The organism is Ruegeria sp. THAF33 (assembly GCF_009363615.1).
GTDB lineage: Bacteria > Pseudomonadota > Alphaproteobacteria > Rhodobacterales > Rhodobacteraceae > Ruegeria.
The window spans coordinates 3,078,220-3,133,796 of record NZ_CP045384.1; the positions used below are offsets into that span (position 1 = coordinate 3,078,220).

General features: G+C 58.3%; 56 protein-coding genes, 1 tRNA gene, 1 pseudogene and 1 riboswitch (2 of these 59 only partly in view). Of the genes and pseudogenes, 33 read left to right on the top strand and 25 right to left on the bottom strand.

Translation table 11 applies throughout. The features are described 5' to 3' along the window. The 4 genes in view from FIU92_RS15445 to FIU92_RS15460 are tightly spaced (each overlapping or abutting the next) and all read right to left on the bottom strand, a layout consistent with a single transcriptional unit that may run on beyond the window. On the bottom strand, positions 1-1,697 hold the 5' portion of the coding sequence (locus FIU92_RS15445; protein ID WP_152459462.1) for a hypothetical protein. The gene continues 346 nt to the left of window position 1, outside the view; only the first 1,697 of its 2,043 coding nucleotides appear in the window; it begins with the start codon at positions 1,695-1,697; the stop codon falls past the left edge of the window. After that, entirely contained in the window at positions 1,694-4,456 is a 2,763-nt protein-coding gene (locus FIU92_RS15450) for a DUF4159 domain-containing protein (protein ID WP_152459463.1), read from the bottom strand. Before FIU92_RS15450 ends, FIU92_RS15445 begins: the two co-directional genes overlap by 4 nt. Then, positions 4,453-5,328, bottom strand: a complete 876-nt coding sequence (locus FIU92_RS15455) for a DUF58 domain-containing protein (protein WP_152459464.1) — start codon at positions 5,326-5,328, stop codon at positions 4,453-4,455. Before FIU92_RS15455 ends, FIU92_RS15450 begins: the two co-directional genes overlap by 4 nt. Next, on the bottom strand, positions 5,325-6,332 hold the full coding sequence (locus tag FIU92_RS15460) for a MoxR family ATPase (RefSeq protein WP_152459465.1): 1,008 nt from the start codon (positions 6,330-6,332) through the stop codon (positions 5,325-5,327). The genes FIU92_RS15455 and FIU92_RS15460 overlap by 4 nt, the downstream gene beginning before the upstream one ends. 64 nt (positions 6,333-6,396) lie before the next feature. On the opposite strand from FIU92_RS15460, the gene FIU92_RS15465 reads away from it, so the two are divergent. Beyond that, positions 6,397-6,972: a DUF1285 domain-containing protein gene (locus FIU92_RS15465; RefSeq protein ID WP_172978506.1), complete on the top strand. Its 576-nt coding sequence runs from the start codon at positions 6,397-6,399 to the stop codon at positions 6,970-6,972. On the opposite strand, the gene FIU92_RS15470 is transcribed toward FIU92_RS15465, so the two are convergent. Beyond that, on the bottom strand, positions 6,955-7,899 hold the full coding sequence (locus tag FIU92_RS15470; RefSeq protein ID WP_254705320.1) for a DMT family transporter: 945 nt from the start codon (positions 7,897-7,899) through the stop codon (positions 6,955-6,957). The two genes, FIU92_RS15465 and FIU92_RS15470, sit on opposite strands and share 18 nt — an antisense overlap. 182 nt (positions 7,900-8,081) lie before the next feature. Between FIU92_RS15470 and FIU92_RS15475 the strand changes: the two genes are divergently transcribed. Together FIU92_RS15475 and FIU92_RS15480 are read left to right on the top strand one after the other, a co-directional pair. Beyond that, positions 8,082-8,837, top strand: a complete 756-nt coding sequence (locus tag FIU92_RS15475) for a hydroxypyruvate isomerase family protein (protein WP_152459468.1) — start codon at positions 8,082-8,084, stop codon at positions 8,835-8,837. A 74-nt stretch (positions 8,838-8,911) separates the two neighbouring features. Continuing rightward, a complete protein-coding gene (locus FIU92_RS15480) occupies positions 8,912-9,142 on the top strand; it encodes a DUF2798 domain-containing protein (RefSeq protein WP_152459469.1) in 231 nt (76 codons plus the stop codon). A 20-nt stretch (positions 9,143-9,162) separates the two neighbouring features. Here FIU92_RS15480 and polA read toward each other — a convergent pair whose 3' ends face one another. The 3 genes from polA to FIU92_RS15495 all read right to left on the bottom strand — a co-directional run bounded on the left by polA (position 9,163) and on the right by FIU92_RS15495 (position 12,761). Further along, positions 9,163-11,961 carry a DNA polymerase I gene (gene polA, locus FIU92_RS15485; protein ID WP_152459470.1) on the bottom strand — a complete coding sequence of 933 codons (2,799 nt, stop codon included), beginning with the start codon at positions 11,959-11,961 and terminating at the stop codon, positions 9,163-9,165. A gap of 70 nt (positions 11,962-12,031) precedes the next feature. Continuing rightward, a complete protein-coding gene (locus FIU92_RS15490; RefSeq protein WP_152459471.1) occupies positions 12,032-12,502 on the bottom strand; it encodes a hypothetical protein in 471 nt (156 codons plus the stop codon). A gap of 82 nt (positions 12,503-12,584) precedes the next feature. Beyond that, complete coding sequence (locus tag FIU92_RS15495) at positions 12,585-12,761, bottom strand: zinc-finger domain-containing protein (RefSeq protein WP_152459472.1); 177 nt, start codon at positions 12,759-12,761, stop codon at positions 12,585-12,587. An 87-nt stretch (positions 12,762-12,848) separates the two neighbouring features. Here FIU92_RS15495 and FIU92_RS15500 point away from each other — a divergent pair, with 87 nt between their 5' ends. Next, the gene (locus FIU92_RS15500; RefSeq protein WP_152459936.1) at positions 12,849-13,841 is read left to right on the top strand and encodes an ABC transporter ATP-binding protein; all 993 of its coding nucleotides are present in this window, start codon (positions 12,849-12,851) and stop codon (positions 13,839-13,841) included. Here the strand turns inward: FIU92_RS15500 and FIU92_RS15505 are convergent. Next, positions 13,838-14,302, bottom strand: a complete 465-nt coding sequence (locus tag FIU92_RS15505) for a DUF1203 domain-containing protein (RefSeq protein ID WP_152459473.1) — start codon at positions 14,300-14,302, stop codon at positions 13,838-13,840. The two genes, FIU92_RS15500 and FIU92_RS15505, sit on opposite strands and share 4 nt — an antisense overlap. A gap of 110 nt (positions 14,303-14,412) precedes the next feature. On the opposite strand from FIU92_RS15505, the gene FIU92_RS15510 reads away from it, so the two are divergent. The 3 genes from FIU92_RS15510 (at position 14,413) to FIU92_RS15520 (ending at position 18,867) form a co-directional block, all read left to right on the top strand. Further along, a complete protein-coding gene (locus FIU92_RS15510; protein ID WP_152459474.1) occupies positions 14,413-17,331 on the top strand; it encodes an error-prone DNA polymerase in 2,919 nt (972 codons plus the stop codon). A 48-nt stretch (positions 17,332-17,379) separates the two neighbouring features. Further along, positions 17,380-17,793, top strand: coding sequence for a group III truncated hemoglobin (locus tag FIU92_RS15515; RefSeq protein ID WP_152459475.1), 414 nt, complete (start codon positions 17,380-17,382; stop codon positions 17,791-17,793). Positions 17,794-17,928: 135 nt separating this feature from the next. Beyond that, a complete protein-coding gene (locus FIU92_RS15520) occupies positions 17,929-18,867 on the top strand; it encodes a DMT family transporter (RefSeq protein WP_152459476.1) in 939 nt (312 codons plus the stop codon). Between the two features lie 8 nt (positions 18,868-18,875). On the opposite strand, the gene FIU92_RS15525 is transcribed toward FIU92_RS15520, so the two are convergent. Then, positions 18,876-19,604 (bottom strand): NYN domain-containing protein, encoded by a 729-nt coding sequence (locus FIU92_RS15525; RefSeq protein WP_152459477.1) that lies wholly within the window; start codon positions 19,602-19,604, stop codon positions 18,876-18,878. 89 nt (positions 19,605-19,693) lie between these two features. Next, the gene (locus FIU92_RS15530) at positions 19,694-20,806 is read right to left on the bottom strand and encodes an S-(hydroxymethyl)glutathione dehydrogenase/class III alcohol dehydrogenase (protein ID WP_152459478.1); all 1,113 of its coding nucleotides are present in this window, start codon (positions 20,804-20,806) and stop codon (positions 19,694-19,696) included. Between the two features lie 130 nt (positions 20,807-20,936). On the opposite strand from FIU92_RS15530, the gene FIU92_RS15535 reads away from it, so the two are divergent. Both FIU92_RS15535 and FIU92_RS15540 read left to right on the top strand, forming a co-directional pair. Then, positions 20,937-21,224, top strand: a complete 288-nt coding sequence (locus FIU92_RS15535) for an I78 family peptidase inhibitor (protein ID WP_152459479.1) — start codon at positions 20,937-20,939, stop codon at positions 21,222-21,224. A gap of 62 nt (positions 21,225-21,286) precedes the next feature. After that, the gene (locus FIU92_RS15540) at positions 21,287-22,939 is read left to right on the top strand and encodes a DNA polymerase Y family protein (RefSeq protein WP_152459480.1); all 1,653 of its coding nucleotides are present in this window, start codon (positions 21,287-21,289) and stop codon (positions 22,937-22,939) included. Between the two features lie 3 nt (positions 22,940-22,942). Here FIU92_RS15540 and FIU92_RS15545 read toward each other — a convergent pair whose 3' ends face one another. Continuing rightward, positions 22,943-23,668 (bottom strand): SDR family oxidoreductase, encoded by a 726-nt coding sequence (locus FIU92_RS15545; RefSeq protein ID WP_152459481.1) that lies wholly within the window; start codon positions 23,666-23,668, stop codon positions 22,943-22,945. A gap of 193 nt (positions 23,669-23,861) precedes the next feature. Between FIU92_RS15545 and FIU92_RS15550 the strand changes: the two genes are divergently transcribed. From FIU92_RS15550 to FIU92_RS15570, 5 genes are read left to right on the top strand one after another with little or no spacing between them, the layout of a single operon-like run. Further along, positions 23,862-25,193 (top strand): NAD(P)/FAD-dependent oxidoreductase, encoded by a 1,332-nt coding sequence (locus tag FIU92_RS15550; RefSeq protein WP_152459482.1) that lies wholly within the window; start codon positions 23,862-23,864, stop codon positions 25,191-25,193. Further along, entirely contained in the window at positions 25,147-25,692 is a 546-nt protein-coding gene (locus tag FIU92_RS15555) for a hypothetical protein (protein WP_253284188.1), read from the top strand. The genes FIU92_RS15550 and FIU92_RS15555 overlap by 47 nt, the downstream gene beginning before the upstream one ends. Further along, a complete protein-coding gene (locus FIU92_RS15560) occupies positions 25,692-26,915 on the top strand; it encodes an MFS transporter (protein ID WP_152459483.1) in 1,224 nt (407 codons plus the stop codon). Before FIU92_RS15555 ends, FIU92_RS15560 begins: the two co-directional genes overlap by 1 nt. Continuing rightward, the gene (locus tag FIU92_RS15565) at positions 26,912-27,529 is read left to right on the top strand and encodes a DUF3833 domain-containing protein (RefSeq protein ID WP_152459484.1); all 618 of its coding nucleotides are present in this window, start codon (positions 26,912-26,914) and stop codon (positions 27,527-27,529) included. Before FIU92_RS15560 ends, FIU92_RS15565 begins: the two co-directional genes overlap by 4 nt. After that, positions 27,526-28,068: a DUF3833 family protein gene (locus tag FIU92_RS15570; RefSeq protein WP_152459485.1), complete on the top strand. Its 543-nt coding sequence runs from the start codon at positions 27,526-27,528 to the stop codon at positions 28,066-28,068. The genes FIU92_RS15565 and FIU92_RS15570 overlap by 4 nt, the downstream gene beginning before the upstream one ends. Before the next feature lie 29 nt (positions 28,069-28,097). On the opposite strand, the gene FIU92_RS15575 is transcribed toward FIU92_RS15570, so the two are convergent. Genes FIU92_RS15575 through FIU92_RS22845 form a run of 3 tightly spaced genes read right to left on the bottom strand, consistent with a single transcriptional unit; the run spans position 28,098 to position 28,794 of the window. Continuing rightward, positions 28,098-28,271 carry a hypothetical protein gene (locus FIU92_RS15575; RefSeq protein WP_171640249.1) on the bottom strand — a complete coding sequence of 58 codons (174 nt, stop codon included), beginning with the start codon at positions 28,269-28,271 and terminating at the stop codon, positions 28,098-28,100. Positions 28,272-28,330: 59 nt separating this feature from the next. Beyond that, positions 28,331-28,582, bottom strand: a complete 252-nt coding sequence (locus tag FIU92_RS15580; protein ID WP_152459487.1) for a hypothetical protein — start codon at positions 28,580-28,582, stop codon at positions 28,331-28,333. 2 nt (positions 28,583-28,584) lie between these two features. Beyond that, on the bottom strand, positions 28,585-28,794 hold the full coding sequence (locus FIU92_RS22845) for a hypothetical protein (protein WP_172978507.1): 210 nt from the start codon (positions 28,792-28,794) through the stop codon (positions 28,585-28,587). Between the two features lie 54 nt (positions 28,795-28,848). Continuing rightward, positions 28,849-29,053: riboswitch (cobalamin riboswitch) on the top strand. Positions 29,054-29,134: 81 nt separating this feature from the next. Here FIU92_RS22845 and FIU92_RS15585 point away from each other — a divergent pair. Beyond that, positions 29,135-30,388 carry an aromatic ring-hydroxylating dioxygenase subunit alpha gene (locus FIU92_RS15585; protein ID WP_152459488.1) on the top strand — a complete coding sequence of 418 codons (1,254 nt, stop codon included), beginning with the start codon at positions 29,135-29,137 and terminating at the stop codon, positions 30,386-30,388. Positions 30,389-30,393: 5 nt separating this feature from the next. After that, positions 30,394-31,476: a hybrid-cluster NAD(P)-dependent oxidoreductase gene (locus tag FIU92_RS15590; RefSeq protein WP_152459489.1), complete on the top strand. Its 1,083-nt coding sequence runs from the start codon at positions 30,394-30,396 to the stop codon at positions 31,474-31,476. Here the strand turns inward: FIU92_RS15590 and FIU92_RS22950 are convergent. Then, complete coding sequence (locus tag FIU92_RS22950; protein WP_216646550.1) at positions 31,473-31,655, bottom strand: hypothetical protein; 183 nt, start codon at positions 31,653-31,655, stop codon at positions 31,473-31,475. The genes FIU92_RS15590 and FIU92_RS22950 overlap by 4 nt on opposite strands. Positions 31,656-31,993: 338 nt before the next feature. On the opposite strand from FIU92_RS22950, the pseudogene FIU92_RS23035 reads away from it, so the two are divergent. Further along, positions 31,994-32,185, top strand: a pseudogene (locus FIU92_RS23035) (hypothetical protein); the annotation flags it as partial. Here the strand turns inward: FIU92_RS23035 and FIU92_RS15600 are convergent. Continuing rightward, a complete protein-coding gene (locus tag FIU92_RS15600; RefSeq protein WP_152459490.1) occupies positions 32,162-33,172 on the bottom strand; it encodes a LacI family DNA-binding transcriptional regulator in 1,011 nt (336 codons plus the stop codon). The pseudogene FIU92_RS23035 and the gene FIU92_RS15600 overlap by 24 nt on opposite strands. Positions 33,173-33,384: 212 nt before the next feature. Between FIU92_RS15600 and FIU92_RS15605 the strand changes: the two genes are divergently transcribed. The 10 genes from FIU92_RS15605 (at position 33,385) to FIU92_RS15650 (ending at position 43,648) form a co-directional block, all read left to right on the top strand. Then, on the top strand, positions 33,385-34,653 hold the full coding sequence (locus FIU92_RS15605; protein WP_152459491.1) for an ABC transporter substrate-binding protein: 1,269 nt from the start codon (positions 33,385-33,387) through the stop codon (positions 34,651-34,653). A 74-nt stretch (positions 34,654-34,727) separates the two neighbouring features. Next, entirely contained in the window at positions 34,728-35,573 is an 846-nt protein-coding gene (locus FIU92_RS15610; protein WP_152459492.1) for a carbohydrate ABC transporter permease, read from the top strand. Further along, a complete protein-coding gene (locus FIU92_RS15615; protein ID WP_152459493.1) occupies positions 35,570-36,406 on the top strand; it encodes a carbohydrate ABC transporter permease in 837 nt (278 codons plus the stop codon). Before FIU92_RS15610 ends, FIU92_RS15615 begins: the two co-directional genes overlap by 4 nt. A gap of 23 nt (positions 36,407-36,429) precedes the next feature. Further along, entirely contained in the window at positions 36,430-37,470 is a 1,041-nt protein-coding gene (locus FIU92_RS15620; protein WP_152459494.1) for an ABC transporter ATP-binding protein, read from the top strand. 12 nt (positions 37,471-37,482) lie between these two features. Next, positions 37,483-38,760 carry an amylo-alpha-1,6-glucosidase gene (locus tag FIU92_RS15625; protein ID WP_152459495.1) on the top strand — a complete coding sequence of 426 codons (1,278 nt, stop codon included), beginning with the start codon at positions 37,483-37,485 and terminating at the stop codon, positions 38,758-38,760. Further along, positions 38,757-39,443, top strand: a complete 687-nt coding sequence (locus FIU92_RS15630; RefSeq protein WP_152459496.1) for a D-lyxose/D-mannose family sugar isomerase — start codon at positions 38,757-38,759, stop codon at positions 39,441-39,443. Before FIU92_RS15625 ends, FIU92_RS15630 begins: the two co-directional genes overlap by 4 nt. Before the next feature lie 280 nt (positions 39,444-39,723). Then, complete coding sequence (locus FIU92_RS15635; RefSeq protein WP_152459497.1) at positions 39,724-41,142, top strand: circularly permuted type 2 ATP-grasp protein; 1,419 nt, start codon at positions 39,724-39,726, stop codon at positions 41,140-41,142. Positions 41,143-41,144: 2 nt separating this feature from the next. Further along, entirely contained in the window at positions 41,145-42,086 is a 942-nt protein-coding gene (locus tag FIU92_RS15640) for an alpha-E domain-containing protein (protein ID WP_152459498.1), read from the top strand. Positions 42,087-42,089: 3 nt separating this feature from the next. Then, the gene (locus FIU92_RS15645; RefSeq protein ID WP_152459499.1) at positions 42,090-42,887 is read left to right on the top strand and encodes a transglutaminase family protein; all 798 of its coding nucleotides are present in this window, start codon (positions 42,090-42,092) and stop codon (positions 42,885-42,887) included. A gap of 11 nt (positions 42,888-42,898) precedes the next feature. Next, positions 42,899-43,648, top strand: a complete 750-nt coding sequence (locus FIU92_RS15650; RefSeq protein WP_152459500.1) for a proteasome-type protease — start codon at positions 42,899-42,901, stop codon at positions 43,646-43,648. Between the two features lie 266 nt (positions 43,649-43,914). Here FIU92_RS15650 and FIU92_RS15655 read toward each other — a convergent pair whose 3' ends face one another. The 4 genes from FIU92_RS15655 to FIU92_RS15670 form a co-directional block, all read right to left on the bottom strand. Further along, positions 43,915-44,922 carry a DUF2955 domain-containing protein gene (locus FIU92_RS15655; protein ID WP_172978508.1) on the bottom strand — a complete coding sequence of 336 codons (1,008 nt, stop codon included), beginning with the start codon at positions 44,920-44,922 and terminating at the stop codon, positions 43,915-43,917. Continuing rightward, positions 44,912-45,976 carry an HlyD family secretion protein gene (locus FIU92_RS15660; protein ID WP_152459502.1) on the bottom strand — a complete coding sequence of 355 codons (1,065 nt, stop codon included), beginning with the start codon at positions 45,974-45,976 and terminating at the stop codon, positions 44,912-44,914. Before FIU92_RS15660 ends, FIU92_RS15655 begins: the two co-directional genes overlap by 11 nt. Then, entirely contained in the window at positions 45,973-47,052 is a 1,080-nt protein-coding gene (locus FIU92_RS15665) for an AI-2E family transporter (protein ID WP_152459503.1), read from the bottom strand. The genes FIU92_RS15660 and FIU92_RS15665 overlap by 4 nt, the downstream gene beginning before the upstream one ends. Positions 47,053-47,228: 176 nt before the next feature. Further along, positions 47,229-47,468 (bottom strand): potassium channel family protein, encoded by a 240-nt coding sequence (locus FIU92_RS15670; protein ID WP_253282527.1) that lies wholly within the window; start codon positions 47,466-47,468, stop codon positions 47,229-47,231. Between FIU92_RS15670 and FIU92_RS22850 the strand changes: the two genes are divergently transcribed. The 4 genes from FIU92_RS22850 (at position 47,467) to FIU92_RS15685 (ending at position 49,756) form a co-directional block, all read left to right on the top strand. Beyond that, a complete protein-coding gene (locus tag FIU92_RS22850; protein WP_172978437.1) occupies positions 47,467-47,769 on the top strand; it encodes a hypothetical protein in 303 nt (100 codons plus the stop codon). The genes FIU92_RS15670 and FIU92_RS22850 overlap by 2 nt on opposite strands. Positions 47,770-48,010: 241 nt before the next feature. Further along, positions 48,011-48,214, top strand: coding sequence for a helix-turn-helix domain-containing protein (locus FIU92_RS15675; RefSeq protein WP_058272705.1), 204 nt, complete (start codon positions 48,011-48,013; stop codon positions 48,212-48,214). Then, positions 48,214-48,720 carry a helix-turn-helix domain-containing protein gene (locus FIU92_RS15680; protein ID WP_152459505.1) on the top strand — a complete coding sequence of 169 codons (507 nt, stop codon included), beginning with the start codon at positions 48,214-48,216 and terminating at the stop codon, positions 48,718-48,720. The genes FIU92_RS15675 and FIU92_RS15680 overlap by 1 nt, the downstream gene beginning before the upstream one ends. After that, positions 48,698-49,756 carry a site-specific integrase gene (locus FIU92_RS15685; RefSeq protein ID WP_152459506.1) on the top strand — a complete coding sequence of 353 codons (1,059 nt, stop codon included), beginning with the start codon at positions 48,698-48,700 and terminating at the stop codon, positions 49,754-49,756. Before FIU92_RS15680 ends, FIU92_RS15685 begins: the two co-directional genes overlap by 23 nt. A 3-nt stretch (positions 49,757-49,759) precedes the next feature. Here FIU92_RS15685 and FIU92_RS15690 read toward each other — a convergent pair whose 3' ends face one another. From FIU92_RS15690 to FIU92_RS15700, 3 genes are all read right to left on the bottom strand, one after another. Then, a complete protein-coding gene (locus tag FIU92_RS15690) occupies positions 49,760-51,595 on the bottom strand; it encodes a 7-cyano-7-deazaguanine synthase (RefSeq protein ID WP_254705321.1) in 1,836 nt (611 codons plus the stop codon). After that, positions 51,588-52,367, bottom strand: coding sequence for a hypothetical protein (locus tag FIU92_RS15695; RefSeq protein WP_152459508.1), 780 nt, complete (start codon positions 52,365-52,367; stop codon positions 51,588-51,590). Before FIU92_RS15695 ends, FIU92_RS15690 begins: the two co-directional genes overlap by 8 nt. A gap of 134 nt (positions 52,368-52,501) precedes the next feature. Continuing rightward, positions 52,502-52,577, bottom strand: a tRNA-Lys gene (locus tag FIU92_RS15700). A 210-nt stretch (positions 52,578-52,787) separates the two neighbouring features. Between FIU92_RS15700 and dapF the strand changes: the two genes are divergently transcribed. Continuing rightward, positions 52,788-53,630 (top strand): diaminopimelate epimerase, encoded by an 843-nt coding sequence (dapF, locus tag FIU92_RS15705; protein ID WP_152459509.1) that lies wholly within the window; start codon positions 52,788-52,790, stop codon positions 53,628-53,630. Beyond that, on the top strand, positions 53,627-54,883 hold the full coding sequence (mtaB, locus tag FIU92_RS15710; protein ID WP_152459510.1) for a tRNA (N(6)-L-threonylcarbamoyladenosine(37)-C(2))-methylthiotransferase MtaB: 1,257 nt from the start codon (positions 53,627-53,629) through the stop codon (positions 54,881-54,883). The genes dapF and mtaB overlap by 4 nt, the downstream gene beginning before the upstream one ends. Before the next feature lie 146 nt (positions 54,884-55,029). On the opposite strand, the gene FIU92_RS15715 is transcribed toward mtaB, so the two are convergent. Continuing rightward, positions 55,030-55,577, bottom strand: the 3' portion of a protein-coding gene (locus FIU92_RS15715) for a cytochrome c1 (RefSeq protein ID WP_152459511.1). 244 nt of this gene lie beyond the right edge of the window; the window shows 548 of its 792 coding nt (coding positions 245-792); its start codon lies off the right edge, out of view; it ends in the stop codon at positions 55,030-55,032.

Here is a 55,577-nt window from a genome sequence, read left to right on the forward strand (position 1 = left end):
GGCCCATAGTATTGCGCTTCGAACCGCCCCGGAGAGACCTCTTGCAAGGTGATTTCCAGCGTTTCCCCGTTCGGGCGCGTCACAGTCACCGGACCCACATCATCCCCAAGCGTCTGTCGAATGATGCGCATGGACTGCCCGTTGGCTTCGGCCCACAGCGCCTCCTCCTCGAGTTCGGGTTCCTTCATCATCCAATGGGCCAACCTGCGCAAAAGCTCCAGTTGCGGGCCGCCACCCTCAAAGCCACGGCTCCACAGCCAGGCATGGTCCGATGCCAGCATCGCAACACGCCCTTCTCCCACTCGGTCCAGAACCAGCAGGGGGCGTTCGTCAATGCCCGTCATCAGAACCTCGCCCGAGCGATGGTTCACATCGATCTGGCGCAACCAGGCCCCCCAATCCTCGGAATCGCCCAGATTTGTTGTCACCGGATGGCGCTGACCCAACTCGCTGACCTTCGGAACAAAGCGTTCCTCGAAGACACGCGCGGAAGGTTGCGCCGGCAGGATCGGCGCCAGCGGCGACCGGAAAATGCTGTCAGCTCCGGCGAAATCGGGACCGGCCGCAATCAGAACCGCGCCGCCGTCATTGATATAACTGGTGACGTTGTCCAGATAGATCGCAGGCAGGATGCCGCGCCGCTTGTAGCGGTCGAATATGATCAGATCGAAATCGTTGATCTTTTCCAGAAACAACTCGCGGGTCGGGAAGGCGATCAAAGACAATTCGTCCACCGGCACGCCGTCTTGCTTCTCGGGCGGGCGCAGGATGGTGAAATGCACCAGATCGACCGAGCTGTCGGATTTCAGCAGGTTGCGCCATGTGCGCCCGCCCGGATGAGGTTCACCCGAGACCAGCAGAACGCGCAGGCGATCCCGAACGCCGTTCATCTGGATCAGCGCGGTGTTGTTGCGGTCGGTCAACTCGCCTTCGGCCAGGGGCACGGAAAACTGGATCACGTTGCGCCCGCCATGAGGCAGGGTGACAGGCAGTTCGACATCCCGACCGATTGGAATACTCAGTTGCTGAGGCTCACCACCATCCACGGAAATCTCCAACGGCGCTGTCGCGGCACCCGCGGGTGCTGCTCCGCTGTCCTCAACCCGCAGGGTCAAAGTCACCGATTCACCGATGATGGCAAAAGCAGGCGCATTTCGGACGATAAGCCTGCGATCCCAGTCGTCCGCACGCCCGGTTTGCAGCAGATGCATCGGCGCCGGCAATTCCGGGGCCTGATCGGCATCGTGCACGATCCCGTCCGATACCACCAGAATGCCTGCGATGCGCGCACGCGGTTCCTCGGCCAGGGCCTCATTCAGGGCGGCCATGACCTGCGTGCCCTCATCCCCGTCACCGTCGCCGACCCGAATGCGGCGCAGTTCCGTATTGTCCCGCGCCTCGATCTCGGCGGCCAGATCTTCGGCGGCCTGCACCGTTTGTTCGGCCCGGTCCGAAAGTGACTGGCTGGCGCTTTCATCCTCGATCATCAAAACGATATCCGTCAGCGGCGCGCGGTCCTCGACTTGATAGACCGGACCGGACAGTGCCGCGACGACAACCAGGGCCGCCAATCCCCGCAGGGCCCAGCCCGACAAACCGCGCCACAAGGCCAGAGCTACTCCGACAGTGGCAATCGCCCCCACAGCAGCCAAAAGCGGCCACGGGATCAGCGGGTCGAATATGACGGTTCCGGTCATTGTCCCAACCTGTCCAAAAGGGCGGGCACGTGGACCTGATCGGATTTGTAATTCCCGGTCAGCACGTGCATCACGAGATTGACGCCAAAACGATTGGCCAGTTCGCGTTGCCGTTCCCCGGCATACCCACGACCGACAGGCAAAAGGGCCTGGCCGTTGCGATCCACGGCCCAGGCCCCGGCCCAGTCATTGCCGCCGATAACCACCGGTGTCACGTTGTCATTGAGGTTTCGGAAAGGCATCCCTTCGATCTGTTCTGCATCCCCGGGTGCAGCTTCGACCCAGACTTCTGCGCCGGAATAGCGGCCCGGGAAATCCTGGAGCAAATAGAATGTTCTGGTCAGGACGTGATCGCGGGGAATCGGCTCTAATGCAGGGATATTCAACGGTCCGGCCAGTTGCTGCAACTTGCGGCCATTCGGACTGGATGCGCCGAAACCGGCAATATCCGCATCGCGCGTATCAAACAGGATCATCCCACCCGAACGCAAATAGGCGTTCAGTTTGATATACGCCTCGGCCGAAGGTTGCGGCTGGTTCGGCGTAATGGGCCAGTAGAGAAGCGGAAAGAATGCCAGCTCGTCTCGTTCCAGATCAACGCCGATTGGGTCCGCCGGTTCGACAGAGGTGCGAAAGAACAGGGTTTGCGCCAAGCCCCGCAATCCGGCCTCGGCAATATCGTCCACCTGCGTCTCACCGGTCAGCACATGCGCCAGCACAAGCTCGTGCGTTGCGGCAAGGGCAAATTCGGTATCCTCCGGCGTCTGCGCCTGTACGTCCGGCACCAGCAGAAAAGCGGCCAGCGCGGCAGCCGCCGTTCGCGCCAGACCCAGCCTGCCCGACAAGGCCAGCGAGGCAATCACGTCAACCGTCAGCAAGATCATTGCGAGGCTTAGTAACAGGCCACCAAGCGGGGTTTCCGTGCTGACCTCCTGCCCTTTGATCGGCACATTGGCGGGCCAGGTCACCGGGCGCAGCTCGGTTTCTTCCGAGACCACGTTCAATGCCAGCTTCTGCTTTCCGCTTTCATAGAGACCCGGACGCAAATCTGGCCCGATCCGGCCCGAGATCAGCTGAACGCCATCCACACCGGCCAGGGTTCCGGCATCTGACAGGGCGCCAAACCCGTCCATAATCTGAACCGGCTCCCACGTGGTGCCTTGCAGTTGCGATTCTTGCCGCGACTTGGCCGCCGAAGCCACGGCCAAACGATCCAGCATCTCGACGAACAGGCCCGACAACGGCAGGCTGGACCATTCGGCATCCGCAGTGACGTGAAACAGCACCACCTGCCCAAGCCCCAAAGCCTTGCGTGTCACCAACGGAGTTCCGTCGGACAGCGAAGCAATCACGCGATCCGCCAAGTTAGGGTCTGGTTGCGCCATGACTTGGGTCGAAACAACCACGTCCTTTGGGATATCCAGGCCAAAAAACGGAGAGCTCTCGGGGAATGGAGCCAGCGTCTTGGCTTCGCCCCAGCTCATCGCACCGCCGACGGATCGCCCACCGCTGCGCAGCCGCGCCGGCAACAGGGTGTCTTCGGTATCCCTGCCCAGATCGCTGGCCGCCATGCGTGGACCGGCAAAACGCAGCAGAAGCCCGCCCTGTTCGACCCATTCGATCAAAGCGGCCTCTTCCGGCTCCGACATCTGCGCCACGTCCGACAGGACGATCACATCCGGGTTGGCGGGCAGAACCTCAAGCAGGCCGCCATCGACAAAATCCGCGGTCGGGACCAGGACCTGCGTCAGGTAATGCAGGGGTGACAACAGCTCCAGCCCTTCACGGTTGCGGGTTCCGGCAATCAGCGCAACCTCGCGCCGGCGCAGACTGTCATCGGTCAAAGTCACGGCCCCGGCGGACCTTTGGCCCTGTATTTCAAACCGCGTGATACGGGCGCGCAATTCCGACGGCAGCGCCAGATCGGCCTGCGCCGTGGTTTCGCCGGCTTCAAAGGTCAGGTCGACCGAATGCAGCACCCGGGCCGTGCCCGCCGGATCACGGCCTTGCGCCAATACCGTCACGCGGTCTTCCGGTCCGAGGCCCGCGCGCTGGACCGTCAATTGGATCAGCCCGTCCTGATAGGCCGCAGGCCGGATCGCAACGGGCCGGGAGGCCGCCTGATAGACCGTCACATCTCCGCGCGCCTGAAGGCTGGACACCAGTTCAGCGTGGTCTGCATAGTCCAGCCTGTCACTGAACCAATGGGTATCAAATCCGCCGTCAACGGCGTTCAACGCGGCAATGGTCTGAGCAATCTGATCTGCATTCGGCTGCCAGGGGTTCGGGGTCAGCCCAGGCAAACGCCCGCGCCACGCTTCCGCAGCCTGAAATACCGGTGTTTCAGGTTCTGTCAGGCGCAAAATTGCAACCGTTCGGCCCGCGCGCCCGGCCTCCGACAGTTGCGTGTCGATTTGGTCAAGTGTCGCCGGCCAGCGCGCGGCTCCGGCCCAACTGGCGTCCAGCACCAGCAGCAGCGGCCCGGTTCCGGTTTCATCCCGTGACGGGTTCAGAACCGGCCCTGCCAGCCCGATGATGATCGCAGCCGCCGCCAGCATCCGCAGCAGCAGCAGCCACCATGGGGTGCGGTCGGATACGCTTTCGTCATCTTTCAGGCCCAACAGCAGCGTGACCGCCGGGAACAAGCGGCGGATCGGTGCCGGCGGAACCGCGCGCAGGATCAGCCACAGGATCGGCAGAGTCAGAAGACCCAGCAACACCCATGGCGCGGTAAAGCCGATGCCCGCCAGAACCGTCATCGCGTGCCCCCATCCAAGGCCCGATAAAGCCATAAAAGAGCCGCTTGTGCGCTGTCGCCCGTGTGGTGCAGGCCCAGTTGCCAGCCCGTCGCTCGGCACAGTTGCCTCAGCGCGTCCTTGCGGTGCGCCAGGCGTTCCAGATAACGGTCCCGCAGCTCGGCGGCCTTGAGCGTTTCGTGTCGGACAGACCCTCCGACGCTTTCGAAAATGGTGCGTCCGCGATAGGGAAACGACTCTTCACCCGGATCCAGCACTTGCAGAACCACGCCGCGCACGCCACGGTCGGCGGCTTTGGTCAGGGCAAGTTCAACCTCATCCATGGGGCCCAGAAAATCCGAGATGAACACGGCGCGGGCATGAGGGATCATGGCGCGGTGTTCGGGCGGGGCGTAATCCGCTTGATCATCCTCGGTCCAGGCCTGCGCCAGCCGGATGATCTGCGCATTGCCGCGCCGGGGCGGCAAGGTGGTGCCGGTCAGACCTACGCGTTCACCGCCGCGCACCAGAAGGATGGATGTCGCCAGCCCCAACAGCCGGGCGCGATCCGCCTTGGTCGGCAGGGTCTTGTCGGACGCAAACCGCATCGAAGCCCCCTGATCGACCCATAACATCACGGATTGCGCGATCTGCCATTCCCGTTCACGTACGAACTGCTGATCCCCCCGCGCCGAGCGGCGGTGATCGATCATGCGACGGCTGTCGCCGACCTGCGCCGGGCGGTATTGCCAGAAATCATCCCCCATCCCGGACCGCCGTCGACCGTGGTCGCCCAGCAGAACGGTTCCGGCCAAGTGCTCGGCCCGCGCCAAGAGGGGCGGCAGCCGTGATGCCTCGGCTTCGGATCTCTCGCGAAGGGTCAGCTCGGCATTCACGCCGCGGCCTCGGTCCGGATCAGCCCGACAGCGGTCGAGTCAATCAGCTCTGCAAGGCTGTCACCACGCGCCCTTGCCGCAAAGTTCAGTGCCATCCGGTGGCTGAGCACCGGGCGCGCCATATCCAGAACATCCTCGGCATTTGGTGCCAGGCGTCCCTGCAACATGGCACGCGCCCGCACCGTCATCATCAGCGCCTGCGCGGCACGGGGGCCCGGACCCCAGGCCACGGTTTCGGCAACCCGTTCGGACACACCGGGTTCTTCGGGGCGGAAGGCCCGCACCAGATCAAGAATCAGTTCAACGACGGATTCTCCGACCGGCATCCGGCGCAACAAGACCTGCGCAGCCAGCAACTCTTCCTTGCTGAAAATCTGATGCGCCTCTTCCTCTTCAACCCCGGTCGTGGCCAGCAGAATATCCCGCTCGGTCTGACGGTCGGGATATTCGACGTCAATCTGCACCAGGAACCGGTCAAGCTGGGCTTCGGGCAGCGGATAAGTGCCTTCCTGCTCGATCGGGTTTTGCGTTGCCAGCACATGGAACGGCGTACCCAATGAACGATCTTCACCTGCCACGGTAACGGTGCGTTCCTGCATCGCCTGCAACAGTGCCGATTGTGTCCGCGGGCTTGCCCGGTTTATTTCATCCGCCATTAACAACTGACAGAAGATCGGGCCGGGAATGAACCGGAAATGCCGGCTGCCATCGTCGGCAGTGTCCAGAACCTCGGACCCAAGAATATCGGCGGGCATCAGGTCGGGCGTGAACTGAATGCGGCTGCCATGCAGGCCCATCACCGTCGACAGAGTCTCGACCAGGCGTGTCTTGCCCAAACCCGGCAGACCGATCAACAGGGCATGGCCGCCGCACAAAAGTGCGGTCAGCGTCAGGTCCACGACCCTCTCCTGCCCGATGAAGCGGCGGGTGATCGAGGCCTTGGCCTCTTGCAGCTTGTTTTCCAGCGCTTCGATCTCGGCTACGAGGTCGGCAGGTTCGGTCATGACTTTCCCTTCCGTGGACTATTATGATTGAAGTGTATCGCGCTGAGAGGAAATGGCAAAAGCAATGAGCGGACAAAAACCTGTGAAACCGTCGCCAGATGGTCTGGCGGCATCGGTCAAAGCGGCCAAAACCAACGGTTTACCGCCCGTTCACCTCTGGAATCCTCCGTTTTGCGGCGATCTGGACATCAAGATCGCAAAAGATGGCACATGGAGTTATTTAGGCTCACCCATCAACCGTTTCGAGCTTGTGAAGCTTTTTTCCTCAATTCTTAAGAAGGAAGACGGCAAGTACTTCCTCGTCACCCCGGTCGAGAAGGTGGGAATCACTGTCGAAGACGCGCCGTTTGTCGCTGTGGATTTCGACCGGGACGGGGATGGAAAGAACCAGTCCTTGACCTTCACAACCCATGTTGGCGACCGGGCCGTGGCCGGAGTTGATCATCCGATCCGGATTGTTATCGACCCTGAAACAGACGAACCCTCACCCTACATATTGATCCGCGACAACCTCGAAGCTCGGATAGACCGCAAAAGCTTTTACCGCCTCGTCGAGATCGGAACGCACCATGACGGCTGGTTCGGTGTTTGGTCAGGCGGGCAGTTCTTTGGCCTGATCCCCTCAGCCGACCTGAGCTGACCGTGGCGCGCGATCCTGTGCCAGCACGACAGCCATTGCAACAATGCTCGCACCCAATGCCCGAGTCCAGTTCCATTCGTCCCCCAGCATCAGCATGATCAGCATCACGTAAAACGGGGCAACATTGATGTGGAAAGAGGCCAGCGCAACGCCCAGCTTACCGACGGAGGTGATGAAAAATACCTGGCTGAGACCCATGGAGATAAGCGCATAGATCATCAGCATGCCTGCCTGCTGCATGTCGAACGCAGTTGCAGGCATCACGTCCAGACCAAACTGCGCCGATCCGAAAACCAGCAGCGATGCCATGGCCAGCCCTCCGACAAAGGTGATCGTGGTGCGCCCGGTCTGGCTCAGTTCGGCAAAATCCCGGGCGGTTGCCATGCTGGCCCAGCAAAATAGCACCGTTGATCCAACCGCACAGGCCGCGCCCAGACCCAACTGGGCCGGGGCCAAGGCGCTGGTGGCGATCAACCCGCCGACAATCGATACAGCTACGCCCAGCGCAAAATTCCACTTCAACCGGCGTGTGCCAGCAGCCAATTCAAGCAATGTGGCCACCAAAGGTGCGCAAGAGACGATGATTGCCACCGTCACCGGGTCGGTCAGCTTTTGCGCCAAGATCAACAGGAACATTCCCAACCCGATTCCAAGGCCGCCGACGGTCATTGCATGACCCCAGCGGGCTGAAACAACCCGGCGCGGCCCGTCCAGAATCACCCAGACCGGCACCATCACCAACACGGCCAGCGCCAGTCGCGCGGCCAACAGGGCGACGGGCGGCCATGTTTGCAACAGCACCTCGGCCGCCGGAAACCCGGCCGCCCATGTCAGCATCGAAGCCACGGCCAACCCGTTACCGGACAAGGCAGAATGCTGTCCCGTCGGCGCAGAAAGGCTGTTCCCGCGGACGGGGTCTGGGCTCATCGCCATCGTTTTCAAACCTTCCATTGGCACGGCGTCAGAAAATTGATTCGCCGCAATGCAGGAAGCGTTTCCGATTTCATCGGGTCGATCTGGTCGAATTTCGACAAACTGTCGTTTTCTGTCACTTTCACAGAAATCAACGCGCGGATAAGGTCGGGCCACCAGAAATCCATGGGCCGCCTATGCCAAAATTCGCCGCGAATATCTCATTGCTCTTTGCCGAACTTCCGTATCTGGATCGGTTTCAGGCAGCGGCAGATGCCGGGTTCCAGGCGGTCGAGATCCTGTTTCCGTACGAACTTGCTGCAAAAGAAACCCGGCGTGCCTTGCTGGCCAACGGGCTCGAACTGGTTCTGATCAACGCGCCCCCGCCGAATTATACCGGTGGCGCACCGGGTTATGCCGCCATCCCCGGCGGTGCGTCCCGGTTTCAGTCTGATATCCGCCGCGTTCTGCGCTACGCTCAGGTGCTGCGGCCGGGCTTCATTCATATAATGTCCGGATACGCAGCCGGGACGGATGCGTTGGACTGCTTCGTGCAAAACTTGCAGTGGGCCGCCGATTTCGCACCGCAGCAGACATTTACGATCGAACCCCTCAATCCGATGTCCCAACCCGGCTATTTCCTGAACGACTATAATCTGGCGACCGAGGTACTGGGCCGCGTGGATCGCCCGAATGTCGGTCTGCAATATGACAGTTTTCACGCACATATGATCCACGGCGACGCGCTGGCCGTCTGGGAGCGTTTTCACCCCAGTGTTGTCCACGCCCAGATTGGGGCCGCCCCCGAACGTTCTGAACCGGGACGCGGGCCTACGGATTTCGCGCAGCTTTTCGCGGCAATGGATGATGCTGGTTACAGCGGTTGGGTCAGCGCCGAATACGCGCCTTCGACGGCTCGAACGGATGCGACCCTGGCTTGGATGCGACGTTAACGACGTTCATTAGTCTGGAATTCGCTGCCCGAAAGGCGCACATATCGGGCAAGCCGTTTTCGAGGATGCCCGATATGATTCCTGCCCGCTTTGCCCATGCCATCTTTGGACTGATCATGTCAGGACTGATGTCGTGCATTGTCACCGGGATCGCTACGGTCAAGGCAGTGGGGTTCCATCCTGAAACGCTTGGTGACTGGATGGCGTCCTGGGCCTTTTGCTGGCCCATCGCGTTCACGGTGATCCTGGTCCTAGGACCTTCGGTTAAACGTATGGTCGAAGGGTGGGTCAGGCCACAGAGCTGACCCGGAAGGCTGACCTGGTGCTAGTGCGCCTCGGCCCAGTTCGCACCCTGGCCAGCATCCACGCTCAGCTTCACATCCAGTTTCACCGCCGGGTCCGAGGCACCCTCCATCACCTCGCGCGCCACGTCGATCAGCGGATCCACGGAATCCTCGGCGACTTCGAACAACAGTTCGTCATGGACCTGCAACAGCATCTTGGCGGGCAGCCCGTTGATCGCACCCGGCATCCGCACCATCGCGCGCCGGATCACATCCGCCGCCGTGCCCTGAATCGGCGCGTTGATCGCCGCCCGGCGCGAGAATCCTGCATGCGGCCCCTTGGCGTTGATTTCGGGCGTGTGGATCTTGCGCCCGAACAGAGTTTGGACATAGCCGTGCTCTTTGGCAAATGCCACCGTGTCATCCATATACTGGCGAATGCCCGGAAAGCGTTCGAAATAGCGGTCGATGAAACCCTGTGCCTCGGCCCGCGGGATGCGCAGGTTGCGCGCCAGTCCGAAGCCCGAGATGCCATAGATCACACCAAAGTTGATCGCCTTGGCCTGACGGCGGATGTCCGGCGTCATCTCGTCCAGCGGCACGTCGAACATTTCCGACGCGGTCATGGCGTGGATGTCCAGCCCGTCGGCAAAGGCCTGTTTCAGGGTCGAAATGTCGGCGATATGCGCCAGGATGCGCAGCTCGATCTGGCTGTAGTCGAGGCTGACCAGAACATTGCCCGGCTCGGCGACAAAGGCCTCGCGGATGCGGCGGCCCTCCTCGGTGCGCACGGGGATATTCTGCAAATTGGGGTCGGTCGAGGCCAGACGCCCGGTATTCGCCCCGGTGATGGCATAAGACGTGTGCACCCGGCCCGTGTCGGGGTTGATATGGGTCTGAAGCGCGTCGGTATAGGTTGATTTCAGCTTGGACAACTGGCGCCAATCCAGCACCCTGCGCGGCAGTTCATGCTCGGTCGCCAGATCTTCCAAAATATCAGCCCCGGTCGAGTACTTGCCGGTCTTGCCCTTCTTGCCACCTTCCAGGCCCATCTTGTCGAACAGGATCTCACCCAACTGCGCGGGTGAGCCGACATTGAAGTTCTCACCCGCCAACTCGTGGATTTCAGCCTCTAAACCGGCCATTTTCTGGGCAAAGGCGTTCGACATACGGCTCAGCACGTCGCGGTCGACCTTGATGCCATGCATCTCCATCTCGGCCAGAACCGGCACAAGTGGTCGTTCGAGCGTCTCGTAGACAGTCGTCACCTGCACCCGGTGGAGCTGCGGTTTGAACAGTTGCCACAGGCGCAGCGTTATATCCGCATCCTCGGCGGCATAGGCGGTGGCCTCGTCGATCGGCACCTTGTCGAAGGTGATCGCAGATTTGCCTGACCCCAGCAGCGGCTTTATCGGGATCGGCGTATGGCCGAGATACCGTTCCGAGAGCGTATCCATGCCGTGCCCATGCTCACCGCCATGCATGGCATAGGACATCAGCATCGTATCATCGATCGGGGCCACATCGATACCGTGACGCCGGAAAATCTTGGCATCGTATTTCATGTTCTGCCCGATTTTGATGATCGAGGGGTCCTCAAGCACCGGCTTCAGCAGCGTCAGCGCCTCATCCAGAGGCATTTGCCCTTCAGCCAGCGCGTCCGACCCGAACAGATCATCCGCCGCACCATCACGGTGGGTCAGCGGGATGTAACAGGCTTCGCCAGCCTCGACACACAGCGAAATACCGACCAGATCGGCGATCATTTCATTCAGACCGGTGGTTTCGGTATCAACAGCGATCCAGCCTCGTTCATGGGCCTGATCGATCCATTTTTGCAAAGCCGCTGCATCACGGACACATTCATACTTTGCCGCGTCAAACGGGATCGTCTCGGCCTCAACTTCCTTGGCCGCAGGCGCCGGAGCGTCGGCGATGGCCGGTGCTTCGGCCCCCAGCTTGTCGGCGATCCGTTTGGTCAGTGTGCGGAATTCCATATCCGCCAGAAAACCCAGCAGGGTCTCTGCATCGGGCTCTCTCACTTCAAGGTCATCCAGCGTGAAATCCAGCGGTGTGTTCTCGTCCAGCTGTACCAGTTTCTTCGACAGTTCGATCTGATCGCGCTTTTCGATCAGGGTCTGCCGGCGCTTGGGCTGTTTGATTTCCTCGGCCCGGTCCAGCAGTGTTTCCAGATCACCGTATTCCTTGATCAACAGCGCCGCCGTCTTGACCCCGATTCCCGGAGCACCCGGCACATTGTCAACGGAATCCCCCGCCAGCGCCTGAACATCCACAACGCGCTCAGGAGCAACTCCAAACTTCTCGATCACCCCGTCCCGGTCGATACGCTTGTTCTTCATCGCATCCAGCATCTCGACACCGTCACCGACCAACTGCATCAGATCCTTGTCGGAACTTACGATGGTCACGCGGCCCCCAGCCTCGCGCGCCTGCACGGTCAGGGTGGCGATGATGTCGTCGGCCTCATAGCCTTCGAGTTCCTTGCAGGCGATATTGAACGCCTTTGTCGCCTCGCGGGTCAGTGGAATTTGCGGGCGCAGGTCCTCGGGCATCGCTTCGCGGTTGGCCTTGTACAGGTCGTACAGATCATTCCGGAATGTGTGCGACCCCTTGTCGAAAATCACCGCCACATGGGTTGGCGCATCCGGCCCGGTGTTCCCTTCGACATATTTCTGAAGCATGTTGCAGAACCCGGACACCGCCCCAATCGGCAGACCATCCGACTTGCGGGTTAGCGGAGGCAGCGCGTGATAGGCCCTGAAAATAAAGGCCGATCCGTCGATCAGATGCAGGTGACATCCTTTTCCGAAATTGCTCATGCGCGCGCTCCCTGTCGGTCAGGGATGGTTCTGCCACAGGGTCACGCGGGTGACCAGCCAAGAACGCAGCCTAACCGCCAAACAATCCCGAGAAGACGTCAGAGAAACTGTTCAGCAAAGCCATGATCACCAACACCCCCAGCAACGCAAAAAACGCAAAGGCAAAGAACTGGAACAGGATTGCCCCCGTACCTATAACCATTCCGGCGATGGCAGGGCGCCGCTTTTCGTGACGCAGGATGCCAACAGCTGATATGACAATCGCAAGCCCGCCAAGCATGGCGACACCGATCCGCAGGAAATCATCCAGATCGCGGGCGCGGGCAACGGGCTCGGGTTGTTCCATCCCCGCGGCGGCCCTCAGTGTCGATTTGCCGATTTCGGCCGCCAGTTCGCCCAGCGACACACCCGCAGTCTGCTGAGGTGCAAAGGGCCCCGCCCAGAATACGAACAACGCAGCAAACAACGCCAAAGATGCGATGCAGAACCCAACCCAGCCGAAAACCGGGTTAACATTGTCAGTGGCCGAAATTCCGGTCATCACGTATCCCTGCTTTGGTTGCGCCAAAGCACTAACATGAAAACCGAGGCAAGATTTGGGCAAAACCCGGCTGGTCGGGCAATCAGCCCTGTTCACGGCCCTTCAGCACATATTTGCAGTCGCAATACGGGCATTCGACCCAGCCTGTATCCTCGGGGATTTGCAGCCAGACGCGCGGATGGCCCAATGCGCCTTCGCCGCCGTCACAGGCGACACGGGCGGTTTCGACGATCTTGGTTTCCGGCGCTTCGATGGTCACGGCTGGCGATCCTTCTTCGGTTGTCGGCCTCGCGGGCATGTATTAGGTGCGTTTATGAGCGATGAGCAATCCGGGGGCAAGAGCCACATGAGCGATGCGGCAATCGGGATCGAAGGTCTGCGCAAGACCTATCGAGGCGGCAAGGGTCAGCCTGAGAAACACGCGTTGAAAGGCATTGATTTGACTGTTCCCAGGGGTTCGGTTTTCGGGCTGCTGGGCCCGAACGGCGCCGGGAAATCGACCCTGATCAATATTCTCGCCGGGTTGGTGGTGAAGTCTTCGGGCCGTGTATCGATCTGGGGTTTCGACCAGGATCAGAATCCGCGGCAGTCCCGCGCCGCGATTGGTGTGATGCCGCAAGAGCTGAACCTTGACCCGTTTTTCACCCCGCGGGGCGCCTTGGAAGTACAGGCAGGCCTGTACGGCGTTCCGAAATCCGAACGGCGCAGCGACGAGATCCTTGAACTGGTCGGCCTCAGCGACAAGGCCGAGGCCTATGCCCGCACGCTGTCGGGCGGGATGCGGCGGCGACTGCTGCTGGCCAAGGCGCTGGTGCATCACCCCAGAATCCTGGTGCTGGACGAACCCACGGCAGGCGTGGATATCGAACTGCGCCAGATGCTGTGGGCCAATGTACGCAAGCTGAACCAGCAGGGCATGACCATCATCCTGACCACCCACTATCTGGAAGAAGCGCAGGAGATGTGCGACGAAATCGCCATCATCAACCACGGTGAAAAGATCACTCAGGACAGTACCGCCAACCTGCTGGGCCGCATGGACAGCCGGACCATGGTCATTGTGCCGGACACCCCGGTGGTCGACCTGCCGGTGACCGAAGGCGTCGAGGCCAGCTTACGCGAAGACGGCAGCCTGATACTGCAATATCGCAGCGCCCGGACCAGCGCCGAGCAGGTTCTGGAATCCGTCCGGGCGGCGGGCATCCGCATCCGCGACGTGCGCACCGAAGAGGCCGATCTCGAGGATGTGTTCCTGGCCCTGACCTCCTCGCGGACCGACGATGCTCCGGCCGACGATCAGGACCAGCCGCGCCGGGGCCTGCACCGGGTCAAGCTCTAAACCCGGTCGATCCGTGCTTGGTAGCAGTTGTTCCGCGCCGATCTGACGTGAATATAGGCCACGTCCGGGCGGGCAAAAATATCGCTGACTTTTGCGTCGATCTGATCTTTGGGCGTGATTGCGCCGGTGCCATAGACGATCCGGTTATCCGGTCCATACCCCTTGATCAGATAGTCGGGTGCACTGGTCAAAATCTCGGGCAGGGCGCCGCCTTCATAGCGCTCGCAAGGCGTTGCGCACAGAAAGATCGGCCCTGTTTCAGCGTATGGATGTGGCTCTAAAAAGGGGCGATGCGCCAATATCAGCATCTCTGCGCCTTCGGGAATGTTCTTCAGGCAGTGGCGACAGGGATTGCCAGCCCCCGACGAAACGGCGCGCTCGGGCGCGGCGCCATATGCATCAGGCTGACCTGCCTGAAGGGCGCGGACTTCGTCAGTGGGCAGAGCGGTGATCTTGAACATATCAGGTCTCCTTTTTCTGCAACCATGCGCGCCTGGCCTGGTCCAGGCGACCCGTTTTCTGCGCAAAGGACTCGAAAAAGAACAAAACGTGAATATAATGTGGAATCGCCATGTATGCCGAGCTATCGATCACGTCGAACTTCACCTTCCTCACCGGGGCTTCGCACCCCGAGGAGTACATGGAGCGCGCCGTCACCCTGGGCCTGCCCGCCATCGCCATCGCCGATGACAACTCGGTGGCCGGCATCGCCCGCGCCCATACCCAGGCGCGCGAGATCGCCCGCAAGGTGCGCGAGCGCCGCGCGTGGGAGGAGCAGAACACGCCCATCGGCCCGCCCTGCCCCGATCACATCCCGAAACCACCCTCGTTCCCGGTGCATGCAGTGCCGCGCCTGATCCCGGCGGCGCGGCTGATTTTTACCGATGCCCCGCCCGTCACCGCCCTGCCCATCAACCGGCAGGGCTGGGCCAGCCTGTGCCGCCTCCTGTCCACCGGACGGCTGCGCGCGGCCAAGGGCGAGTGCATCCTGCACCTGTCCGACCTGTTGGAGTTTTCCGACGGTCTGCACCTGCTACTCTGGCCACAGGCGGGCCGTCCGAGCGGCGGCGCGAGCGGGTGGCGAACACAGGCGCAACAGCTGACGCGCCGCTTTGCCGGGCGCATGCATCTGCTGATGCATCCCCGCTATGACGGGGCGGACACGGCATTTTTCCATTTGTTAGAGACTGAATCGCTTCATCTGGGCCTGCCCACCATCGCCAGCGCCGCACCGATGATGCATCACGGGTCGCGCCGCCGGCTGGCCGATGTGCTGACCGCGATCCGCCTGCGCCGCAAGGTGGACGATCTGGGCCGCCACGCGCTGGCCAATGGCGAACAGCGCCTGCGCTCGGAACCCGAGATGCTGCGCATCTTCAAGGGCTTTGAGGGCGCCGTGGCCCGCGCTTATGCGCTCAGCCAGGAACTCACATTCTCGCTGGACGAGCTGCGCTATGAATATCCCAGCGAGGGCAGCGACAAGGAAACCCCGACCCAGCGCCTGCATCGGCTGGCGCATGAAGGGTTGAAATGGCGCTATCCCGCCGGGGCGTCCGAGAAAGCCCAAAAGATGCTGGCGCATGAACTGACGCTGATCGGCAAGCTGAAATACGAACCCTACTTCTTGACCGTCCGCGACATCGTCCATTTCGCCCGCGGCCGCGGGATCCTGTGCCAGGGGCGCGGGTCAGCGGCGAACTCTGTCGTCTGTTTCTGTCTCGGCATCACCGAGGTCAGCCCCGAGATGGGCACCATGGTGTTCGAACGCTTCGTCTCCGAGGCGCGGGACGAGCCGCCCGACATCGACGTGGATTTCGAACATGAACGCCGCGAAGAGGTGATCCAGCACATCTATGAACGCTATGGCCGCCACCGCGCGGGGCTGTGCGCCACGGTGATCCACTATCGCGGCAAGCGCGCCATCCGCGAGGTGGGCCGCGCCATGGGCCTGACCGAGGACACGATTTCCGCCCTGTCCTCGCAGCTGTGGGGGTTCTTCTCGGCCTCGGGGCTCGAGGCGGAACGGATGCGCGAAATCGGCCTCGACCCCGAGGATCGCCGCCTGAAACAGACTCTAACATTGGTGCATCAGATCAACGGGTTCCCTCGCCACCTATCCCAGCATGTGGGCGGGTTCATCATCACCGAGGGCCGTCTGGACGAGCTGGTGCCCATCGAGAACGCCACCATGGAGGACCGCACCGTCATCTGCTGGGACAAGGATGACATCGATTCCTTGGGCATCCTCAAGGTCGATGTTCTGAGCCTGGGGATGCTGACCTGCATCCGCAAGGCCTTCGACCTGATCGGCCAGCATCATCAGACCAGCTATACGCTCGCCACCCTGCCGCCCGAGGACCCGGCGGTCTATGACATGCTGTGCCGCGCGGATTCGGTGGGCGTGTTCCAGGTGGAATCACGTGCGCAGATGAACTTTCTGCCCCGGATGCGGCCGCGCAATTTCTATGATCTGGTGATCGAGGTCGCCATCATCCGCCCCGGCCCCATCCAGGGCGACATGGTGCATCCCTATATCCGCCGCCGGAACGGAGAGGAGGAGGTCAGCTTCCCCTCGGACGCACTGGGCGAGGTGCTGGGCAAGACGCTGGGCGTGCCGCTGTTTCAGGAACAGGCGATGCAGATCGCCATCGTCGGCGCGGGCTTCACCCCCGAACAGGCCGACCGGCTGCGGCGGTCGCTGGCGACCTTCAAGAAGCATGGCAATGTCAGCGAATTCCGCACCCTGTTCCTGCGCGGGATGCAGCGCAACGGCTATGACGCCGAATTTGCCGAGCGGTGTTTTTCGCAGATCGAGGGGTTCGGCTCCTACGGCTTCCCCGAAAGCCACGCGGCCAGCTTTGCGCTGCTGGTCTATGCCAGCGCCTGGATCAAGTGCCACCATCCGGGCATCTTCGCCTGCGCGCTGCTGAACTCGCAACCGATGGGGTTCTATGCCCCTGCCCAAATCGTGCGCGATGCGCGCGAACATGGCGTGCAGGTGCGCCCGGTCTGCATCAATGCCAGCTTTTGGGACAACGTGATGGAGCCCGACGGCCATGGCGGGCTGGCCCTGCGGCTGGGCTTTCGCCAGATCAAGGGCCTCAGCGAGGAGGACGCCAGCTGGCTGACCGCCGCGCGCGGCAATGGCTATCATCAGGTTGACGACGTCTGGCGCCGCGCGGGCCTTGGCCCCTCGGTGATCGAGCGTCTGGCCGAGGCCGATGCCTTTGCCGCCTGCGGCCTGACCCGGCGCGAGGCGCTGTGGCAGGCCAAGGCGATCGCCACCGCCAGGCCCCTGCCGCTGTTCGCGCAGGATCTGGAAGGCGAGGCGCTGGACGAGCCCGCCGCCCATCTGCCCCGGATGTCGCTGGGCGAACAGGTGGTCGAGGATTACGTCGCCACCCGCCTGAGCCTGCGGGCGCATCCCGTGGCTCTGCTGCGGCACCTGCTGACGCCAGGGCAGCGCGACAATACCACCTCTGTCACATAACGCCGGAACCGCCTATCTGCCAAAAAACAGAGTCGAAAACAGGCCACCATGACCAGACCAACCCTTCCGCCGCGCTTTCCCGCGACGCCCGAGCAGATCAACGCACAGGTTCGCGCCTTTTACGCCCGAGTGCGGCAGGACGCGGTACTTGGCCCGGTATTCGCCAACCATGTCACCGACTGGCCCGCGCATGAGGAAAAGATCGCATCCTTCTGGCGCAACGCCATCCTGTTCGAGCGCAGCTATGACGGCAACCCGCAGCGGGTGCATATCGAACGACCGGACGTAAAGCCCGAGATGTTCGCCCATTGGCTGGACCTGTTCGAAAAGGTCGCCACCGAGACCCTGCCTCCGGAAACCGCCACACCATGGGTCGCTCTGGCGCGCCGCATCGGTGTTGGGATGAAGGCCGGGGTGCAATCGGCCCGCCAGCCCAAGGACGCGCCACCGATCCTGCGTTGAGCCCACGTCATGGCTGCCTTGCGATGTTAGCGGTAAATTAGGGGCTATGCGGGTCGAGAAAATAGGGTTAGTCAGAGACAAGACAGCCCCTTTTGCGCTGCCCCTTCACATCGACACATCACCCGAGGCCGACCCATGAGCACTCAGAACACCACCCTCCGGGGTCTTGGCTATGCATTCGCGGGCTTTGCGGTCTTTGCCACCCATGACGCGCTGATCAAGACGCTGGGCGGGACCTACTCGGTGATGCAGATCATCTTTTTTGCCACGCTGTTTTCCTTTGTCCCGATGGCCGTGACGATCTTGACGGACCGGACCACGGGCAACTTTCGGCCGCATCACCCCTGGTTGGTGTTGCTGCGCTCGGGTCTGATGGTCACAGCCATGTCCTGCGCGTTCTATGCCTTTTCGGTCCTGCCCCTGGCCGAGGTCTATTCGTTGCTGTTTTCTTTCCCGCTGATCGTCACGGTACTGTCGATTCCGATACTGGGCGAAGTCGTCCGGGCCCAGCGCTGGGCTGCGGTTGGCGTGGGTCTGATCGGGGTGCTGATCGTTCTGCGCCCCGGCGCAACGGATATCACGCTCGGCCATCTGGCTGCCCTGATGGCCGCATTCTGCAGCGCCTTCGCATCCGTGCTGGTGCGCAAGATCGGGAACGAGGAACGCTCGGCCGTCCTGATCCTGTATCCGATGCTGCTGGCGATCGTGGTCATGAGCCTGGCCCAACCGGCCGTTTATCAGCCGCCGTCCCTGTTGCATCTGGCCATGATGGCGCTGGTCGGCGTGTTTTCCGTGATCGCCCAGCACCTGATCATTCTGGCCTATCGGGCTGCGCCCGCCGGTGTCATCGCCCCCAGCCAGTACAGCCAGATCATCTGGGCCACGATATTCGGCATGATGTTCTTTGGCGAAACGCCCGACATGTGGGTCGCAGTCGGGGCCAGCATCATCATCGCGTCCGGTGTGTTCGTTGTCTGGCGCGAGAGCCGGGCCAATGTATCGCCGAACAAGCCGGTTCTGCGTGTCCGCTCGCCGCGTTCCGACACCGGCGCCTCGGCGCGGCCGGGGTCGTAGGGCGGCCGCTACTGATCTTTCAGTCTGATCTTCCGGCCACCGTTTTCGCCTGTTTCCTCGAACTTCCCGGTGGCTCGTACCAAGTCGCTCAGCCGCTTGAAGCCGTAGGTTCGCGTGTCAAAATCCGGATAGTTCATGCTGAGCTGACTGCCGACCCAGCCAAGGCCCGCCCATCCGTCCGGTTCCTCGGATTTGAGCACGACATTCCGGATCAACTGATAAGCATGGTTCAGCTCTTGTTTGGCAGAGGGCTTCTTAGCTTTCTCCGGGGAATCGTTCGCCTGCACCTCCTCCTTTTTGATATTCTCGATGTAGATGAATCGGTTGCAAGCCGCGACAAAGGCTTTGGGCGTCTTTTCCTCGCCGATCCCGAACACGCTCAACCCTTGTTCTCGGATCCGGCTGGCAAGCCGGGTAAAGTCGCTGTCTGACGACACCAGTACAAACCCACCGAACCGGCCGGAATGCAATATGTCCATGGCATCAATCACAAGGGCGATATCCCCGGCGTTCTTGCCAGTGGTATTGGCGAATTGCTGGTGCGGTACGATGGCGTATTCCGCCAGTTTCTCGGCGCTCCAACCCTGCGGCGTGCCGCCCGAGAAATCTCCGTAGATCCGGCGCAGGCTTGCCTCGCCCAATGTGGCGACTTCTTCGAAGATTTCGGCGACGTGTTTTGCCGGAACATTCTCGGCATCAATCAGAACGGCAAGGCGTTCTGTGGTGGTGGTGGTCAATTTAGTCTCTCTATTCAGGTATTTATCAATGCTCTGAAGATAGGAGACAAAAAGGGCGGGTTAAACCCCGCCCTTGCAATTTCTGGTTGTCAGTAAATCACCACCGACCGGATGCTTTCGCCCTTGTGCATCAGGTCAAAGCCGGTGTTGATGTCGTCCAGACCCATGGTGTGGGTGATCATCGGGTCGATCTCGATCTTCCCTTCCATGTACCAGTCGACGATCTTGGGCACGTCCGTCCGCCCACGTGCGCCGCCGAAAGCGGTGCCGCGCCACGACCGGCCGGTGACCAGCTGGAACGGACGGGTCGAGATTTCGGCCCCCGCGGGTGCGACGCCGATGATGATCGACTCACCCCAGCCTTTATGCGCCGATTCCAGCGCCGCGCGCATCACGCCGACATTGCCTGTTGCATCAAAGGTGTAATCCGCGCCGCCCTTGGTCAGGTTCACCAGATAGGGCACCAGATCGCCCTCGACCTCGGACGGGTTGACGAAATCGGTCATGCCGAACTTGGTGGCCATCTCGACCTTGGCGGGGTTCAGGTCGACGCCGACGATCTGATCGGCCCCGGCCAGACGCAGGCCCTGAATCACGTTCAGACCGATGCCGCCCAGACCGAACACGATGGCGCGGCTGCCGATTTCCACCTTGGCCGTATTGATCACCGCGCCGATGCCGGTGGTCACGCCGCAGCCGATATAGCAGATCTTGTCGAACGGCGCGTCCTCGCGCACCCTGGCCAGCGCGATTTCCGGCAGAACCGTGTGGTTCGAGAAGGTCGAGCAGCCCATGTAGTGCAGGATCGGATCGCCATCCAGCGTCGAAAAGCGCGAGGTGCCGTCGGGCATCAGCCCCTGGCCCTGCGTCTCGCGGATGGCCTGGCACAGGTTGGTCTTGGGATGCAGACAGTATTCGCACTCGCGGCATTCAGGCGTGTAGAGCGGGATCACGTGATCGCCCGGCTTCAGGCTGGTCACACCCGGGCCGACCTCGACCACCACGCCGGCGCCCTCGTGCCCCAGAATGGCCGGGAACAGGCCTTCGGGGTCGGCGCCCGACAGGGTGAATTCATCCGTATGACAGATGCCAGTGGCCTTGATTTCAACCAGAACCTCGCCCGCCTTTGGGCCTTCAAGGTTCACATCCATCACTTCCAAAGGTTTGCCCGCCTGTACGGCGACGGCAGCACGGGTACGCATGGTACTTATCTCCCTGTCACTTTTGCCCCGACCCTGCGTCAAATACAGGGTGTTTTCAACTGTGCTTTCTTGGCAGGTTGGCTAATTGTTTGATATTGCAGAAACGACATTGCCAGAATGAGGAGCGCCAATGCACCGTTTTTTACCGATCTTTATCTTTCTGGCGGCCTGCGCAGACACAAGCGTTCCGCAGGATGTCGCCACCACCTCAGAAGACGCTCCTGTTGATCTGGCATTTTGCAAGGGCGAGCCCTTTGCCGAAACGGTCGGTCAGCCCGTATCAACGATTCAAGCCGACCTTCCCGAACGGTCTCGTGTTTTGGGCCCGGATGACATCGCCACACAGGATTACCGTATCGACAGGCTGAACGTCTATGTGAACGACACCGGTGTTATTCAGCGTCTGACCTGCGGGTAAGCGTGGACTCGGCAGGTGATTCTGAATTAAGAACAAAATAAGAACATCAATGATGCCTGCCGATGCCCAAACGCCGAATTCTTTCGCTGTGGTTTCCCCGTCTGGGGGCCGAACGGCTGGTCCGCGCCGCGCGGGGCCTGCATGCCGGGCCTTTGGCCGTTGTGGCCGAACAGTCGAACATGCAGATCGTCACGTCGTTGAATGCCGAGGCACAGGCCGCCGGATTGCGCGTGGGTCAGCCGGTACGCGATGCCCATGCCATGTGCGCCAGCTTGATCACCCGCCCTCGCAACGCCCCGGTCGAGGCTGCGTTTCTGACCGCGCTGCGCCGCTGGGCGGGCAAGTTCAGCCCATGGGTGGCCGAAGAGGCCCCCGATGGCCTGATCGTTGACCTGTCGGGCTGTGCCCATCTGTTCGGCGGTGAAGAGACCTTGCTGAGCGTGCTTGAGACCGACTGCGCCGACATGGGCCTGAGCGTTCAGATGGGTATCGCCGACACGCTGGGCGCAGCCTGGGCGCTGGCGCGTTATGCGGGGCAAGAGGCCACGTCTGACCGCAACGGCGACGCCATCAGCCAAGAGGCACGCGCCACCCGCGCCCGGGCAAGCAAGCGGCGGCACTGGACCAGGGGCGGGGCCGCGCCACAGGTGATGGCGCTGGGCGGTGGCGCGCGGATTGCCACGCCGGGGCAGGCCTATGGCGCGCTCAGCCCCCTGCCCATCGCGGCGCTGCGGCTGGACGATCAGACCGTGGCGCAACTGAACCGCCTGGGCCTGCGCCGGATCGGTGATCTGCTGGGCCAGCCGCGTGCCAGTTTGGCACGGCGGTTCGGCCGCGGGCTGGTGTTGCGTCTGGATCAGGCGATGGGCAGCGCGCCCGAGCCGGTCTCGCCCGCCCGTCCGCCACATCACTTTGCAGTGCGGATGACTCTGCCCAACCCGATTGGCCTGGTCGAAGACGTGATGGCCGCTGTCGATCGGATTCTGCCAACGCTCTGCACCAAACTGGAAGAGAAGGGGCGCGGGGCCCGCACGCTGCGTCTGGAAGCCCACCGTGCGGATCAGGCCGCTGAAATCATCGAGATCGGCCTGGCCCGTCCGACCTATGACAAAAATCGCATTCGCCCTTTGTTAGAGATGAAAGTTGACAAGATCGACGCAGGCTATGGCATCGACTTGCTGCGGCTTGAAGCGATCCAGACAGAACCCATCCACGCCCGCACCATCGCCGGTCATGCCGAAGCGCGCCGCGTGGCCTGCAACCGGCTTGAGGGCAATACAGCCGTGGATGACCTTACGGCCAAGCTGGGCGCGCGGGTCGGGCTGGACGCGATCACCCGGCGGCATCCTGCGGCCTCTCATATCCCCGAGAAAACGGCGCAAACGCTGGCGGCGGCCTGGTCGGAACCCGCGCGCGACTGGCCTGCCCCGCCGCGCCCCCGCCCCTTGCAGATGTGGCAGCCCGAACCCGTGATGGCCCCGGAAACCCCGAATGTGCCCTGCACCTTTCGCTGGCGTGGACGAGACTGGCAACTGGCGCAGGCCACCGGCCCGGAACGCATCGCGCCGGAATGGTGGCTGGATGACCCCAACTGGCGCAGCGGGGTACGCGATTACTGGGTGGTGGTGACAGAACAAGGCGAGCGCCTGTGGTTGTTCTATGGCCACGGGGGCGCGATGTCCGCAGGCTGGTTCTGTCAGGGGCAGTTTTGTTAGAGTCTATTTTCCACGATAAACTAGCAGATCCGGCAAACAGTCGATCAGACGAATGAACCAGGAAAACGGTGCCGGAAAATCCGTACGGAAACGGCGACGCGCCATCGCATTGACCACGCGATCCGCCGCATCCTCGGGCGACATCAGCATCGGCATCTTGAAACCGTTCTTTTTGGTCAGGCGGGTTTTGATGAAGCCCGGATTGACGATACGCACCGTCACGCCCGTACCCGCCAAGTCGTGTCGCATCGTCTCGGCCAGAGAAATCAGCGCGGCCTTGCTGGCTCCGTACCCGATTGCGGCGGGCAGCCCGTGATACCCGGCCAGTGACCCGATCAAAGTAACCTCTCCCTGGCCTGCCCGGACAAAACCCGGAACGGTTTCACCCAGAACCCGTAGCGCACCCAGATAGTTCACATCGCTCATCCTGAGCGACGCCTCGGTGTCCCATTCGGCCGAACGCATGGGGTCATAAGCCCCGGCATTGTAAACCAGCCCGTCGACATGCCCCGCCTCGGCAACAGCCGAGCGAACAGAGTCTAACTCGGTCACATCGCACCGGATCGCGCGCGCATCCGGCAGTTCAGAACACAGTTCGGACAGCCGCTCAAGATTGCGCGCAGACAGGATCAGGGAAGCACCCTGTTGGCCAAGCGCATGCGCCAAAGCGCGACCCAGCCCTTCGCTTGCGCCGATGATCCAAATGGTTTTGCCGTCAAAGCTGCTCATGTGTGGGCCGATTCAGTTGTGTTTCACCATAATACGGCCTCGCATCCGCTTCGGATCAAAACGGTAGCGCAGGTCACGGAAGCTCAAACCAGAAGCCACAAGGTAGTGCATCTGTTAAAAACTTCTAATCGGATTGATCCACTTGTGCCTACCCTGCGTATCTTTTTGTAAACTGTCACATAAAGAGGCTGGAATGTTCGACGAACCCCGGGGCGTACGGAAGAAAATCGCGATTGTAGGTGCAGGCATTTCGGGACTTTCCGCCGCTTACTATCTTTCAGAAAACAACGACGTGACAGTCTATGAGGCCGAACCTCGGCTTGGTGGCCATGCCCGCACGGTGATGGCCGGAAAGAACGGGGATCAACCGGTCGATACGGGCTTCATCGTCTTCAACTATGCGACATATCCCTACCTGACCCGGCTGTTTGATAAACTGGGCGTGCCCGTGATCGAAAGCGAGATGAGCTTTGGCGCGACAATCGACAATGGCCGCATTGAATACGGGTTGAACAATCTGCGCACACTGACCGCTCAAAAGCGCAATCTGGCGCGTCCGGCTTACTATAAAATGATCGCTGATATTCTGCGGTTTGGCAAAGAAGCCCCAGAAGCCGCCAAGGACGATGACACCACGATTGGCGAATTGGTGGACCAGCTGCGGCTGGGTCACTGGTTCCGGCACAATTATCTGATGCCGATGTGCGGTGCCATCTGGTCTACGCCGGTCGAGTTCGTGGATCAGTTCCCCGCACGCTCTTTGGTGCAGTTTTTCCGCAATCACGCTTTGCTGGCAAGTGGTCGCGCAAACCAGCATCAATGGTACACGGTCAAAGGCGGCAGCATAGAGTATGTCCGCCGGATCGACGCGGCCCTTCGTGCGCGGGGGGCAGAAATACGTCTGGCCAGCCCTGTTCAGAATGTATCCCGTGACGAGATGGGCGTCACCATCCACAGCCAGGGCGCCGTGGATCAGTTCGATGAAATCATCCTGGCCACCCATTCGGACCAGTCGCTTTCCATTTTGGGTGATGGCGCGACCCCCGCGGAAGCCGCTGCATTGGGCGCAATCCGCTACCAGCCCAATACGGCCATATTGCATTGTGAACCAGGTCAGATGCCAAAGCGGCGCGCCTGCTGGTCAAGCTGGACCTATCGTTCGCAAGCCGGAGATGTGGGGGTAACCTACTGGATGAACCGGCTTCAGAACATTCCGGACAGTGACCCGCTGTTTGTAACGCTGAACGCTTCATCAGAAATTCCCGCGGAAAAGATCTATGACCAGGTCGAATTTGCCCATCCGGTCTTCGACAAGGCCGCCCTGAAGGCGCAAGGGCAAATCCGCGAGATGCAGGGACAGAACCGAACTTGGTTTGCCGGTGCTTACAACCGGCACGGATTTCACGAAGACGGGATAGCCAGCGCGATGCATGTCGTTGCTCGAATAAATGGTGCCCCGCAAACCATCGGAGCTGAAAATGGCATTCCTGGGAAAGACCCGGCCCTATCTGTTGCCGCTGAATAAGGCGATATGGCGCACAGCGTTTCTTGCACTTTCCTTGCTGATCCCTAATGGGCTGATCGCATCGCCGGTCACGGAAGAACTGAACGATGCCCAGCTGCGCGGAACCGCGACGTTCCGGTATCTGGGTTTGCCGATCTATGACGCCAAACTCTATACGCCCAAAGGTGCGCCGTTCAGTTGGAGCGAAGATATCGCCCTGCAACTGACCTATCGCAAGAACATCAAGAAGAAAGCGCTGGTCAACTCGACGCTTGACGAGATGGACCGCATCGGCCGTTCAGCACCCGTTCGCGACCAACTGAACCGGTGTTTCAAAGCCGTGGCAAAAGGGGACAGTTATCTGGCGGTTTCTGATGGTCCCGACAAGGTCAGTTTCTGGCTGAACGGGCAAAAGACCTGCACCATGGCGTATCCGGGCATCAAGCGCAGTTTCATGTCTGTGTTCCTGGGAGACAACACGCGGTCCGCGTCTTTCACGCGCAGGCTACAGGGGCGGTGATGCTCTATCCCCGGGTCAGTCTCTATGCGTTGATGCTCGCTGCGGCGGGTATCCCGCTTTATATCCACTTGCCGCGCTTTGCAGCCGTGAACCTGGGTATTGGCCTTGGGGTCATTGGTACGGTGCTGCTGGTGATCCGTTTGGTGGATCTGGTGCAGGATCCGCTGATCGGTTGGGCAATCGACCGATGGCCCGGCGGCCAGCTTGCATTTGCGGCGATGGCGGCTTTGGGGCTGGCAATCGGGTTTCCCCTGCTTTTCAATCTGCCGCAGGGTGCCAGCGTGCCTGAACTTGTCGCGATCCTGATCTTGCTGTTCTCGGCGTACAGCCTGGGAACCATTCTTCTGTATGGTCGCAGCGCAACTCTGGCGAAGCGAACCGATCCGAAAGAGCTGATGACACTGGCCGCCTATCGTGAAGGCGGGCAGTTGACCGGGGTGGTCATCGCAGCCAGCGCTCCGGCCCTGTTGGTTGCTTTCGGGGCACACTCCCAAGGCTACCCCGCATTCGGAGCGTTTCTGGGGCTGCTGTCCGTTCTGACCCTGATACTGACGATCCCGATCTGGCGACGCAGACCGATCACCGGATCAGGCCTGTCCTTTGCAGGTCTGGGTCAGGCCGGTGGCTTGCGCCTTCTTGCGCTGGCTTTGGTCAACAGCCTCCCGGTTGCCATAACCTCCACCCTGTTTTTGTTTTTTGTGGAAGACCGGCTGCAACTGCCGGGAAAGGCGGGTCCTTTGTTGATCCTGTTCTTCCTGAGCGCAGGCGCGAGCGTCCCGCTCTGGGCAAAGCTCAGCAACAAAATTGGCCCGAAACAGACTCTGATTATCGCCATGCCGCTCTCGATCGCCGGCTTTATCGGCGCCGCCACACTGAGTGCAGGAAATCTTGCGGGGTTTGCAATGATCTGTCTCGCCTCGGGCGCGGCGCTGGGCGCGGATATGGTCGTGTTGCCGGCCATGTTCTCGATCGTCCTTACCCGGGCCGGGCTGAACGCATCAGCTGCGTTTGGCATCTGGTCCTTCGCTGGCAAACTGGGCCTCGCCCTGGCTGCCTTTTTCACTCTGCCGCTGCTGGAACGCAGCGGTTTCACCCCCGGTCAAACCAATTCCGCACAGGCGCTGGATACACTCAATCTTGCCTATGCTGTGCTGCCCTGCATCCTGAAAGTCGGAGCGTTCGGGATGGTGTTGACCCTGCCCACCGAGGTCACAAGCAAATGAATGCTTTCACCGTCATCCTTCTGGTCCTTCTGACCGCTGTCTTCATCCGTGCAAGGCTGCTGAGCTTTCGCGCGCAATCGCCGTCCGATTACAGTGGTACCGGGCCAGATTTTTCGCTGAAAAAACACCTGAACGGAGAGATCTTGTCCGAGGGCCTGATCTATGGCCCCAACGGCAAAATGTCGAACAGCTTTGTCGCGCGCATGTCCGGCGAATGGCAAGGCAACTCTGGCACGCTGACCGAATACTTCACCTATTCCAATGGAAAACAGATGACCCGCAAATGGTACCTGACGCTGGGAACCGGCAACACGTTCACGGCAATGGCGGATGATATCGTGGGCGAAGGTCGGGGCATCATCTCGGGGTCCACGGTGAAACTGACCTATCGTATCATTCTGCCAGATGACGCCGGTGGACATACGTTGGATGTCACCGATTGGATGTATCTGACAGAAACCGGCGTCATCATGAATCGGTCCGAGATGCGCAAGTTTGGCGTCAAGGTCGCGGAACTGATCGCCACAATGCGTCCAAGCCCCAGTTCTAAACCGATGCATCCAAGTGGGTCAAACGGGTATGACGCGACTTTGGAAGGGAAGCCGTTGCAATGATCACCTTTCGCTCTTTCATCGCCTGCGTCGCCATCGCAAGCCTTGCACTTCTGGCGGCCTGCTCCAGCAAACCGAAGGTACCAAAAACGTTTCTGTCGGACCGACAGTTGAACCTCGAGGAATTTTTCGAAGGCAAAACAGTGGCCTACGGTCAGTTTCAGGATGTTCTGGGAAATATCCCCCGCAGATTCACGGTTGATATCGACGGGACATGGGACGGCGAAACCCTGACCCTGGTCGAAGACTTCGTCTACGACGATGGCGCGACGGAACAACGCATCTGGACATTGACCAAAACCGGAGAGGATACGTGGACCGGTACGGCGCCTGGCGTGCTGGGAACCGCCAGCGGGATTGAGCGCGGGGATACGTTCAACTGGAAATACAAGATCGACCTGCCGATCAAGGACGGGACCATGCGTGTCAAATTCGACGATTGGATGTGGCTGCTGGATGACGACCGTCTGCTGAACCGCGCGTATGTCTCACGCTATGGCGTCCGTCTGGGTGAAGTCATCCTGTTCTTCGAGAAGAAATAGGGCCGCCAGGACCGGTTTCATCACAAAAGTCAGTAGAAAATAAACTCGTCCACCAATGCTGTCGTCGATCCCTTGACCTCACCGGCCGTGTTTGCCCTTGGCCCGTCCGAGGCCGCGCCCTCGGCGCGTTCGCCGCCCTCGACCTTCAAGCGCGCGCGTTCTATCTGCCCCCAGAGGAAAAACAGACCATCCCGTTTTCCCATGAGGCGCGAAGGAACTGTTGTCCGCAAAACACCTGTTTTCGGTTTTGGCATCTGCTCTCTTACTGCCTCCGGTGTTTTCCACCATTTTCGGAAAACGTAATGGTTTTTCCCGAAAAAGACAATTTTTTATGGACAAAATGAGGTTTTCTACCGGCCGTTGACAAGGTGGACTGACAACTCTCGCATGACGGATATTCGCCTTCTTCACCTGCCCCATTGAAAGCCAGCACTATCCCAAACGGATCAACTTCACCGAAAAGGGCTTGCTGCAAACCTCCTTCACTTGGCTTGACACTCTCTTTTCCAGCCATGCTCAGGCGACGTGCAGCGTTTCGTTTCTGATCAGAGCAGCCGGGCCTTCGCCGTCGCGGTTGGGGGATAATTTGGCGGCGCCGATGTCAGACGTGGCCGCATCCATCGCAAGGCCATCGGCCACCGCAAAACGCCATGCTGGCGGGCCTGCCACGCCCCTGTGCCAAGGACTGTGATCCCGGCGCCGTCCACGCTGCCGGAAAATTTCCATGTCTGTTTTGAAACCGGAAATGTCGCAAGCATTTCAGCGCTCAAGCGGGTAAAAAGTAGGCTGCCATCGTGAGGTGCCGCTGCTTGATTCTCAGACAGCGGAGAATTGGGAAGCCGGTGGAATTCCGGCACTGCCCCCGCAACGGTAAGGAAGGTCAGGTTCGACAATCAACCACTGGGACGAGGATCCCGGGAAGGTGTCGCAACCGGGTGCAAGCCCCTTTCAAGTCCGGAAACCAGCCTTGCAGATATGTCAAACCGCGGGTGGCGGTGGGGGCACGGGTTTCGGACGTGGTCCTCGCGCGCCTCCGGACGGTTCCTCCCTGTCATCTGCCCAAGCAATGCCGCGGGGCGCGGCAGGAGAGCCAGAAGTGAACAATGTCCAAAACCTGTTGGCGCGTCGAATCCCGGGCTATGCTCTGGAACGGGCCTTTTACACCGACCCCGAGATCTTTCAGACCGACCTGGAAACCATCCACTATCGCGAATGGCTCTTTGCCATTCCCGCTTGCGAACTGGTGAAAGCCGGCGACTATGTAACATACAACGTGGGTGCCTATCGCGTGATCATCGTGCGCGGCGCCGACAACCAGATCCGGGCGTTTCACAACACCTGCCGCCATCGCGGCTCAATCATATGCAAGGCGGCAAAAGGCAACGCGCCGAAGCTGGTTTGCCCATATCACCAATGGACCTACGAGCTTGACGGCTCTTTGCTGTGGGCCCGCGACATGGGGCCGGAGTTTGATCCCAAGCAGCATGGTTTGAAGACGGTTCATTGCCGCGAGTTTGCCGGGTTGGTTTACATCTGTCTGGCGGATGTCGCCCCGGATTTTGACACGTTCGCCAATATCGCGCGCCCGTATCTTGAGCCGCATGATCTTGCGAATGCCAAGGTCGCCTTCGAAAGCACGATCATCGAGAACGGCAACTGGAAGCTGGTCTGGGAAAACAATCGCGAGTGCTATCACTGCGGCGGCAACCACCCTGCGCTGTGCCGGACCTTCCCTGATGATCCGGGCGTGACGGGGATCGAAGGCGGTGAAACCCCAGCCTATATGCAAGCCCATTTCGACAGGTGCCAGGCAACGGGTATGCCATCGCAGTTCTACCTGCACGAGGACGGCCAATATCGACTGGCGCGGATGCCGCTGAAAGAAGGGGCCGAGAGTTATACGATGGACGGGAAATCCGCCGTGCGCCGTTGGTTGGGCCGGTCGCCCTTTGCGGATGCGGGATCGCTTTTGAAATTCCACTATCCGACCACGTGGAACCACTTTCTTGCCGATCACTCGATTGTTTTCCGCGTCACGCCGATCAGCCCGACAGAGACCGAGGTCACGACCAAATGGCTGGTCAACAAGGATGCCGTTGAAGGCGTTGACTATGACGTGAAACGTCTGACCGAAGTCTGGGTCGCCACGAATGACGAAGATCGACAGGTGGTCGAGGACAACCAGCAGGGCATCAACAGCCCGGCCTATGTGCCCGGCCCATATTCAGCCATTCAGGAATCCGGCGTGCTGCAATTCGTGGATTGGTATTGCAACACAGTGTCGGCCCGCCTGGCCCCTGACTCAATGGCGGCGGAGTAAGTCTGATGAAAGACCTGAACACGCTTTCATCAGCCGTCTGGCAGGATGGAGAGATGCTGGAATGTGTCTCGGTCGTGCCCGAGATGCCGAACACTGCCAGCTTTTCGTTCCGGGCCCCCTCGGGGGCGCAGTTCGCCTATTACCCTGGTCAGTTCCTGACGCTCGAGATTCCGGCGCCCGGCCAGCCCGGGGGAGTCGTGCATCGCACCTACACGATCTCATCGTCGCCGTCGCGGCCGCGGTCGATCACCATCACCGCCAAAGCGCAACCCGACAGTATCGGCACGCGCTGGATGCTTGACAATCTTCAACCCGGCATGCGGATCAAGGCCATTGGGCCTGCGGGCCTGTTCACCAACGCGTTGAGCGATGCGCGCAAGTTCCTGTTTATCTCGGCTGGCTCGGGCATCACGCCGATGATGTCGATGACCACCTGCATGTGGGACGAAGGCCGCGATCTGGACGTTGTCTTCATCAACTGCGCCAAAAGGCCATCCGAGATCATCTTCCGCCAGCGCTTGGAACAGATGGCCAGCCGCACGGATGGTTTGGACCTGAAATTCGTGGTGGAAGAGCCGGACCGCTACCGCCCATGGACCGGATATCAGGGTCAGTTCAACCAATTGATGCTGGGCCTGATGGCGCCGGATTACCTTGAGCGCGAAGTCTATTGCTGCGGTCCTGAGCCCTTCATGCAAGCAGTACGCGACGCGCTGGCCGGTCTTGGTTTTGATATGAACAACTACCATCAGGAAAGCTTCGGCGCGCCGGTGGAAACCGAGGCGGATCAGCCCGAGTTGGATGACGTTGTTCTGGACGACGACAGCAGCGCCGAGATCCTGTTCGCGACCTCGGGCGTGACGGCCAAGGTTGCCGAGACCGACACGGTGCTTGCCGCCGCCCGCTCGGTTGGCCTGAACATACCGTCAGGCTGTACATTCGGCGTGTGCGGGACCTGCAAGGTCAAGAAAACTGCCGGAGAGGTCCATATGGTCCACAACGGAGGGATCTCGGAAGACGACATCGACGCGGGGTACATTCTGGCCTGCTGCTCGAACCCGATCGGCAAGGTCGAAGTCGAGGTTTAGGTGCTTCGCATCCCGATCAAAGCCGCAGCGTGGCTGACACCCGCTGCGGTTTTCGGCGTGGTTTTTCTGCCCGTTGCAGAATCCGGGCCAGATTGGGTCGCCGAATGTCCGGCGCTTTCGGGCTTTCCCGCCATCTCACGGACGCGGCGCGAGCATTTGCCTTTGTCTTCGCCGACCATCACGCTGTTATCGAAAACGCGAAAAGAGAGAGCCCCACAATGCCCGTGGCTGTTCCCAGCGGCCGATCCTGAGCACCCCTACAAGGGTTTGAAGAGGTTCTGGCGGTCAGTCAAATGACCGCACATCTGGAAAACCAACGAAAACATGATCACAGGCACGCGCCTCGCAGACGACCCCTTGCGGCAATCAGCTCAAGCTGACGACTTCATCGTCCGCAGACCGGTTGATCAATCATGGCAGTGGATAATGTGTTCGTCGGCGCGGTGTCGAAGCTTGGGCCCGGAGCCAATACGCTAAGCTTGTCCGAGAGTAGGTGTAAGCGATTGGATGAGTGTCATCAGGCCAGAGAACCCATTCACTCAGACGCACCAAAGCGGCGTTGATTCAGTTGATCTATCAGAAAACGGGTACTTTGCGTGTTGTCCAACTGTTGCTTGCCCATAGCAAGACGGACAGTACAGTGCGTTACCCGGAATGGACGCGAACAGCAGCCAAGACGTACATTTTATTGGTCAGAGGCTGCCCCTGAGGTTCCTCGAATTGTCAGGGTTGCAGAATACTCGAAATGGCGAACTGGCATTTCAGGTGTTCGCATGCGGTCCAGAAGGATCTCGGCCAATCGCGTACCCAATTTTTTTGGGTTGATCGCCATTGTTGTGAGGCCAGGCGTCGAGACGGCGGCATCTTCGATGTCGTCGAAGCCTACTACTGAAAAGTCACGCCCGGGTTTCAAATTGGATTGGATCAAGCCAAAGCATGCCCCAAGTGCAACAACATCGCCATTGCAAACAACGCCTGTTACCTCAGGGTGTCGCTGGCGAAGTGCGGTGATTGCTTCAACACCAGAGCGTTTGGTTTCTTCGCATGGCCAGATAACCGGATGCACGCCGCCCAATTTCTCCAAGGCACTCAGATAACCGGCGATGCGCTCTTCGCGCACAGACGTCTGTTCGGTTCCGCCTAAGTAGGCGATGTGCCTGTGCCCCAAATCAATCAAGTGTTGTGTGGCCTGCACGAGGGCCTCTTTGTTTAGAACACCAACGTGATCCAGAGACTGAGACACCTTTCGCATGAATGTGACAGCAGGAACACCGTGAGCATCCAGAAGCCCCATGGCGTCCCCGCTGGTGTTGAGTGCCGGAACCCAGATCAGACCACGTCGACCAAATCTGATGCAGGCTTCCAGAAGGCGGTCCTGGCGCTGAAGGTCTCCTTGAGCATCGAGGACCGAAACCATAAAGCCCTCGGCCTCCAGCAGGTTAACAGCGCCGCTAACAACCTCTGCGTTGAACGGGTTTGCCAACTTGTTAAGGATAAAGCCGATTTCGCGATTGTCGCCCGATCGCATTGTGGCCGCTGCGTGATTTGGGACGTATCGAAGCCGCTTAGCCGCGCTCAAAACTTTTTGACGCGTTTTTTCTGAAATTCGACCTGTGTCGCGCAAGACCTGACTAACAGTTGGTACTGACACGCCAGCTTCTTTGGCAACGCTGGATAGGGTGGGTTTCTTCGCCATGGATGAGTTTTTACAGATATAACGTTTTGTCTATTTTGCAGTCGAAATCGAATACTTCAAGTAAAATATGGGAATACAAACGGGCTATCTGACTTGACTCATGATAAAACGATATATCATAGTGCCAACATTCGCCATAGACTGATCCAAGATTGTCGGCGAGGGAGGGAGGTTGCCAGATTTTGGCCAGCCTCAGACAAACGGAGGAAAACATGTCCATTCAATCGAAACTTGCGGGTGCCGTATCAGGTTTGGCTATTCTTGTTGGCGCAGCTGCCGTACAAGCCGAAACTCTGTTCTGGTCGACCCAAGCCCGTCCTGCTGAAGAGGCGCAAGCCATGCGGGCCGAGGTGCTTGGTGGATTTGATGGCGAAGTTGATTACCAGCCAAACGAAGATGGCCCTTGGTTGACCCGGCTCCAAGCCGAGTTGCAGGCGGGCTCGGGAAGTATTGATCTGCTGGGCTCTTTGCACGGCAACTTCTCGGCAATGAACCCCGATGATCTGATGGATCTCAGCGATCTGGGTGTGATGTCGGCGTCGGACACTTTCAACGATCTGGCTAAGCTGGGAACGGACAGCCTGCAATACATGCCGTGGATGCAAGCGAGCTATATCATGGCCGCCAACAAGGAAGCGCTGCAATACCTGCCAGAAGGTGCAGACGTTAACGCGCTGACCTATGACCAGTTGATCGCATGGACAGCCAATGTCGAACAAGCGACTGGTCAGAAGAAATTCGGTTTTCCGGCTGGGCCCAAAGGGCTGAAACACCGTTTTTTCCAAGGCTATCTTTACCCGTCCTACACTAACGGTGTCGTGCGAACGTTTGCGTCGCCCGAGGCTGTGACCGCATGGGAGAAGTTCAAAGAGCTTTGGAGCCATACGAACCCTGCATCAACCAACTTCTCGTTTATGCAGGAACAGCTATTGAACGGAGATGCGTGGATCGTTTTCGATCACACCTCGCGCCTGGCGCAGGCATTCAATGAACGCCCCGATGATTTCGTCGCCTTCCCGGCGCCCGCAGGTCCGACCGGCCGTGGCTTCATGCCTGTTCTGGCAGGTGTTGCCATCCCGCGCACCGCGCCGGATGCAGAAGGTGCCAAAGCTCTGGTAACTTATTTGATGCAGCCAGAGACGCAGATCGCAACTCTGAGAGCCACTAACTTCTTTCCTGTAGTTGACGTCGAGTTGCCAGACGATTTGCCGCCTTCGGTAAAAGCTGCCGGTGAAGCCGTTGCCAAGATGAGCGGTTCGGCAGATGCCAATCCTGGATTGTTGCCCGCAGGTCTGGGCAGCATGGGCGGTGATTTCAATCGTGTCTACGTAGATACGTTTGAACGCATTGTTCTGGCTGGCCAGCCCATCGAGCAGGTCCTGGATGATCAGAAGAAACAGCTTGAAAAAATCATGACTGAAACCGGCGCGCCCTGCTGGGCACCTGATGCGCCTTCGGAAGGCGCGTGCCCGGTCGAGTAAGACCTTCCAACGGTCGGGCCGCTGAAATAGCGGCCCGGCTCCCCAGCATTTTCCCAACTTGAAGGAGCGGTCCGATGGAAGCGCGGCTATTGCCATACCTTCTGATCCTCCCGGTGACTCTGTTTCTCTGCCTGTTCTTTCTTTACCCGTTTGCGTTGGTGGCGCAGCAGGCTTTTGGAACCGAGAGCGGTTTCTCACTGGATAACTTTCGCGAGGTTGTGAACTACTGGAAGTTCCCGATTTCAATGAAGAACACTTTTCTTCTGGCAGCGGCTGTGGTGCCGATCCAGTTGGCCCTTTCGCTTCTGATGGCCACAATGGTCACGAAGATGCAAAGGGGACGCGATCTGGTTCTGTACATTTGGACCATCCCGCTGGGCATTTCGGACCTTGCAGCTGGTATCATCTGGTTGGCTATCTTCGAGCAGTCAGGCTTCCTGAATTCGATGATGGTGGGATTGGGTGTCACTGACCAACCTGTGAGTTTGCTGAGCTATCAGACCCCCTGGATTGTATTCCTTGCGATTATGCTGGCCGAGATTTGGCGCGCAACCGCGATTATGCTTGTGATCCTTGTCGCAGGCATCGGCTTGATACCCAAGGAATACTACGAGGCCGCAGACGTGTTCGGAGCCTCGCGCTGGAAGCAATTCACGCGGATCACCCTGCCCCTTTTGCGCCCGTCCCTGCAAACGGCCCTGGTCCTGCGCGTCATCCTTGCCTTTGAGGTTTTTGCCGTGGTCGCAGCCCTTGGGGGCACGATTTTTCCGGTGCTTATGGGCGAGATCTACGCCTATCAGTTTGATCTGCAAAATGGCGGTGCGGCAGCAGCACTCGCGATCATCGTTCTGATTATCTCGATCGTCTTCACTCTGATCATTATGCGCGCCTTGCGCGTCCCGAAAGGAGCCACGATATGACGGCTGTTGCAGACGTAGTTGCCCCCGACGCGCGTAAGGCGGGCAAAGGGCTTTACCGGGCCGGGGTTATCCTGCTGTGCGCCTGGGTGATCGTCCCGCTCTACCTATTGTTTGTGAACACGATGTCCTCACCGGATACTGTGAACAGCTTCCCCAAGAGCTTCCTCCCGGAATTTGACATGGGATCCTTGGAATTCTTTGCGGGGTTCCAGGGAATGCTGGCGGCACTGTGGAATTCAGTTGTGGTTGCTTTGATGACGATGGTGATGTCCATCGCGATCGGAGCCCCGGCTGGGTACGCCCTGTCACGGTTCGACTTCCGGGGGAAGGAACTGTTCCGCCTGTTGATCCTGCTGACACGGGCTTTCCCACTGCCACTGCTGGCGTTGCCTCTGGCGGTTCTCTTTATCCGCACGGGTCTGGATGACACAGCCTTCGGTCTGGCCCTTGTCCACACCACACTGGCAATCCCCTTTGCGGTGCTCATAACCTTTTCGCTATTCTCAGGTATTCCGCTTGAGCTGGAAGAAGCGGCCTGGACATTGGGCTGCACGCGTCTGACCGCCTTTACCAAGGTGATCCTGCCGTTGGTCCTCCCGGGGATCACGGCCTCGGCTATCTTTGCCTTCGTGATCTCGTGGAACGAGGTTTTCGCGGCCGCCGTTCTGACCATCGAAAACCGGACGCTTCCCGCGTTCCTGTTGCAGACCCTGGGCGAAGCACCGCTGCATCTGAAATTTGCAGGCGGGTTCATTCTCGTGGTGCCTGCACTGATTTTCATCTTCGCCGTGCGCAAATATCTCTTTGCCATGTGGGGTATTGCCAACCGCTGAGCGGTGGCTGAAAGGAAACTGTTATGGCTGAAATACAGATCAAAAACATCGCCAAGAACTTTGGGTCCTACCAGGCTCTGCACGACATCAACCTAACCATCTCAGATCAGGAATTCATGGTGCTTTTGGGTGCTTCAGGCTGCGGCAAGTCCACGCTTTTGCGTATCATTGCGGGGCTCGAGACAGCGACCACCGGCGAGGTCTGGATCGGTGGTCGCCGGGTGGATCACCTGTCGCCAAAGGATCGCGGTATCTCGATGGTGTTCCAGAATTACGCGGTGTTCCCGCATCTGACTGTGTTCGAAAATATCGGCTTTGGTCTGCGGATGCAGAAACTGCCCGATGAGGAAGTCAAACGTCGGGTCGAACGCACCGCTGGATTGATGCATATCGAGCAGCTTCTGAAGCGCTATTCGGGCGAGCTGTCGGGTGGTCAGCGCCAACGGGTCGCCGTTGCCCGTGCATTGGCGATGGAACCGGATGTGATCCTGATGGACGAGCCGCTGTCTAACCTTGACGCATTGTTGCGGATGGAGATGCGGGCCGAGCTAAAGGGTGTTCTGGCTGAAAGTAAAACCACAGCAATCTACGTGACCCACGATCAGGTCGAAGCTATGTCCATGGCTGACCGGATCAGCGTCATGCATCAGGGCAAAATAGTTCAGGCCGCCTCGCCAATCGAGGTGTACCGGGATCCAGCGGCCGAGTTTGTGGCCAGCTTTATCGGCAATCCGCCAATGAACTTCCTTCCTGCCGAAGCAGCGGGTTCCGGGCGCTGGAATGTGGCCGGGCAAAACTTTGACGGGCCGGCAAACGGCAAAGAACTGAAATGGGCGATTCGACCGGAAGATCTGCGCATTGCAGATCAGGGTTTCGGAGCGCGGGCCAAAGTTGTGGAGCCTCTGGGCGCGCATTTGCTGGTGACTTGCGATGTGGACGGGCACCAATTCCGCGCTGTGCTGGATAGTGAGCTCGACGTGAAACCAGGTGACGTACTCACCTTGGCGCCGCAAGAGGGTCGCGGACGCTGGTTTGACCCCAAAACAACTCTGGCCGTTGCGTAAAGGAGAACCACGATGAGCCAAGCGCTGATCGATCAGGCCTGCAAAGTAATGGAAGGCAACGACCGTGGCAGTTATACCGTGCCTACCCACGGTCTCTATCCCTTTCAGTGGAACTGGGATAGCGCATTGTCTGCGCTAGGCTTTTCGCATTTTGACATGGACAGGGCTTGGGTCGAGGTCGAGACTCTAATGGCCCATCAGTGGGAAGACGGTATGGTGCCCCATATCGTATTTCACGAACCCGATGACGGCTATTTCCCCGGTCCTGACGTCTGGCAAACCGGCCAATCTGTACCGACGACCGGTATCACCCAGCCGGCGGTTGCGGGTCTTGCCCTGCGCAAACTCTATAATCGCGCCGAAGACAAAGCCGCCGCCCGGACGCGGCTTGCTGAACTTCTGCCCAAGGTCCACGCATGGCATCAGTGGTTCTACCGCAACCGCGATCCAGAAAACACCGGGCTGGTGGCAATCATTCACCCGTGGGAATCCGGGCGAGACAACTCGGTGGACTGGGACGAAGGGCTGGATGCTGTACCGACTGAGGGCATAGCACCGTTCACGCGACGCGATACAACACATGCCAATCCCGATCATCGCCCGACAGATGATCAGTACCAAAGGTATATCTGGTTGGTGGAACACTTCCGCGGATTGCGATGGGATAACACAAAACTACATGACGCCTCGCCTTTCCGATTGGTTGACCCGGGGTTCAATGCCATCCTTATTCGGTCTTGTGACGATGTTGCGGAATTAGCGGAGATTTTGGGTATTCCTGCCATGGCCTCTGAAGCGCGCGAAATGGCCACCAAGGGCCGTGAAGCGTTGGAAAGCTTATGGAATGCAAATCTTGGACAATACACGTGTTACAACCGCGCCGCCGGGGTTCTGCAAGACACGCCAACGGTCGGCGGGTTACTTGCGGCAATTGCTCAGGTGCCTCCCGAGCGCGCCGAAGCCCTGGTGCGAAGGATCGCCTTGCTGTCCGAGCGATGCGATTATCTGGTGCCAAGCCACGACCCGGCAGATGACGCCTTTGACAGTAAACGCTATTGGCGTGGACCGACATGGCTGGTCGTGAACTATATGATTGCCGAAGGGCTGATCCAATCAGGACAGGAAGCAATGGCACAACGTATCCTTGCTGGCAGCTTGCGCCTCATTGAGAAAAGCGGCTTTGCGGAATACTATGATCCCATCAGCGGTGAACCGTGTGGGGGTGGAGATTTCACTTGGACAGCTGCAATGGTGATTGAAATTCTCAAGATTCAAAAAGTGCCCGCATGAAACGTTCGCGCATCAACGAGATTATGGCGCAAGCAAATGAGCTAATTCGCTCTCACGGTTTCACATTGCCGCCGTTTGCCTATTGGACGCCAGAAGAATTTAAGGCTCGTGAAAGCGATGCCCGTCACGTGATTGACGCGCGTTGCGGTTGGGATATCACTGACTACGGCGACGGTGATTTTGATCGGATGGGCCTGTTTCTTTTCACCCTGCGCAACGGTCTGCAGAGCGACTTGGCGAAAGGCGGCGGCATGTGTTACGCTGAGAAGCTGTTGATTTCACGGCAAGATCAGCTTTCGCCGATGCACACGCATGTTCTGAAGGCAGAAGATATCATCAACCGTGGTGGCGCGACCCTAGTGGTCGAGCTTTTCGGCTCGGATGATGCCGGAGGTTTTGCAGAGGATCGCGGCGGCGTAGTCTGGCTGGATGGTATCCGCCGCGACTACGGCCCGGGCGAGAAACTGCGCCTGGCCCCTGGTGAAAGCGTCACCCTTCGCCCTGGTGATTGGCACGCGTTTTGGGGCGAAGGTGGCGATGTGCTGATCGGCGAGGTCTCGACCGTCAATGACGACGAGACCGACAATGTTTTTCGCGACCCAATTGGCCGATTTGCCGAGGTTCAGGAGGACGTCGCGCCGACACATCTTCTGGTCAGCGACTACTCAAAATGGCTAGGCTGATTGACGAAGCCATTGGAGGAGTTCGTGGCGTCTTGGCGCGAACTTAACCCTCTTTATCCGAGTCTGAGCGGTCATCCTTCGCCGAAAATTGGCAATATCTATAGGCTTCATTTGCCCGTTCGCTGCGTTGTGCTTCAACAGCTGGAAACGCGAACAACGCCACGGTTTTAGGATCACCACGATATTCAATTCGCCTGAAAATTAGACGTTACTTACGACGACAGTATCAAATCGAGCCTGAACGACTTGAAAATTCTGATTTGAGCGTGAAACTTAACACATGAGTGAGTATTTTGATGAAATGTTCAACGGCGATGGATCACTCAGAGGTCCATATGAAGAGATCGGCCGCTGGTTCAATGCTGAAGACGTATCACGGCTGAGGGCGAAACAGCGTGAAGCCGAAGAAGTTTTTAGGCTGACGGGCATCACCTTTAATGTTTACGGCAAAGCAGAGGCAGAAGAACGACTGATACCGTTTGATATCGTGCCGCGTGTCATTTCGGCACGAGAGTGGCAGCGGCTGGAACGAGGTATCGAACAGCGAGTTCGGGCAATCAACGCGTTTCTTCATGACATATACCACCGTCAGGAAATTGTTCGCGCTGGCCGTGTGCCGGCTGAGATGATCGCCGCAAACGAAGCGTTCCTGCCGCAGATGTTGGGCATCACGCCACCTGGTAAGGTCTATACGCACATAGTCGGTGTTGATTTGGTGCGAACCGGGCCGGACGAGTTTTTTGTGCTGGAAGACAATGCGCGTACACCGTCCGGTGTGAGCTATATGCTCGAGAACCGGGAAACGATGCTCAAAATGTTCCCGGAACTGTTTAGCGCCACAAATGTCCGGAATGTTTCCGATTACCCGCGTAGTTTAAGACGGTCCCTGGCTGCATGCGCGCCAGCTTGCGCCGAGGGAGAACCCACTGTCGCCGTGTTGACGCCTGGCATCTACAATTCAGCCTACTACGAGCACGCCTTCTTGGCAGATCAGATGGCCGTGGAATTGGTCGAAGGTCACGACTTGCGGGTTGTAAACGGGCGTGTCTGCATGCGCACCACCAGAGGTTATAAACCCATTGACGTTCTCTATCGCAGAGTGGATGACGACTTTCTGGACCCGTTGAATTTCAACCCCGACAGCGCATTGGGCGTGCCGGGTATTCTGGACGTTTATCGCGCTGGCGGTATCACGATTGCGAACGCCCCGGGAACAGGCATAGCCGATGACAAGGCGATCTATTCATACATGCCTGAAATCGTTGAATTCTACACGGGTGAGAAGCCCCTGCTTCAAAATGTTCCCACGTGGCGTTGCAGCGATCCCGAATCTCTGTCCTACGTACTGGACAATCTGTCCGAGCTTGTTGTGAAAGAAGTGCACGGGTCTGGCGGCTACGGGATGTTGATCGGCCCGACCGCCAGCAAGAAAGAGATTTCAGCTTTCCGCGACAAGCTCAAAGCGCGGCCGGCGAACTATATTGCTCAACCGACACTGTCGCTTTCAACCGTTCCGATCTTCGCGCGCTCGGGGCTGGCCCCCAGACATGTCGATCTGCGGCCTTTCGTATTAGTGTCGCCTGAGGGGATCAAGATCACTCCCGGCGGCCTGACCCGCGTGGCACTTAAAAAGGGGTCATTGGTCGTCAACTCGAGCCAGGGCGGTGGAACCAAAGACACCTGGGTTCTGGAGGACTGACCATGCTGGGAAAAACTGCTGGTGGGTTGTTCTGGATGTCCCGCTACCTGGAACGAGCGGAAAACACGGCCAGGCTGCTTGAAACAGGTCAGCGGATGGCGTTGACCCGCACCAAGAATTCGACCGAAGAATGGGGTTCTGTTCTGAAAACGGCCGGCGTTCTGGATGGGTACCACGCCAAATACGATGATGTTTCAAAAGACAACGCGGTGGATTGGATGCTGCGTGATGCGGATAATCCATCCTCGATCAAGTCAGTCATCAAGCAGGCAAGAGACAATGCGCGCCTTGTTCGAACCGCACTGACACACGATGTTTGGAGCGCAGTAAACTCTACCTGGATGCAGATTGATGATGTCATGAAGCGCCGCGTGAATGAGCGGGACCTGCCTGCGACGCTGGAGCTTATTCGCCAACAGGCGGCCCTGGTTCGTGGCGCTACATTGGGCACGATGCTACGCAATGACATTTTCGACTTCACCCGCATTGGTACCTTCGTCGAACGAGCCGACAATACCGGGCGCATTCTGGATGTGAAATACTACGTTCTTCTGCCCACAGCTTTCTCAGTTGGCTCATCACTGGACAACATCCAATGGGAAAGCATTCTCCGTTCCGTCGGCGCTGGCGGAGGATATCGAATGACCCACGGTGAGAAAACCCAACCGTCTGATATCGCACAGTTTTTGATCTTGGATCAGCGAATGCCGCGCAGCCTTCACTTTTGCTGCAGAAAAATTCAAGAAAACCTTTCTTACCTAAAGAAAGACTATGGCTTTGCCGGGCCTTCCTGCGAGGCCTCGAATGGCCTCTACGAGAAATACCTGGATCAAAAAATCTCTGATATCTTCGAAATCGGTCTGCATGAGTACATTCAGGATTTTCTGACAGATCTCGGCAGCTTAAGTCGACAGATCGAGGTTGATTACAGGTTCTACGAGTAGCCAATGAAACTGCACATTCGACACGAGACACGATACGACTTCGATGCACCCGTTCCCTTCGGGCTGCAACAGCTGAGAAAGACACCAAAGTCATTCCGCAATCAGAACATTGTAAGTTGGAGCACCCAAATCACTGGCGGGCGCAAAGAACTGACTTTTGAAGACTACCACCGCAACACCGTGGAATTGATCAGTTTCGACGTAAACACCCAAAGCATCTCGTTGATTTCAGAAGGCGTTGTAGAAGTGGAAGACACACATGGCGTCCTCGGGCGTCACGAAGGGTCGACTCCATTGTGGCTATTCAAAAGGAGCACCCCTCAGACAACGCCGGGGAAAGGGGTTGCCGAAGTAATAGGCGCGTTGCCCAAAGGCGAACCGCTGGAAAAGATGCATGCCCTTTCCGAAAGCATTCGCACTCAGGTCGCGTACGAGATTGGAAGTTCGCACCCGGGCTGGAGCGCAGAAGACGCACTCGAATCCGGGTGCGGCGTGTGTCAGGACCACGCGCATATTTTCATTGCCTGCGCACGACAGATTGGAGTTCCTGCACGCTATGTATCGGGTTACCTGATGATGAACGAAACGGAACTACAGGACGCGACCCATGCCTGGGCCGAAGTGTACTTGGACGGGCTTGGGTGGGTCGGGTTCGACGTTTCAAACGGGATCTCACCTGACGATCGATACGTACGCGTCGCGACCGGTCTGGACTATTCCCAAGCTGCCCCAGTAATAGGGAACAGAATTGGGGCAGCGGGTGAGCAATTGACAGTGCAGTTGCAGGTCGCACAGCAATAACGGAGAATTTGATGACCTATGCTGTGGGTATGCGGCTGAATCGCGGGTTGGTGTTCATGTCCGACACGCGCACGAATGCAGGCGTCGATAATGTTTCGACCTTCAACAAGATGTTCAATTGGACAGTTGATGGCGATCGGTCGATCACTATCCTAACGGCCGGAAACCTTGCGACTACTCAGGCCACCATAAGCCTTCTGGAAGAGCGGACCAAAGCGCCAGAAGATCGCTCGCCGTCCATACTGGAAGCACCGACAATGTTCCAAGTCGCGCAACTGGTCGCGGCTACGTTGAATGACGTCATACAGGAGCATTCCCAATCCGGTCAGCAAGCCGACAGCGCCTTTCATGCGACACTCATCTTAGGTGGCCAGATCAAAGGCGGCCCGTCTCGCCTGTTTCTGATCTACCCCGAAGGCAACTTTATCGAGGCTGGCGCTGACACTCCGTTCTTTCAGATTGGAGAGACGAAATACGGTCGTCCAATTCTGGTGCGCGCCTATGATCCGGAGATGAGCTTTGCGGAAACTGTGAAACTCCTGCTTGTCAGCTTCGACTCCACGATCAAGGCCAATCTATCTGTCGGAGCTCCGCTTGACCTTCTTCTTTACGATGAAGACAGTCTTGAAGGCGGCACACGGTCCAGATTCGAACCCGACGATCAGTACTTTCGCACCATTTCCGAGGTGTGGGGCGACGCGTTGAAATCGGCCTTGTCCAAGCTTCCAGAATACAAACCAGAGCGAAAGCCAAATGATTGAGCGTCCGCTTTATCCGCATTGCCGACTTTCGCTGAGCTTTGCTTGAACGTCTACTTGGCGGGCTAGGCAAACGATGGACTATACGATCGCACCCGTGTTTCTACCCGCAATAAAAGCGCGCCGTGTTTGCCAAATTCGGAAGAACAGTGTTGAATCTGAAAGGGATTAACCTGAGTTGTCGACGCGCGCTTGGATAGTAACACTGACTTCGAAGCACATTGTTCTTGTTGCTGGATTGGACGCCTGAAAGCTTTACTTCAGGCAACTCATGAAGCTTGCATTTCCCTCTCCGGCCAGAACTCGTCCACTATGACATAAGCGACAATCACGAAGAAAGCGGCCCCTGCAACTTGCAATACGCGCGTGATACTTTTGACGTCAGCTTCATCCGAAAACGGTGCAACCGACCCACCGTAAACGATCAGAACCGTTGTCAACGCCGAACCGGCTGCTGCCGCGAGTGCGGCCTGAGACTTCCCAAGCGCTCCCAGGGTGAAGCAGAAAAACAGACATAATAAAATGGGCGTCAGAATAACCGGTGCGATCACGTTTATCTCGTAACAGATGATCGACACCGCTGCCCCAAGCAGGTTTGCCGTAAGCATAGCTTTGGCGACGGCTTTTCCCATCGACGGCATGGCGGCCAGTTGCTGGCTCAAAAGAGCGACAAAGAACAGAACCAACAATGCAGATGCCCCGGACACAAAAAACACCATGGCAAATGGAAGCGTCACAAGCGACATTCTGACGATCCGCCGGTACCGGTCAAAATCTGGTGGCGCGTCGGCTTTCTTTTGGGCGACTGTTTGAGGTTCCGCTGGGATCATCACAAACATCAGCGTGGATACGAAACCTGCAAATAGCAGGTTAATCGGTATCCAAAATACAAGCACAAGCGCCAGATCCTGCGATTGCAAAACGAGGTTCGGGATCATCAACGCCCCCATGAGTGCTATGACACCGGGTAGAACTCCGGCCCCTGAAACTGACCACATGAAGGACAGGATGATCCCGATGGCAACCAGAATAAGGAATACCACGGGATAGGGAGCGAAAACGGACGACAACAGGAATGAGATGAACATCAATCCTATAGAGAAAACAAACAGCTTTGCGAATGCCGCCAACGGCAGCGCGGTGGGCGCTTGTAGGAACAGCGCGGTGAAAACTGCTCCCACAACCGCCAAAGGCCACCCAAGAAACAAGCCCAAGGCGAAAACGCCGGTCACACCCAGCGCAAGCCGGATAACGGATTTTCGATCCTCAATAGGCATAGGATAGTATTGAGACCAAACGGATATAGGTCCGGCCGACCACATTCAGCAGGGAATTGTCGCTCAAATACATGATCACGTCGGCCTGCCCGTTGAGTTGGAAGCGCAGTTCGTCTTCGGCGTTTCCGGCCTCGTATCCCGGCAGCACGATCCGAACGGGAAACCGTTCTGGTTCGCGCAGAAACCCCTTGGTACTTGGCGGGCTGGCCAACTGGCCAGGTTCATCGCCACCGCTCAAGGATACAGCCGCGCTGAAGCTCTCAATGACACCCGGGATAATTTGACCGGGGTGCATATCCAATACGACATCAACAGGAGAACCCACCCCAGCCCGGCCTAGGTTGTTTTCCGTAAAATACGCCTCTATCCATATGTCGGTTGCATCCAGGAACGTCAAAAGGTCCTGACCGGACCGTGCATACGTACCGGGTGCGATCAACAGATTGGATATGACACCCGTCGCCGGAGCACGCAGTTCAGTCCATTCCAGGTTTAGCTCTGCATCCGCCAAGGCAGCTAACGCGCGCTGAATTTTTGGATTTTCGATCCCGTCGTCACCCAGCCTCTGCTTTGCTTTTTCAAGATCCGCTTTGGCGTTTTCATAATTTGCCTCGGACTCTGCCAGTTGACCTCGGGCATCGTCGGCTTTTGAGACGGCGATCAATCCCTTTCTTTCCAGCGCAAAAACACGCTCTGTTTGAATGCGTATTGTGTCCAGATCGCTCTGGGCCCGCGCCAGTTTGGCTTGCGCGGCTCTTACCTCTGCCGAGGATGCACCCACCTCCTGCGTGGCCGCTTCTAGATCAGCTTCCGCCTTGTTGCGTTGAATTTCGTAGGGCCTGGGGTCGATCCGAACCAGAATATCACCTGCCGAGACGATCTGTCCGTTTTCGACAAGAACTTCGGTCACTGTACCGGTGACCTGTGGAACGATCTGGGTCGCAATGGCCTTTACTCTGGCATTCCCGGTAAACGGCGTTTTTCGGTCAGCGACAAGATACCAGATAAGAAAAACAAGAATGACGGCCAAAGTGGTCCAAATCGTCTTTCTCATTTCGTGGCTCCTTCAGCCGCGCTTTCAGCTTCTGCAGGGGCGTCGATCCAGACCTTGAACAGCTCATAAAACACGGCAAACAGAACAGGTCCCATAAAAATGCCGATCAAGCCATAGGCCATCATGCCGCCAAGAACACCAATGAGTATGACCAGCATTGGTGTTTCGAGGCCTTTTGAGATGAATACAGGCCTTAGGAAGCTGTCCATTATCGCAACGGGAATAGCCAGGATTGTGAAGATCAACGCGGCACCGCCGGACATGGTGCTCCAAGCGTAAATAATCACTGGCAAAAGAACCAAACCGGGCCCGATCTGGATAATCGAGAGGATCAAACAGATAAACGCCAGCGTGGCGGCCGAGCCAATTCCGAACAGCGCCAACAATATCCAAACCACGACCGCCTGAATCGCAGCCACGCCAATCACACCTTTTGTCACATTGCGGATCGTAGCGCCGGCAAGTGTAACGAACTCACCGCCACGGGGCGCAAAGACACGGTTGGCAAAGCGCTGCAGGCCTTGCACCAGACTTGGACCAGGACTGAACAAAGCCCCCATGATCAAGACGGACAGGGCCAGCGCCAAGAGCCCAAGCCCTATGCTTACGACCTTTCCGAACAGTGATTTGGTGATCTCAAGAATCTGCGCGCCGTATTTGGCAAGCGCGCCGTCAAGGTTTCGTTCAAACAAGCCCCAGACTTCAGCAATTTTGTTTCCGACCAGCGGCAGCTCCTTTAAGCCATCGGGTGCCGGTGGGACTTTTAGCTCGCCGTTGTCAGCTTGTTCTGCAAATCCAGACCCAAGTTCGGCTGCTCCGGATACCGCTGTCGCGACCGGTCCCAAGGTCAGAACGAGGCCCAACAATACCAGTATCGTCGTCGCAAGCTTCTTTCTTCCGCCCAACCTGGACTGCAGCCAATCGAAAACCGGATAGAGTGCGACGCACAGGATCGTCGCCCAGATGACCACGCTTGCCAGCGGGGCCACCATTACCAAAGCGCTGTAAAGGAATAGCCCGAGAAACAGCAATCTAATCGCGAGATCGACAATCTTCGCGTCCTGAGTCTTTTCCATACCATCCCTCCAAGATTTGTTTGTTCAAACTTTACACTCAAAAAAATTAATATGTATATTTAAAATACCAAAAAACCTGCAACCATTTGAAGTATATCGCAAATCCGGATTTCAGAGGGGCTGTTCGGTCGACGTATTGCCTGCGTATGAAATCGCAGTGGCTCGGCGGGGCAAAACTAGTTGTCCTCTTGCTTGTCGTCCTGGGACAGGATTGTATCTGCCACCGTAGTCGCTGCAGTCACGAAGATACCGAGCCCAACGATGATGTAGAAAATTGTAAATATTTTCCCTGCCGCTGTTTCAGGAGAAAAGTCACCGAACCCAACGGTCGAAATTGTCACAACAGAAAAATAGATAGAGTCAAGCCAGCTCCAACCTTCGACATAACGGTAAAACACCGACGCCCAGAGGATCATGCCAGTAGTGAATGCTAGAAGGCCCTTCACCCTGCCATCTTTAAAGGCGACGCCTATACCTCGCGTAATTCTCGTTAGTGAATTCATAAAGAAAGAATACCAAGGGATTTATTTATACATAGGATTTTTTGAATTTTCTCGTATTTTTCCAAAAAGCCTGTTGCGCTCCCACCGCGCGTGTCCGGCAGGAATGTTAACCAATGTCTCGCTCAATCGCTTCGGGATTACTCAAGTCAATTCTGTTTTTAATCACCCGGCAAAGTCGGCAATGGGCTCGAAGCCGTCTTCCAAGCATTTTTGATTAACGTCAGCTTTCGGGTCATTTGCAGCCGCTGACTCCCTGCGATTTGGGTGGCAAGGTTACGCATTTTGCGGATGGGTCACACCTTTCTGATTCAAGTCACATAATATCAATGATTTAGCCCTGGCATGTGTCACGCCTTTATTGGCGGCGGCCACAGATTTTAGAGATCCGATCCCTCACTTTGTTCAACAGAAGCGGACCGAACTTCCTCGTGCCGCAGTGAGCAATTGAGGTTGATATGCCCAAGTTGACACAAGATCAGCTGGCGGAGCGGTGGCACATGTCGCCGCGGACGCTGGAGCAGTGGCGCTGGCTCGGAAAGGGCCCCAGGTTTTTGAAGATCGGCGCGCGCGTTTTATACGATGAAGGCGTGATCGAAGCCTTTGAGGAGGCGCAGGTCTGCCAGAATACATGCGGACCGATTTCCGGGGAGGGTGTGTAATGGCAAAGTCCTTCCCCTCACACAAAGTCAAATCGCACCTTGTCTACACAGTCTGGGAGGTGGCGGACGTTTTGAGCTGTCATCGCCAGACCGTCATTCGCTGGATTGGGAACAACGGACTTGCGGCTGATACCAGCAGCAAGCCCTGGTTGATCGAAGGACATGTGATCAAGGACTTCCTCGGACAAAGACAACGCAAGACGCGGTGCAAGTTGGCATTGCATCACTGCTACTGCCTCAGCTGCAGAGGTCCGCGCGAACCCGACGGCAAGATCGCTGACTATGTTCAGGAAACAGCTTCCAGCGGCCGCCTAACAGCCCTCTGTCCGACGTGTGGTGCGGTCATGAACAAGATCATTCGCCGTTCAGATCTGGAAGCCATTCAGGCCAAACTGGAGGTCACACTTCAACAAGCCTCCCCAAGATTAGTGTCCTGTACCGAACCCCATTCAAGAGTGACCTTGAAAGAGGAGCCCGAGACCCATGCCAAAACACACCTCGGATAACCTGCGCATCAAGCGCAAACACCTTGTCTGGCTGAAGGACGCAAAGGGGTTGTCGCAATCTTCGATCGACAAAGCCGCAGCGTCGATTGCCATCTATGACAGATGGCTCAAAGGTAAGGATTACAGGGCGTTCCATTCAGAAAGGGCGCGCGCGTTCAAACGCCATCTGCAAGGTCTACGCAATGACCGCACAGGCGCTTCATTGTCGCCTGCCACGATCAACGGCGTGCTGCGCGACGTCATGAAGTTCTTTGACTGGATGGCGGACCAACCGGGGTACAAGTCCAGGATCTCCCGCGCCGACATTGCCTATCTCACACCGGATCGCAAATCGGAACAGGCCCGTCGCGGCACCCTTTGGAAACCGCATCCGTCTCCCGAACAGGTTGAACGCCTGTTGTCTGAGATGCCCATAGAAACAGTCATCCAGCGCCGTGATCGTGCGCTGATCGCCTTCTTGTTTCTGACCGGATCACGTGAAGGTGCCGCCATCACCGTGCGGCTGCGTCATGTCGATCTAGCCAATAAATGCGTTCAGTTTGACGGCCGTTCCGTGGATACAAAGTTTGGAAAGTCCTTCACGACCAGTTTCTTTCCCTTCGGTGATGATGTCGAAAGGATTCTGCGAGACTGGATCACGGAGCTTCGTCAGGACCATCTTTTCTCGGACACGGATCCTCTGTTCCCAAAGACACGCGTCGCTGTTGGCCCGTCCAGACGGTTTGAGGCAGTAGGTATCGCGCGCGAGCCGTGGGCCGGCCCGTCGTCTGCGGCCAGGATCTTCAAGCAATCTTTCGTCAACGCCGGGCTGCCACCGTTTTCGCCGCACCGCGTGCGAGATACGATCGCAGAGCTGGCAAAACTTCACTGCAGGACACCAGAGGACTATAAAGCCTGGTCGCAGAATATGGGACACGACGACGTGATGACGACGTTCAGCTCCTATGGTTCTGTTTCACCTGGCCGTCAGGTCGAACTGATGGGGCGGTTTCGCCGCCGTGGACCGTTGCCAGACGAGGACGCGGTTATTGATTAATGATCAACTCCGGTGACGGACCCGAACGACCACGCGCTCGGGAGCAAGCCGGTATCCGTTCCAAGAGAGATTTTCGATCAACTCTTGGGGCTTATCAACTGACAGACCAGCGGACTCGAATCTCTTTGCAATCGTTCTTCGCGCGGTCAGTATTCTCCGCCTAACGACTTCGCTGGTTTCAACGCCTAATTTTTCGACGAGGTCGCCAGACTTCAAGCAGGGATACTCCAAAGGTTCGAGACCTTTGCCTGCCGCACGGAGCCACTCTTCAGCCAAAACGATCAACAGATCCGCTGTGGCGTTTTTCTTAAGCTCAATATGTTCGCCGATCAAAACCAAACGTGAGGTTTTGTCGATTTCTATGGTCAGCGGTGGTTTCTCTTTCTCGTTTTTATCAACTGAGGGAGCCGGCACGAAAGGCAAGGACAAGGCGCTCTGCATCGCACCATATAGTCTTGGCAAACTCTGTTCAGGGAACTCACCGGGTGACTTGCTTTCAAGAATTCTGCGCATCACCGATGTGACCGCCTTTCCATGGCGGTTCAGCAAATCTGCGATCATCACCATGGCTGTGTCTGGCGGATTGTCGAGGTGATTGACCGCATCCAACACAACGGGGAAATTTCGGATCAGTGCATCTGGCGTGGCGTTTTCAAACAACACTGCATTGCGCACATAGGACAACGCCATCTCCCGGTCGGTCCCGTTCGGTCGAGCGTCCGACATAAGGTCCACGCGATAGGCATCTTCCGGGTCAAATCGCTCCAACCCCTTTGAAAGCATCGCGAACCGCCGATCGATACACTGCGAACAGCGCCCACAATGGAAGTATTGATGGGTTTGATTATGCACATCAACGCAGCTACGCGTCTCGATAATCTGGTCTGCTATCCCCAGTTGCGCAATGCGTTCCACGACTTCTGCTTTTGTGCGCGCGAAGAATGGATTGTCGACCCGCATATCCTTCTCGAAAACAAGCCGCAGAAGACCGGTGAACAGCTTCAGTGTCTTTGGATGCGTGGTTCGCGTCGCTCGTGTTCCAACGACGTTGCCGACCGGCGGTAGGTTGAGGCTCACGACCCCGTTTTCATGGAACGACACGCGGTCCAGTCCAAAGGCCGTTGCAGTGATCGACCCAAGTACCGCAAACAGGAATGAGCGTGTGCGATGCGTTCTTTCCGCGGTCGATCGGCTCTTCAACTGGGCGGTCATGGGAATGTGACGGCACGTTTCCGGTCCGTACCGTTTGCTCAACGCTGAGATCAGCCGTTTCTGGACTGGCGCTATTTTCGTGGAAGAGGCATGACTGACCAAAGCAACCCGATGCTTCTGTTCTACGATTTCTTCCACAGCACCCGCAAAGGAATCGAGCCCGCCGGAAAACATCAGGACGCGGTGGGGCGTCCATGAACTATTTCGGCCGAATTTGAAGAAGCGCGATCGCTCTGCATCCGGTTCGTCTTTGGTCGAAAAAGAAAATTCAAAGCGGTCGCCGGATAGAAACATCAACGTTTCTTCCAGAGCCTGTATTACGCTCTCACGTTGCCAGAAATCCAGATCGCGTACCGGCATGGTGGCTACGAACCGTCTGTGCCACTTCTCACCCATCTTCTGATCCGCCGGGCCACCACGGCTGACTGCCGCGTCCGCGCAATAGACAAGCGCGGCAATCTCCAGCAAATCGAGTGCACGATCCTGCAGGGCCTCGACCAATTGACGGTTCAATTGTCCAATCCGCAGCGTCATTGCGACTTCGCGGCCAGCAATGTCGAGACGCAGGACTTCATCACCGCCGCTTTTTGTCAGCGGCGGCAACCATCTGACTTCAACTTCAGACAACGGCGCGACGGCGCCCAAACTCCGAGCGCATCTTTTTGAACGCGTAAGCTGTGAACTTGTCTATTGCATCGCGATCAAGCGCCTGCTTCTGCCAGACGGTTTTGCCATACCAGCCGCCTGCATATTCTTCGACAATTCTAGACACTTCAAATGTGTGCTGGGCGAGGGCTTTTTGAAATGTCACTCGCTGGGCATCGGTGGAAAAGCGTCGATCCTCGCCAGTGTGATTGGCGAGTTCCCGGCTCAGATAATAGTCTAGCGAGCGGTATGTCAGCCGGGCAAAGAAATCCCGCGAGAGTCTCGCAAATGCATCACCCGAGGCGAAGCTCGCGAGTGCTTGGCGAATTTCTTGCGGTGTCGGTTCAAACAGGGATGGCAACCGGTCGTGCAGCTGAACGGAAAGGCTTTCCAAGAGCGCGACCTTCGCCAATTCTCCTGCATCTGAGGAACTTCGGAGATCGAAGCTGTTGCGATCAATGGCACGATCCAAACCGGCCAGCAAGCCGGTCACTGAACCGAGCTCCGACGTCGCAATGCCCAAGTCAGCCAAAGCGTCTTCGAAGCCAGGAGCCCTTGCAAGCAAAGGCAGCCTCACGAGGAGATCACTTACAAACTGAAACCTGGGGTCACGACTCGCCCGTGCGAGATCGCTCTCAGATGCATCCGCTGCGGCCTCGGCGATCTCTTCGACTGACGCATCGGTTGCGATCAGATCAACGACCTCGCGCCACTTCCTGGATCGAGGCAAAGTGCCAAGCCTGATGTGTCCCATCCGTTCCTCCCTCGCCTGAAGAGTCATTCAACCATCAGGCGAATGTAAAGGGAAAAATGGCGGCCTTCGCTTACCCTACGCTTACCCGAAGCGAGTGTTAGGCATGAGATCGCCTCGTAAGTCTTTGAAAACAGTGGTGAGCCGTGCAGGATTCGAACCTGCGACCCACTGATTAAAAGTCAGTTGCTCTACCAACTGAGCTAACGGCCCACTCTTTTGTTGGATCTGTCGATCCGTGGCGCTCTTTACGGCAATTCCCCGACCGGGTTCAAGCCCTTATTTCGCGCCTCGTTTCGCCGTAACAACGCGTGTTTCCGGCAACCCGATAGGCGGCTTAATTAGGCAGGTGGCGCTGGAGGGTCAACCCCTTTTTTGAGGAATCTTCGCGACAGGGTGGATTCATGTTCGGACCGACGTTATATGCCGGCCATGCAACAGAGACTCGACACCGGACTGCCGTTCATAAAGATGCACGGGCTGGGCAATGACTTTGTCATTGTTGACGTACGCGCGCAGGATGCCCCGATCACGCCGGCGCTGGCCCGGGGAATCGGGCATCGGCAATTTGGTGTGGGATTCGATCAGTTGGCCGTTATCGAAAAAGGTGAAGCCGACGCGCATCTGGTGTTCTACAATTCCGATGGATCAACCTCGGCCGCCTGCGGCAACGCCACCCGCTGTATTGCACGATTGCTTATGGATGAGACGGGTCGCTCTGCCCTGAAGCTCACCACGGAACGTGGAACCCTTCATGCGCGGGATGCCGGTGATGGGCTTACCTCAGTCAACATGGGGCACCCGCAGCTGGACTGGCGCGAAGTTCCTCTGGCAGAAGAGATGGACACGCTGGAATTGCCAATCGAAGGCACCCCGACGGCAACGGGAATGGGAAACCCGCATTGCACATTCTTCGTTGAAAACGCCGAAGCGATCCCGTTGGCAGAATTTGGCGCGCGTTACGAATACCACCCGCTTTATCCCGAACGCACTAATGTCCAGGTGGCCCAGGTCATTGGCCCGGATCACATCCGTATGCGCGTCTGGGAGCGCGGAGTAGGCATCACTTTGGCATCTGGGTCTTCATCCTGTGCAACAGCCGTGGCTGCCGCGCGACGGGGGCTGACCGGTCGCAAGGTGCGGATTGATTTGGATGGTGGCACGCTTTGGGTCGACTGGCGCGACGATGGTGTCTGGATGACCGGCCCGACATGTCACGTTTTCTCTGGCACTCTGACGCCTGAATTTCTGAGGTCGCTGGGATGAACCCGCCCAAGTTCACCACGTTGGGCTGCCGCCTGAACGCCTATGAAACCGAGGCGATGAAAGAGCTGTCGCAACAGGCCGGTCTGACAGACGCTGTGGTGGTGAACACATGCGCAGTGACGGCTGAGGCCGTGCGCAAGGCCCGGCAGGAGATCCGCAAGCTACGGCGCGAGAATCCGAATGCCCGCCTGATCGTCACAGGCTGTGCCGCCCAGACCGAGCCCGAAACCTTTGCCCGGATGGACGAGGTCGATGCGGTCATCGGCAACACTGAAAAGATGCGCCCCGAGACCTGGCAAGGCATGGCTGCCGATTTCATCGGTCAGACCGAGGCGGTGCAGGTGGATGACATCATGTCGGTCACGGAAACGGCCGGCCATCTGATCGACGGGTTCGGCACCCGCTCGCGCGCCTATGTGCAGGTTCAGAACGGCTGTGACCACCGCTGTACCTTCTGCATCATTCCCTATGGCCGGGGCAACTCACGCAGCGTCCCGGCCGGTGTGGTGGTGGATCAGATCAAGCGGCTTGTCGACAAGGGGTATAACGAGGTCGTGCTGACCGGGGTCGATTTGACATCCTGGGGCGCCGACCTACCCGCAAGCCCCAAGCTGGGCGATCTTGTGATGCGCATCCTCAAGCTGGTGCCGGATTTGCCACGCCTGCGGATCAGTTCGATTGATTCGATCGAGGTTGATGAGAATCTGATGCAGGCCATCGCAACCGAACCGCGCCTGATGCCGCACCTACATCTGTCGCTACAGCATGGCGACGATCTGATTCTAAAGCGCATGAAACGCCGCCACTTGCGCGACGACGCCATCCGCTTTACAGAAGAGGCACGCAAGCTGCGCCCCGACATGACCTTTGGTGCGGATATCATCGCAGGCTTCCCGACCGAGTCCGAAGCGCATTTCGAAAACTCGCTGAAGCTGATCACCGACTGCGACCTGACCTGGCTGCATGTCTTCCCCTATTCCAAGCGTGAAGGCACACCGGCAGCCCGCATACCGCAGCAGGTGAATGGAACGGTCATCAAGGATCGCGCCGCCCGCTTGCGCGCAGCAGGCGACGCTCAGGTCACAAAGCACTTGTCACAACAAATCGGCAAAACCCATCACATCCTGATGGAAAACCCGCATATGGGCCGAACCGAACAGTTCACCGAGGTTTCGTTCAAAGCACCTCAACCCGAAGGCCAGATCGTGCGCGCTGCTATAACCGGGCGGACCATGACCCAACTCACGGCCTGATTCCCTTCATCAGGCAAGAAAGACCCCGGGGAAGAACTGGCCAATGGCCAAGAAGAGGGGCAAGGGCCCTGTGACCCCTTCTGGAAACAAAAACCCCCGCAACCGGATGGCGCGGGGGTTTCAATTTATGCTTACTGAAAAGGGTCTCAGTCTTCTTTACGAAGTTTACCCTTATGCGGAGCCCACAGGCGCTTGTTGACCAGATAGAGAAGCACCGACAGAACGGTCAGGAAAATCACGCCAACAAAGCCAGCGTTCTTGCGCTCCATCATCTTCGGCTCGGCTGCCCACATCAGGAACGCCGAGACGTCCTCTGACATGTGTTCGACAGAGTTCGAGTGCCCGTCAGCAAACTCGACCTGTTCATCCGCCAGCGGCGGTGCCATCGAAATCCAGCCACCGGGGAAGGCCTTGTTTTCGTAAAGGACAGTTCCTGCCTCTTCCTTCTCTTCACCAGTATAGCCGTCCAGCAGTGAGGCGATGTACTCGGCTCCGCCCATGCCTTTGACCAGCTGATTGATGCCCAAACCGTAAGGTCCGTGGAAGCCCGCGCGGGCCTTGGCCATCAGGCTCAGGTCCGGTGCGCCGACACCGTTGTTGGCCGGGAAGTGGTCTGTCGGAATCGCCGGGCGGAAATCGTCCAGCTCGGGATCGAACACTTCGAAGTTGTCAGCCGCATAGGCGATGACTTCTT

Bases quoted from the DNA above. Each gene is read 5' to 3' on its own strand.
- FIU92_RS15575 (WP_171640249.1), bottom strand. From the start codon at position 28,271: ATGGGAAAACGGGATGGTCTGTTTTTCCTCTGGGGGCAGATAGAACGC.
- FIU92_RS15675 (WP_058272705.1), top strand. From the start codon at position 48,011: ATGCCCAAGTTGACACAAGATCAGCTGGCGGAGCGGTGGCACATGTCG.
- FIU92_RS15490 (WP_152459471.1), bottom strand. From the start codon at position 12,502: ATGACCGGAATTTCGGCCACTGACAATGTTAACCCGGTTTTCGGCTGG.
- FIU92_RS15615 (WP_152459493.1), top strand. From the start codon at position 35,570: ATGACGGCTGTTGCAGACGTAGTTGCCCCCGACGCGCGTAAGGCGGGC.
- FIU92_RS15605 (WP_152459491.1), top strand. From the start codon at position 33,385: ATGTCCATTCAATCGAAACTTGCGGGTGCCGTATCAGGTTTGGCTATT.
- FIU92_RS15665 (WP_152459503.1), bottom strand. From the start codon at position 47,052: ATGGAAAAGACTCAGGACGCGAAGATTGTCGATCTCGCGATTAGATTG.
- FIU92_RS15520 (WP_152459476.1), top strand. From the start codon at position 17,929: ATGAGCACTCAGAACACCACCCTCCGGGGTCTTGGCTATGCATTCGCG.
- FIU92_RS22845 (WP_172978507.1), bottom strand. From the start codon at position 28,794: ATGGAAATTTTCCGGCAGCGTGGACGGCGCCGGGATCACAGTCCTTGG.
- FIU92_RS15630 (WP_152459496.1), top strand. From the start codon at position 38,757: ATGAAACGTTCGCGCATCAACGAGATTATGGCGCAAGCAAATGAGCTA.
- FIU92_RS15645 (WP_152459499.1), top strand. From the start codon at position 42,090: ATGAAACTGCACATTCGACACGAGACACGATACGACTTCGATGCACCC.
- FIU92_RS15685 (WP_152459506.1), top strand. From the start codon at position 48,698: ATGCCAAAACACACCTCGGATAACCTGCGCATCAAGCGCAAACACCTT.
- FIU92_RS15505 (WP_152459473.1), bottom strand. From the start codon at position 14,302: ATGTTCAAGATCACCGCTCTGCCCACTGACGAAGTCCGCGCCCTTCAG.
- FIU92_RS15625 (WP_152459495.1), top strand. From the start codon at position 37,483: ATGAGCCAAGCGCTGATCGATCAGGCCTGCAAAGTAATGGAAGGCAAC.
- FIU92_RS15570 (WP_152459485.1), top strand. From the start codon at position 27,526: ATGATCACCTTTCGCTCTTTCATCGCCTGCGTCGCCATCGCAAGCCTT.
- FIU92_RS15555 (WP_253284188.1), top strand. From the start codon at position 25,147: ATGGCATTCCTGGGAAAGACCCGGCCCTATCTGTTGCCGCTGAATAAG.
- FIU92_RS15480 (WP_152459469.1), top strand. From the start codon at position 8,912: ATGATTCCTGCCCGCTTTGCCCATGCCATCTTTGGACTGATCATGTCA.
- polA (WP_152459470.1), bottom strand. From the start codon at position 11,961: ATGAGCAATTTCGGAAAAGGATGTCACCTGCATCTGATCGACGGATCG.
- FIU92_RS15580 (WP_152459487.1), bottom strand. From the start codon at position 28,582: ATGGCTGGAAAAGAGAGTGTCAAGCCAAGTGAAGGAGGTTTGCAGCAA.
- FIU92_RS15515 (WP_152459475.1), top strand. From the start codon at position 17,380: ATGACCAGACCAACCCTTCCGCCGCGCTTTCCCGCGACGCCCGAGCAG.
- FIU92_RS15560 (WP_152459483.1), top strand. From the start codon at position 25,692: ATGCTCTATCCCCGGGTCAGTCTCTATGCGTTGATGCTCGCTGCGGCG.
- FIU92_RS15475 (WP_152459468.1), top strand. From the start codon at position 8,082: ATGCCAAAATTCGCCGCGAATATCTCATTGCTCTTTGCCGAACTTCCG.
- FIU92_RS22950 (WP_216646550.1), bottom strand. From the start codon at position 31,655: ATGGTCGGCGAAGACAAAGGCAAATGCTCGCGCCGCGTCCGTGAGATG.
- FIU92_RS15610 (WP_152459492.1), top strand. From the start codon at position 34,728: ATGGAAGCGCGGCTATTGCCATACCTTCTGATCCTCCCGGTGACTCTG.
- FIU92_RS22850 (WP_172978437.1), top strand. From the start codon at position 47,467: ATGCCAGTAGTGAATGCTAGAAGGCCCTTCACCCTGCCATCTTTAAAG.
- FIU92_RS15650 (WP_152459500.1), top strand. From the start codon at position 42,899: ATGACCTATGCTGTGGGTATGCGGCTGAATCGCGGGTTGGTGTTCATG.
- FIU92_RS15655 (WP_172978508.1), bottom strand. From the start codon at position 44,922: ATGCCTATTGAGGATCGAAAATCCGTTATCCGGCTTGCGCTGGGTGTG.
- FIU92_RS15460 (WP_152459465.1), bottom strand. From the start codon at position 6,332: ATGACCGAACCTGCCGACCTCGTAGCCGAGATCGAAGCGCTGGAAAAC.
- FIU92_RS15660 (WP_152459502.1), bottom strand. From the start codon at position 45,976: ATGAGAAAGACGATTTGGACCACTTTGGCCGTCATTCTTGTTTTTCTT.
- FIU92_RS15635 (WP_152459497.1), top strand. From the start codon at position 39,724: ATGAGTGAGTATTTTGATGAAATGTTCAACGGCGATGGATCACTCAGA.
- FIU92_RS15620 (WP_152459494.1), top strand. From the start codon at position 36,430: ATGGCTGAAATACAGATCAAAAACATCGCCAAGAACTTTGGGTCCTAC.
- FIU92_RS15540 (WP_152459480.1), top strand. From the start codon at position 21,287: ATGCCCAAACGCCGAATTCTTTCGCTGTGGTTTCCCCGTCTGGGGGCC.
- FIU92_RS15600 (WP_152459490.1), bottom strand. From the start codon at position 33,172: ATGGCGAAGAAACCCACCCTATCCAGCGTTGCCAAAGAAGCTGGCGTG.
- FIU92_RS15550 (WP_152459482.1), top strand. From the start codon at position 23,862: ATGTTCGACGAACCCCGGGGCGTACGGAAGAAAATCGCGATTGTAGGT.
- FIU92_RS15640 (WP_152459498.1), top strand. From the start codon at position 41,145: ATGCTGGGAAAAACTGCTGGTGGGTTGTTCTGGATGTCCCGCTACCTG.
- FIU92_RS15535 (WP_152459479.1), top strand. From the start codon at position 20,937: ATGCACCGTTTTTTACCGATCTTTATCTTTCTGGCGGCCTGCGCAGAC.
- FIU92_RS15590 (WP_152459489.1), top strand. From the start codon at position 30,394: ATGAAAGACCTGAACACGCTTTCATCAGCCGTCTGGCAGGATGGAGAG.
- FIU92_RS15530 (WP_152459478.1), bottom strand. From the start codon at position 20,806: ATGCGTACCCGTGCTGCCGTCGCCGTACAGGCGGGCAAACCTTTGGAA.
- FIU92_RS15565 (WP_152459484.1), top strand. From the start codon at position 26,912: ATGAATGCTTTCACCGTCATCCTTCTGGTCCTTCTGACCGCTGTCTTC.
- FIU92_RS15470 (WP_254705320.1), bottom strand. From the start codon at position 7,899: ATGAGCCCAGACCCCGTCCGCGGGAACAGCCTTTCTGCGCCGACGGGA.
- FIU92_RS15680 (WP_152459505.1), top strand. From the start codon at position 48,214: ATGGCAAAGTCCTTCCCCTCACACAAAGTCAAATCGCACCTTGTCTAC.
- FIU92_RS15465 (WP_172978506.1), top strand. From the start codon at position 6,397: ATGAGCGGACAAAAACCTGTGAAACCGTCGCCAGATGGTCTGGCGGCA.
- FIU92_RS15585 (WP_152459488.1), top strand. From the start codon at position 29,135: ATGCCGCGGGGCGCGGCAGGAGAGCCAGAAGTGAACAATGTCCAAAAC.
- mtaB (WP_152459510.1), top strand. From the start codon at position 53,627: ATGAACCCGCCCAAGTTCACCACGTTGGGCTGCCGCCTGAACGCCTAT.
- FIU92_RS15510 (WP_152459474.1), top strand. From the start codon at position 14,413: ATGTATGCCGAGCTATCGATCACGTCGAACTTCACCTTCCTCACCGGG.
- FIU92_RS15695 (WP_152459508.1), bottom strand. From the start codon at position 52,367: ATGGGACACATCAGGCTTGGCACTTTGCCTCGATCCAGGAAGTGGCGC.
- FIU92_RS15670 (WP_253282527.1), bottom strand. From the start codon at position 47,468: ATGATCCTCTGGGCGTCGGTGTTTTACCGTTATGTCGAAGGTTGGAGC.
- FIU92_RS15500 (WP_152459936.1), top strand. From the start codon at position 12,849: ATGAGCGATGCGGCAATCGGGATCGAAGGTCTGCGCAAGACCTATCGA.
- FIU92_RS15450 (WP_152459463.1), bottom strand. From the start codon at position 4,456: ATGACGGTTCTGGCGGGCATCGGCTTTACCGCGCCATGGGTGTTGCTG.
- dapF (WP_152459509.1), top strand. From the start codon at position 52,788: ATGCCGGCCATGCAACAGAGACTCGACACCGGACTGCCGTTCATAAAG.
- FIU92_RS15545 (WP_152459481.1), bottom strand. From the start codon at position 23,668: ATGAGCAGCTTTGACGGCAAAACCATTTGGATCATCGGCGCAAGCGAA.